Source organism: Nonomuraea maheshkhaliensis, assembly GCF_039529435.1.
Lineage (GTDB): Bacteria > Actinomycetota > Actinomycetes > Streptosporangiales > Streptosporangiaceae > Nonomuraea > Nonomuraea maheshkhaliensis.
This window is the reverse complement of the sequence record NZ_BAAAMU010000009.1, coordinates 87,250-142,098: the sequence shown is the minus strand read 5'-3', so window position 1 is coordinate 142,098 and position 54,849 is coordinate 87,250. Positions and strand designations below refer to the sequence as shown.

42 protein-coding genes and 1 pseudogene are annotated in these 54,849 nt (G+C 69.2%); 22 read left to right on the top strand and 21 right to left on the bottom strand.

The window, feature by feature from the left end; translation table 11 throughout:
* Positions 1 to 61 precede the first annotated feature (61 nt).
* The 9 genes from ABFX54_RS08890 to ABFX54_RS08850 form a co-directional block, all read right to left on the bottom strand.
* Positions 62 to 1,657 (bottom strand): FAD-dependent oxidoreductase, encoded by a 1,596-nt coding sequence (locus ABFX54_RS08890; protein WP_346103061.1) that lies wholly within the window; start codon positions 1,655 to 1,657, stop codon positions 62 to 64.
* Positions 1,654 to 2,748, bottom strand: a complete 1,095-nt coding sequence (locus ABFX54_RS08885; protein ID WP_346103059.1) for a glycoside hydrolase 5 family protein — start codon at positions 2,746 to 2,748, stop codon at positions 1,654 to 1,656. The genes ABFX54_RS08890 and ABFX54_RS08885 overlap by 4 nt, the downstream gene beginning before the upstream one ends.
* The gene (locus ABFX54_RS08880; protein ID WP_346103057.1) at positions 2,745 to 3,713 is read right to left on the bottom strand and encodes an acetylxylan esterase; all 969 of its coding nucleotides are present in this window, start codon (positions 3,711 to 3,713) and stop codon (positions 2,745 to 2,747) included. Before ABFX54_RS08880 ends, ABFX54_RS08885 begins: the two co-directional genes overlap by 4 nt.
* Before the next feature lie 9 nt (positions 3,714 to 3,722).
* Positions 3,723 to 4,604 (bottom strand): carbohydrate ABC transporter permease, encoded by an 882-nt coding sequence (locus ABFX54_RS08875; protein WP_346103055.1) that lies wholly within the window; start codon positions 4,602 to 4,604, stop codon positions 3,723 to 3,725.
* Complete coding sequence (locus ABFX54_RS08870) at positions 4,601 to 5,506, bottom strand: carbohydrate ABC transporter permease (protein WP_346103053.1); 906 nt, start codon at positions 5,504 to 5,506, stop codon at positions 4,601 to 4,603. The genes ABFX54_RS08875 and ABFX54_RS08870 overlap by 4 nt, the downstream gene beginning before the upstream one ends.
* 66 nt (positions 5,507 to 5,572) lie before the next feature.
* Complete coding sequence (locus ABFX54_RS08865; protein ID WP_346103051.1) at positions 5,573 to 6,940, bottom strand: ABC transporter substrate-binding protein; 1,368 nt, start codon at positions 6,938 to 6,940, stop codon at positions 5,573 to 5,575.
* A 43-nt stretch (positions 6,941 to 6,983) separates the two neighbouring features.
* Positions 6,984 to 8,237 (bottom strand): enolase C-terminal domain-like protein, encoded by a 1,254-nt coding sequence (locus ABFX54_RS08860; RefSeq protein WP_346103049.1) that lies wholly within the window; start codon positions 8,235 to 8,237, stop codon positions 6,984 to 6,986.
* On the bottom strand, positions 8,234 to 9,112 hold the full coding sequence (locus ABFX54_RS08855) for an NAD-dependent epimerase/dehydratase family protein (RefSeq protein ID WP_346103047.1): 879 nt from the start codon (positions 9,110 to 9,112) through the stop codon (positions 8,234 to 8,236). Before ABFX54_RS08855 ends, ABFX54_RS08860 begins: the two co-directional genes overlap by 4 nt.
* Positions 9,113 to 9,294: 182 nt before the next feature.
* A complete protein-coding gene (locus ABFX54_RS08850; RefSeq protein ID WP_346103045.1) occupies positions 9,295 to 12,822 on the bottom strand; it encodes a sugar-binding protein in 3,528 nt (1,175 codons plus the stop codon).
* Between the two features lie 137 nt (positions 12,823 to 12,959).
* Between ABFX54_RS08850 and ABFX54_RS08845 the strand changes: the two genes are divergently transcribed.
* Together ABFX54_RS08845 and ABFX54_RS08840 are read left to right on the top strand one after the other, a co-directional pair.
* Positions 12,960 to 13,964 (top strand): LacI family DNA-binding transcriptional regulator, encoded by a 1,005-nt coding sequence (locus ABFX54_RS08845; RefSeq protein ID WP_346103044.1) that lies wholly within the window; start codon positions 12,960 to 12,962, stop codon positions 13,962 to 13,964.
* Positions 13,965 to 14,213: 249 nt separating this feature from the next.
* Entirely contained in the window at positions 14,214 to 14,576 is a 363-nt protein-coding gene (locus tag ABFX54_RS08840; RefSeq protein ID WP_346103042.1) for a hypothetical protein, read from the top strand.
* A gap of 52 nt (positions 14,577 to 14,628) precedes the next feature.
* On the opposite strand, the gene ABFX54_RS08835 is transcribed toward ABFX54_RS08840, so the two are convergent.
* Entirely contained in the window at positions 14,629 to 14,973 is a 345-nt protein-coding gene (locus ABFX54_RS08835) for a transposase (protein WP_346103040.1), read from the bottom strand.
* Between the two features lie 14 nt (positions 14,974 to 14,987).
* On the opposite strand from ABFX54_RS08835, the gene ABFX54_RS08830 reads away from it, so the two are divergent.
* The gene (locus ABFX54_RS08830) at positions 14,988 to 15,458 is read left to right on the top strand and encodes a Tn3 family transposase (protein WP_346103038.1); all 471 of its coding nucleotides are present in this window, start codon (positions 14,988 to 14,990) and stop codon (positions 15,456 to 15,458) included.
* A 142-nt stretch (positions 15,459 to 15,600) separates the two neighbouring features.
* Here the strand turns inward: ABFX54_RS08830 and ABFX54_RS08825 are convergent, their stop codons facing one another.
* Entirely contained in the window at positions 15,601 to 15,963 is a 363-nt protein-coding gene (locus ABFX54_RS08825) for a M55 family metallopeptidase (protein ID WP_346103037.1), read from the bottom strand.
* On the opposite strand from ABFX54_RS08825, the gene ABFX54_RS08820 reads away from it, so the two are divergent.
* From ABFX54_RS08820 to ABFX54_RS08810, 3 genes are all read left to right on the top strand, one after another.
* A complete protein-coding gene (locus ABFX54_RS08820) occupies positions 15,919 to 18,009 on the top strand; it encodes a DUF7507 domain-containing protein (protein WP_346103036.1) in 2,091 nt (696 codons plus the stop codon). The two genes, ABFX54_RS08825 and ABFX54_RS08820, sit on opposite strands and share 45 nt — an antisense overlap.
* Positions 18,010 to 18,588: 579 nt before the next feature.
* A complete protein-coding gene (locus ABFX54_RS08815; RefSeq protein ID WP_346103034.1) occupies positions 18,589 to 18,912 on the top strand; it encodes a hypothetical protein in 324 nt (107 codons plus the stop codon).
* The gene (locus tag ABFX54_RS08810) at positions 18,909 to 19,511 is read left to right on the top strand and encodes a DUF4240 domain-containing protein (protein WP_346103032.1); all 603 of its coding nucleotides are present in this window, start codon (positions 18,909 to 18,911) and stop codon (positions 19,509 to 19,511) included. The genes ABFX54_RS08815 and ABFX54_RS08810 overlap by 4 nt, the downstream gene beginning before the upstream one ends.
* Positions 19,512 to 19,759: 248 nt before the next feature.
* Here the strand turns inward: ABFX54_RS08810 and ABFX54_RS08805 are convergent, their stop codons facing one another.
* Entirely contained in the window at positions 19,760 to 19,921 is a 162-nt protein-coding gene (locus ABFX54_RS08805) for a hypothetical protein (RefSeq protein ID WP_346103091.1), read from the bottom strand.
* Between ABFX54_RS08805 and ABFX54_RS08800 the strand changes: the two genes are divergently transcribed.
* The 3 genes from ABFX54_RS08800 to ABFX54_RS08790 all read left to right on the top strand — a co-directional run bounded on the left by ABFX54_RS08800 (position 19,897) and on the right by ABFX54_RS08790 (position 29,476).
* On the top strand, positions 19,897 to 23,019 hold the full coding sequence (locus tag ABFX54_RS08800; RefSeq protein WP_346103084.1) for an ATP-binding protein: 3,123 nt from the start codon (positions 19,897 to 19,899) through the stop codon (positions 23,017 to 23,019). The genes ABFX54_RS08805 and ABFX54_RS08800 overlap by 25 nt on opposite strands.
* An 80-nt stretch (positions 23,020 to 23,099) precedes the next feature.
* Positions 23,100 to 23,270, top strand: coding sequence for a hypothetical protein (locus tag ABFX54_RS08795; RefSeq protein ID WP_346103031.1), 171 nt, complete (start codon positions 23,100 to 23,102; stop codon positions 23,268 to 23,270).
* A gap of 17 nt (positions 23,271 to 23,287) precedes the next feature.
* Positions 23,288 to 29,476, top strand: coding sequence for a S8 family serine peptidase (locus ABFX54_RS08790; RefSeq protein WP_346103029.1), 6,189 nt, complete (start codon positions 23,288 to 23,290; stop codon positions 29,474 to 29,476).
* A gap of 371 nt (positions 29,477 to 29,847) precedes the next feature.
* Here the strand turns inward: ABFX54_RS08790 and ABFX54_RS08785 are convergent, their stop codons facing one another.
* On the bottom strand, positions 29,848 to 30,312 hold the full coding sequence (locus ABFX54_RS08785; RefSeq protein ID WP_346103028.1) for a MarR family winged helix-turn-helix transcriptional regulator: 465 nt from the start codon (positions 30,310 to 30,312) through the stop codon (positions 29,848 to 29,850).
* Between the two features lie 115 nt (positions 30,313 to 30,427).
* Here ABFX54_RS08785 and ABFX54_RS08780 point away from each other — a divergent pair, with 115 nt between their 5' ends.
* Together ABFX54_RS08780 and ABFX54_RS08775 are read left to right on the top strand one after the other, a co-directional pair.
* A complete protein-coding gene (locus ABFX54_RS08780; protein ID WP_346103026.1) occupies positions 30,428 to 31,615 on the top strand; it encodes an MFS transporter in 1,188 nt (395 codons plus the stop codon).
* A 34-nt stretch (positions 31,616 to 31,649) separates the two neighbouring features.
* Positions 31,650 to 32,738, top strand: coding sequence for an amidohydrolase family protein (locus tag ABFX54_RS08775; RefSeq protein ID WP_346103024.1), 1,089 nt, complete (start codon positions 31,650 to 31,652; stop codon positions 32,736 to 32,738).
* Between the two features lie 62 nt (positions 32,739 to 32,800).
* On the opposite strand, the pseudogene ABFX54_RS08770 reads toward ABFX54_RS08775, so the two are convergent.
* From ABFX54_RS08770 to ABFX54_RS08760, 3 genes and pseudogenes are all read right to left on the bottom strand, one after another.
* A pseudogene (locus ABFX54_RS08770) lies at positions 32,801 to 33,440 on the bottom strand (transposase); the annotation flags it as partial.
* Positions 33,441 to 33,472: 32 nt separating this feature from the next.
* Positions 33,473 to 34,381, bottom strand: coding sequence for an ADP-ribosylglycohydrolase family protein (locus ABFX54_RS08765; RefSeq protein ID WP_346103022.1), 909 nt, complete (start codon positions 34,379 to 34,381; stop codon positions 33,473 to 33,475).
* A 261-nt stretch (positions 34,382 to 34,642) separates the two neighbouring features.
* Positions 34,643 to 35,380 (bottom strand): TetR/AcrR family transcriptional regulator, encoded by a 738-nt coding sequence (locus tag ABFX54_RS08760; protein WP_346103020.1) that lies wholly within the window; start codon positions 35,378 to 35,380, stop codon positions 34,643 to 34,645.
* A gap of 325 nt (positions 35,381 to 35,705) precedes the next feature.
* Between ABFX54_RS08760 and ABFX54_RS08755 the strand changes: the two genes are divergently transcribed.
* Together ABFX54_RS08755 and ABFX54_RS08750 are read left to right on the top strand one after the other, a co-directional pair.
* A complete protein-coding gene (locus tag ABFX54_RS08755; protein WP_346103018.1) occupies positions 35,706 to 36,794 on the top strand; it encodes a serine hydrolase domain-containing protein in 1,089 nt (362 codons plus the stop codon).
* Positions 36,704 to 37,204: a hypothetical protein gene (locus tag ABFX54_RS08750; protein ID WP_346103016.1), complete on the top strand. Its 501-nt coding sequence runs from the start codon at positions 36,704 to 36,706 to the stop codon at positions 37,202 to 37,204. Before ABFX54_RS08755 ends, ABFX54_RS08750 begins: the two co-directional genes overlap by 91 nt.
* Before the next feature lie 403 nt (positions 37,205 to 37,607).
* Here the strand turns inward: ABFX54_RS08750 and ABFX54_RS56870 are convergent, their stop codons facing one another.
* Complete coding sequence (locus ABFX54_RS56870) at positions 37,608 to 38,009, bottom strand: RICIN domain-containing protein (RefSeq protein WP_428834511.1); 402 nt, start codon at positions 38,007 to 38,009, stop codon at positions 37,608 to 37,610.
* Between the two features lie 654 nt (positions 38,010 to 38,663).
* On the opposite strand from ABFX54_RS56870, the gene ABFX54_RS08745 reads away from it, so the two are divergent.
* On the top strand, positions 38,664 to 39,197 hold the full coding sequence (locus tag ABFX54_RS08745) for an RICIN domain-containing protein (protein WP_346103015.1): 534 nt from the start codon (positions 38,664 to 38,666) through the stop codon (positions 39,195 to 39,197).
* A 156-nt stretch (positions 39,198 to 39,353) separates the two neighbouring features.
* Here the strand turns inward: ABFX54_RS08745 and ABFX54_RS08740 are convergent, their stop codons facing one another.
* A complete protein-coding gene (locus ABFX54_RS08740) occupies positions 39,354 to 39,959 on the bottom strand; it encodes a TetR/AcrR family transcriptional regulator (protein WP_346103013.1) in 606 nt (201 codons plus the stop codon).
* Positions 39,960 to 40,107: 148 nt separating this feature from the next.
* Between ABFX54_RS08740 and ABFX54_RS08735 the strand changes: the two genes are divergently transcribed.
* Positions 40,108 to 41,079 (top strand): aldo/keto reductase, encoded by a 972-nt coding sequence (locus ABFX54_RS08735; RefSeq protein WP_346103011.1) that lies wholly within the window; start codon positions 40,108 to 40,110, stop codon positions 41,077 to 41,079.
* A gap of 189 nt (positions 41,080 to 41,268) precedes the next feature.
* On the opposite strand, the gene ABFX54_RS08730 is transcribed toward ABFX54_RS08735, so the two are convergent.
* Positions 41,269 to 42,273, bottom strand: coding sequence for a LacI family DNA-binding transcriptional regulator (locus tag ABFX54_RS08730; protein ID WP_346103009.1), 1,005 nt, complete (start codon positions 42,271 to 42,273; stop codon positions 41,269 to 41,271).
* A 79-nt stretch (positions 42,274 to 42,352) separates the two neighbouring features.
* On the opposite strand from ABFX54_RS08730, the gene ABFX54_RS08725 reads away from it, so the two are divergent.
* Genes ABFX54_RS08725 through ABFX54_RS08705 form a run of 5 tightly spaced genes read left to right on the top strand, consistent with a single transcriptional unit; the run spans position 42,353 to position 50,633 of the window.
* The gene (locus tag ABFX54_RS08725) at positions 42,353 to 43,630 is read left to right on the top strand and encodes a polysaccharide pyruvyl transferase family protein (protein ID WP_346103007.1); all 1,278 of its coding nucleotides are present in this window, start codon (positions 42,353 to 42,355) and stop codon (positions 43,628 to 43,630) included.
* On the top strand, positions 43,623 to 44,534 hold the full coding sequence (locus ABFX54_RS08720; protein ID WP_346103006.1) for an ABC transporter permease: 912 nt from the start codon (positions 43,623 to 43,625) through the stop codon (positions 44,532 to 44,534). The genes ABFX54_RS08725 and ABFX54_RS08720 overlap by 8 nt, the downstream gene beginning before the upstream one ends.
* Positions 44,531 to 45,493, top strand: a complete 963-nt coding sequence (locus ABFX54_RS08715) for a carbohydrate ABC transporter permease (protein ID WP_346103005.1) — start codon at positions 44,531 to 44,533, stop codon at positions 45,491 to 45,493. The genes ABFX54_RS08720 and ABFX54_RS08715 overlap by 4 nt, the downstream gene beginning before the upstream one ends.
* A 33-nt stretch (positions 45,494 to 45,526) precedes the next feature.
* A complete protein-coding gene (locus tag ABFX54_RS08710; RefSeq protein WP_346103003.1) occupies positions 45,527 to 47,146 on the top strand; it encodes an extracellular solute-binding protein in 1,620 nt (539 codons plus the stop codon).
* A 37-nt stretch (positions 47,147 to 47,183) separates the two neighbouring features.
* A complete protein-coding gene (locus ABFX54_RS08705) occupies positions 47,184 to 50,633 on the top strand; it encodes an alginate lyase family protein (protein ID WP_346103001.1) in 3,450 nt (1,149 codons plus the stop codon).
* A gap of 163 nt (positions 50,634 to 50,796) precedes the next feature.
* Here ABFX54_RS08705 and ABFX54_RS08700 read toward each other — a convergent pair whose 3' ends face one another.
* On the bottom strand, positions 50,797 to 50,985 hold the full coding sequence (locus tag ABFX54_RS08700; protein ID WP_346103000.1) for a hypothetical protein: 189 nt from the start codon (positions 50,983 to 50,985) through the stop codon (positions 50,797 to 50,799).
* Between the two features lie 114 nt (positions 50,986 to 51,099).
* On the opposite strand from ABFX54_RS08700, the gene ABFX54_RS08695 reads away from it, so the two are divergent.
* Both ABFX54_RS08695 and ABFX54_RS08690 read left to right on the top strand, forming a co-directional pair.
* Positions 51,100 to 52,326, top strand: coding sequence for a sensor histidine kinase (locus tag ABFX54_RS08695; protein ID WP_346102998.1), 1,227 nt, complete (start codon positions 51,100 to 51,102; stop codon positions 52,324 to 52,326).
* On the top strand, positions 52,323 to 52,949 hold the full coding sequence (locus ABFX54_RS08690; protein WP_346102997.1) for a response regulator: 627 nt from the start codon (positions 52,323 to 52,325) through the stop codon (positions 52,947 to 52,949). Before ABFX54_RS08695 ends, ABFX54_RS08690 begins: the two co-directional genes overlap by 4 nt.
* Positions 52,950 to 53,379: 430 nt before the next feature.
* Here ABFX54_RS08690 and ABFX54_RS08685 read toward each other — a convergent pair whose 3' ends face one another.
* On the bottom strand, positions 53,380 to 54,147 hold the full coding sequence (locus ABFX54_RS08685) for a hypothetical protein (RefSeq protein ID WP_346102995.1): 768 nt from the start codon (positions 54,145 to 54,147) through the stop codon (positions 53,380 to 53,382).
* Between the last annotated feature and the right edge of the window lie 702 nt (positions 54,148 to 54,849).

Here is a 54,849-nt window from a genome sequence, read left to right as displayed (position 1 = left end):
CGTGGTCAGGCACGCGTGGTCAGGCACGCGTGGTCAGGCACGCGTGGTCAGGCACGCGTGGTCAGGCACTGCTCCTCCCGGTGCGGACGTCGTCGGGCCATTCGAGCGTGACACCGAGGTCGTCATGAAGACGTTCCCGCAGGCGGCGCAGACTCGCGGGATCGGCCCGGAGCTCCGCCGGGGTCAGTGACGTCTCGGCGACCTGGGCCGCCAGCGCGCCGACCGCCTCACCGATGGACCATTCGACCGGATGCAACCGGTACGCGCCGTTGGAGATGTGGGTGGTGCCGATGTTCTTGTTCGCGGCGACGAGGTTGTCGACGTCGACCGGGATGAGGGCGCCGAGCGGGATCTGGAAAGGAAAGCAGTCGATGTCGACGTAGCCTCGGCCGGCCGTGCTGGGGTGCAGGTCGATGCGGTAGTGGCCGATGCCGACGCTGTCCTCGAACAAGGCGCTGCCCGCGCCGGTGCCGCGCATCTCGACCCCGATGTGCGCCTCGGTCACCTGGAACAAGGGGCGGATCCGTCGTGATTCGCGAATGTAGGGCTCCTTCGCCAGGCCGTCCGTGGTGCCCATGACATCGCCCCTGGGGCGCAGCTCGGGGTAGCCGGTGCCGCCATCATGACGAGGGGCCTCGGTCTGCATCCAGTGGACGAAGCCGAGCGTGAGGGAGCGTGCCTCCGTCAGCGCCTGTTCGCGCTCCTGAGGGCTCACGCCGAGCAGGGGGCGCTCCCAGTAGTCGATCTGCGGCCAGTTCACCAGCGTGATCTCGCCACCGGGGAAGTCCGGGTCAAGGTTGTGCCGCGACAGGATGCGACGGTAGTGCCACAGGTCGTCGGCCCCCGTACGGACTGCTTGCGCGGGCGAGTGGACGAACAGCGGCCGCCACCGCACCTCTCCCGAGTCGGGCACGATGTCCCTCCAGGACAGCTGCGGGCCGGGCCACCGGGGGTCGACGGTGTCGCGCCAGTGCTGGTAACCGGCGGGCCGATCGATCGTGTGGTCCTCGCCCGGGCGATACTCGAGCGCCACGCACCAGGTGATCGCCTGCTGGTCCCGTGGGTCCGGCTCCAGCGGGGCGTGCAGCTCGCCGGTCTCCTTACGTGACTCCGCCCCGATCGTGTGGAGCATGCCCGCATGTTCAAGGAGATCGCCCTCCTCGGTCGCGTCGGCCACGAGGCGGGCGGTCACGTCCACGGTGCCGCCGTTCCGGCCGCGCAGTCGTACGCCGGTGATCTGCCGATCACGGCGGTCCACGTTCACCACCTCGTGCTCACGCAGTACGGTGATCGCGCCCGAGGCGAGGTGTGCGGACAGCAGCTCCTCGATCGCCAGGGCGGCCACCCTCGGCTCGTGGCACAGTGCCGACACGTTGCCCCGGCCCGGGTTCAGTCGAGGGTCCGCGGCTGCGTCCGACGTAAGCGGATAAAGGCGGCGATAGTGGGCGCGGATGGTCTCGCGCAGCTCGCGGTACGAGGCTGAGCCGAGTTCGCTCTCGATCCACCGATGCTCATCCGGCGGAACTCCCTGCGTGGTCAGCTGGCCGCCGAGCCAGTCCGACCGCTCGGCGAGCACCACCCGCAGGCCGAGGCGGGCCGCGGTCAAGGCGGCGGCGACTCCCCCCAGCCCTCCTCCGACCACCAGGAGATCGATCATGACGCACTCCTCACCGCAGGCCCGACGATCGTCCCCATCCGCGCGAACCACTCCTCGGCGAAGTCGAGGTCGGGCGCCCGCCCGGCAGGCAGGACGATCTCCGCCACCGCCGCGGGTTCAGCCGGCCGCTCACGCAGCTGCGCGACCACCTCGGCCACCCGCGCCCCGATCGGTTTCGTCCGCCCTTCGGCGTCTATGAGGCCCAGGCCGTACTCGAGCTCGTCGAACCCCGTGAAGCGGCGGCTGATGTCGTGGGACGCCCACCAGGTCACGGCGGCGAGCCCGGGGATCGCGGCGGCTCGCCGCACCATCCGCTCGGCGAAGTCCTCCACGGTCACGTCCGTGAGCCAGCGGGGTGACACCCCGACCTCCTGGATCCATACCGGTTTGCCCGCGGAAGCGGCACGGGCGATCTGGGCGAGATAGTCGGGTACGGCCCAGGCGCGCTCCTCTCCGACCCTGGCCAGGGCACCGGTGAAGTACGGCCACGCGTGCACCGGGATGAGGTCGCACGCGTCGGCCAGGAACGCCCGGCCGATCGGGGCCTCGTCGTCCATCCACGGCACATGGTCGACGCCTACGGTTACAGGCACGCGGGCCGCGCGCGCGGCGCGCAGCATTCGCGCGGCCCATGGCTCGCCCCCGCCCGCCTTGAGGTGGCGCATGAGGACGTTGGGCTCGTTCGCGACGTCGACGCACCACAGCGCCGGGTGGCCTTCGACCGCACGCGCGACCTCGCCGACGAGGAGCTCCGCGGCGCTGACGGCCTCGGCGTCGGTGAACGGATCGGCGTCCTTCAGCCAGCAGGGCCGGAAGTCGAAGCCGCTCAGCCAGCCGTCCAGCACGGTCACGCAGACGTCCAGCCCGTTCTCGGCCGCCCGGTCGAGCAGGTGGACGAGGCGGCGCAGCGCGCGCGGCGACACCCACGACGGGCTGGGCTGGAACAGCGGCCACAGGCACTGCACGCGGACATGGTCGAACCCGAGCGCGGCGATCTGGTGGAGATCGTCGGCGAACGTGTCGTCGTCCTCCGCCCAGGCGTACCACCAGTTCTCCCGCGGCAGGTAGTTGACCCCGTAGCGGGCGTTCATGCCCGCGCCGCTTCCGCCAGGAGGGCGGCCTGCCGGGGCCATTGGGCGGCGGCCCCGCCTTCGTGGCCGTTGTAGGCGTGCACGGTGATCTCCTTGGGACCTGCGTAGGCGTTGAACGCGGCGAAGACCGTGGACGGGGGGCAGATCTGGTCCATGAGCGCGACGGAGAACAGCGCCGGAGCGGTGGCCAGACCGGCCAGGTTCACGCCGTCGAAATAGGAGAGCGTGTCGAACACCCGCTCGGTGCTCTCCCGGTGCACGCCGAGATAGCGCGCGATCTCCGCGTAGGGCTCGCGGTCGGTCAGGCCGACGGCCCGCTCGAAATGGCACAGGAAGGGCACGTCGGCGAGGACGGCCATGAGGCCGTCCGACAGGCCCGCGGCGGCCAGTGCGAGGCCCCCTCCTTGGCTGCCGCCGGACACCGCCACCCGGGCGGCGTCCACGGACGGATGCTCGCGCACCGCGTCGACCGCGCGGACGGCGTCGGTGAACAGCCGCCGGTAGTAGTACGTCTCGGGGTCCTCGATGCCGCGGGTCACGGCGCCGTTCGCGGCGGGTCCTGAGCCGTGCGGATCCGGAGTGGTCCCGCCGGCCCCCCAGGTGGAGCCCTGGCCACGCGTGTCCATGACCAGGCACGCGTATCCGGCGGTGACCCACGGAAGGTACTCGTGCGGTAATCCGCGGCCCGCCCCGTACCCGAGGAACTGCACGACGGCCGGGTGAGGCCCGTCTCCGGGCGGCAGAAGCAGCCAGCCGGCGATCGGGTCGCCGGCGAATCCCGGGAAACGCACGTCGAGGACCCGGCAGCCGACGAGCGGAGTCTCGGCCGGGGTGAAGCTGGCCTCTCCGCCCGCCTTCCTGGCGTCGGCGATGGTCCGCCGCCAGAAGCCGGCGAAGTCGGCGGGAACCCTGACCTCCGGCCGGTATGCACGGAGCTGGTCGATGGGAAGGTCGAAATGAGGCATCGATGTCCTTCAGCCTTTGAGCGCGCCCGCGTTGCCTGCGGCCTGCAGGAACTGGCGCTGGAGTACCAGGAAGAGACCCACGGGAATGATGACCGAGATGAAGAGCGCGGCCATGAACTGGGAGAAGTCGATGGTGCTCTGCAGCCTCGGCAGCGCGACCGAGATCGGCTGGTCCTGCGGGTTCGGCAGGACCAGCAGCGGCCAGAGGAATTCCTTGTAGGAGGCGACGAGCGTCAGCAGGCTGACGACGCCGAGAATCGGCCGCGACATCGGCAGGACGATGGAAAGGAACATTCGGAAAGGCCCTGCTCCGTCGATCCGGGCCGCGTTGAACAGCTCGCGCGGGATGTTGGCGAAGAATCGCTGCATGAGCAGCACGTTGACGGCGTTGGCCGAGGACGGGAGCCACACCGCCCACATCGAACCCAGCAGGCTGCCGTGCACGAGCGGGACGTCGATGACGGTCAGATAGAGCGCCACGAGCGAGATCACACCGGGAATGAACAGGGTGGCGAGGATCGCCGCGAACACGGCCTTGGCATACTTCGGCCGGAGAACGGCCAGGCCATAACCGCCGGTCGTCGCGACCAGCAGTCCCAGGAACAGCGACCCGGCCATGAGTTCGAGCGTGTTCCAGAAGTACCGGCCGAAGTCGACGCGCGTCCACACCCGGACGAACGCGTCCCAGTGGATGCCGCTGGGCCAGAGCGAGAACGGCGCCGACAACGTCTCGGCGGTGGTCGACGTAGCGGCTTTGAACAGCCAGAACAGCGGACCGGCGCAGAGGATCACCAGGCCGGCCAGGACGACCGCTCCGATCACCCCGAGGGCGACGCGGACGCCGGGCCTGCGTCGATCGAGAAAAGAGAGAATGCCACGCTCGTCGGTCATGACGTGCTCCAGCCTCTGGTCGCCCTGAGATACACAGCGGAAAGGGCCGCAAGAACGAGTGCCAGCAGGATGCTCAAGGCGGTGGCCCGGCCGTAGTCGCCCGAGATGAACGCGTAACGATAGATGAGCATCAAGACCGTGATGGTCCGGTTCTCCGGGCCGCCGTTCGTCATGATGTACGGCTCGGTGAAGACCTGGAACGTGCCGATGACCTGCAGCAGGAACATCACGAGCAGAACCGTGCGCATCTGGGGGAGCGTGATGTGCCAGAACCGGCGCAGCGCCCCCGCACCGTCGCTCTCGGCCGCGTCGTACAACTCGGTCTGGATGCCCATCAGCGTCGCCAGATAGATGATCGTCGCGGTGCCGAACGACGCCCACGTCGCCTGCAGCACGATCGACGGCATGGCCAGATCGCCATTGTTCAGCCAGGGAACCGGGCCAAGGTGGAACCAGCCGAGAATCGAGTTGAACACTCCCTGCGGACTGGGGTCGAAGAACGCCTTCCACAGCAGCACGGCGACGACCGGAGGGAAGATGACCGGCACGTAGACCAAGACGGATGCGAGCTTCCGAGCGCGCCGCAGTTCGGCGATGAACACCGCCAGCAGCACCGGCACCGGGAACCCGATCACGAAGGCCAGTACCGAGAACCACAGCGTGTTGGACGCCGCGGTCAGCAGCAGAGGGTCCTTCAGGACGCGGGCGAAGTTGTCCAGCCCGACCCACTCGGAGGTGAGAAAGTTCGTCCGCTGCAGGCTGAGCAGCAGCGAGCGAAGGATCGGCCACCACGAGAACAGCCCGAAGGACACGAGCACCGGAATGAAGAAGAGCAACGTCGAGAGCCCGCCGCCGCGCACCCAGCGCGAAAACCCCTGCCTGGGGGAGCTTGCATCCGTCATCGTTCGAAAGCGCCTTTCTGGACTGCCGTCCCCGCCGCTTCGGCAAGAGCGGTGGGGAACGACGGCTCAGCCCGCGTCAATGGCGGACTGGGCCTGCTTCTGAGCGTCATCGAGCAGAGCGGAGATATCGGCGTCCTTTCGCGTCAGCACCGCCTGCACGACGTTGTCGAGGATTCCGTAGGTCTCCTGCGCCTTCGCCGCCGGTTCGGGCACGAGCGGCAGGGTCTTGGCCGAGTCGAAGTAGGCCCTGAAGTGCTCGCGGGGGACGTTGATGTAGTCCTTCACCCAGGTCAGATACCGGTCGGTGGTGGCCTGGTCGAACAGCGGGAGCACCGGCGCGCCCACCGGCAGCCCGTCGGCGGCGCTGGCCTTGGCGAGCGTGACGGCGGCCTGCTGGTCGTTGTACCTGCTGAACTCGGCGTAGTCGATCCACTTGAGCGCGGCTTTGATCTCCTCCGCCGTGGCCCGGGGGTTGATGACGGCCACAGAGCCGCCGCCCAGGGTGCCGAGCGCGCCGGGCGCCTGCGGCAGCGGGGCGAGGCCGAAGTCATCCGGCTTCATACCCAGGGACTGGACCACCCGCGTGTACGTGTCGGCGCCCTGCACGATCATGCCGACCTTGCCGCTGGCCAGCGCGTTCGTGATGTCCTCGTACCCGATGAGGAAGTCGGAGCCGAAGGCGTCGTCCTCCCAGCGCACGGCGCGGTAGAACTCGAGCGCGCGGCGGATGGCGTCGTTGTTGACGGTGGCCTGCTTGCCGTCGTCGGACTGGATCTTGCTCCCGTAGGCGTAACTCATGGCCGTGAGCACCCAGCCGCCGGTGTAGTCCTTGGTCATGGCGCCGAAGCCCGCCACGCCGGTCTTGGCGTGGATGGTCTTCGCGGCGGCCCGCACCTCGTCCCAGGTCTTCGGCGGCGCGTCGGGGTCGAGGCCGGCCTTGGTGAACAGGGCCCGGTTGTACAGCAAGCCCATGCTGTACGCCTGGACGGGAACGCCGAAGATGTGGTTCTCCGGGCCGGTGGCGACCTTCAGGATCGACGGGTTGACGCGCTTGACGTTGGAGCCGGCGCCGACGTGGCCGGTGATGTCGGCGGCCTGCTGCCGGGTGATGATGCCCTGCATCTCGGTGAAAGGCACGTAGAACACCGTGGGGAGTTTCCCGCCGGCGACGAGCGCCTGGAAGGTGTTCACGTCGAACACCGATTCGTCGCCGGTGACCTTGATGCCGGGGTTGGCCTTGGAGAACTCGGAGATCTTCCGCTGGAACGCCTTGAGCAGGTCGGGGTTCTCCTGCGTGGGCTGACCTGCGACGGTGATGGACACGGAACCGGGCTTCGACGTGCTCTCGGTGCCGCCACAGCCCGAGACGAGAGCGAGCGCCGCGGCACTGGCACCGAGGGCGGCAGCGAACTTCCGGACATTGGTGGGGGGCATGGGTCTCCTCAGGATGTGGTACTGGTGTGTCGGAAACCTGCGGTCAGGGGGCGATGAGTCCGCCGTCCAGTCCTCGGACGCGGGCGGCCCAGGCATCGTGGCCCGACAGCCCGGCGGGGAAGCGGGCGGCGGCGGATTCGTCGAGGTCGATCCCCCAGCCGGGGCTTTCGTTCGGGCGCAGCCAGCCGCGCTCGATGCGCAGGGTACCCGGGAACACCTCGTGCACGGCTTCGCTGTACAGGTGTCCTTCCTGGATGCCGAACGCCGGGCTGGTCACGTCCAGCGCGACGTTGGCGGCGGCACCGATGGGCGAGGTGTCGCCTGGACCGTGCCAGGCCGTGCGGACGCCGACGAGCTCGGCCGCCGCCGCGATCTTGCGTGCGGCCGTCAGCCCGCCGATGTCCGACACATGTGAGCGGATGAAGTCCACGCCACCGCCCAGGACCAGGCGCGCGGCATCCGTCACCGACGTCGTCAGCTCACCGACCGCGATCGGCACGGGCGAGGCGGCGCGTACCTCTGGTAACCGGTCCCAGTGCTCGGGGGCGATGACGTCCTCGAGGAAGAAGAGCCGGTAGGGCTCCAGAGCGCGCGCGAGGACGACCGCCTGCTTGGGGCTCAGCCGCGAGTGAACGTCGTGCAGCAACTCGATGTCGTCGCCCAGGCGCTCGCGGGCGGCGGCGAACAGCTCCGTCGTCCGCCGCAGGTACTCCGGCACGCGCCAGCCACCCGGATACGGCGCAAACTTGTCGGAGATGTCGGTCGTCATCGGAGCGCCGTAGGTGCCGGGGCCCGACTGGCCGAGCTGTAGCCTGATGTGCCGCAGGTCGGCCTCGCGCAGGCGTTCGGCCTGGTCAAGAGTCTCGGCGATGGTGGCACCCGCCGCGTGCAGGTACGTGTCGGCGGCGGCGCGCACCTTGCCGCCCAGCAGCTCGTGAACGGGCCTTCCCGCTCGCTTGCCGGCGATGTCCCACAATGCCTGGTCGAGCCCGGAGATCGCGTTGTTGCCCACCGGCCCCTCGCGCCAATAGCCGGAGAAGCGGGCCAGCCGTACCAGGTCCTCGATATCGCCGGGGTAGCGGCCGATGACGAGCCGGGCGAGATGGTCCTCGACGTACGAGGCGACCGCGCGCCACCGCTGGGTGTAGGTGGCGCAGCCCAGCCCGTAGAGGCCGTCGTCGCTGGTGGTCACCTTGACGACGAGCAGCGGGATGCCTTCGGGGGCGGTGACGATGGCCCGGACGCCCGTGATGCGCACGTCGTCGGGCGCGTCCCAGGGCTGGTCGAATGCGGTCATGCCGAGGTCTCCAAGCAGATCGGGTCGCCCAGCCGGTGCTGGGGCGTCCAGCCGAGGACGCGGCGGGCGGCGGAGGTGTCGATCGGGGCGGTGCGGCCGGGGAAGTCCCTGCGACGCTCGCTCGCCGGGGCGAAGCGGTCGAGCAGCAGGTCGGTCGGCTCCTGGACGAGAGTGTCCGCCGCGGCCAGCAACAGGGTGTGCATCCCGGTGATCGGCCGCGTCAGCCCGCGCAGCACCGCGTCCAGCGCGTCCGCCATCGCCAGGTACGCCCAGCCCTCCCGGGCGAGACGTTCCAGCTCGTCCGGGTTGTCACGCAGGCGTGCGGCGAACGCCCGCAGCTCGGGCAGGTTTCGTACGAGGGGGAAGCGCAGAGCGATCACCGTGATGCCCCAGCGGCTGTGCGCCCAGGCTCCGGTCTGCTCGTCGACCCACTTGGACAGGGAGTAGGCATCGTCATGGGCGACCGGTGACAATTCGTCGAGCGGATAGTAGGCGGGAGTGAGATCGTGCCGGTTGAAGGGCACGCCGAAGGCGTTGATCGAGCTGGCGATCACCGCGCGGCGTACGCCGGCCTCGCCCGCGAGGTTGAGCACGGTGAAGGTGGCCGAGGTGTTGCCCACGAACACCTCACGAGCCGTTCCCAGGCCCGGATGCGGTATCGCGGCAAGGTGCACGACAGCGTCCGCGTCCTTGAGCGCCCGTCGGACCAGGCTCTCGTCGGCGGCGTCACCGGTGAACACCCGGTCGGCCCGCGACGGGGCCGACCAGGCGGCCGAAAGCGCCGTCACGGAGATGCCCGCGGTCAGCAGCGCTTCCACGACCGGCCGGCCGATGGTGCCGTCGGCACCGGTGACCAGCACGCGCGTGGGCTTCACAGGCGGGGGCTTCACGGGGGCGATATCAGTCAAGAGTAGTCCTCGGAGAATAAATGCGAAACCGCTTTCGCTAGCAGACCACAAGATCTTAGAGCGTGTCAATCGCCGCGCTACCAGGGGATTCGCGGGTCCTGCGGGGCCGTCCCAAGTCCTGGGACGGCCCCGCTACCGGGCCGGGGCGCTCACCGGCGGCACGTGACGCTCTTGTAGCCGAGCTCACGGTCCTGATGGACGAACTCCTTGCCGGCGTTCAGGTACGACGCGGAGACCACCGCCGTCCCCCCGACCAGTTCCTTTCCCGAGCCGGTGAACGTGTGCAGGACCGCACGGCCGGGAGCGACCCGTAGATACGCCTTCTCGCCCACAGGCGTGCTGACGCGAAGGTCGACCGCCTGCCTTTCCAGGTTCACCGCCGCCACGGTGAGGCGCGGCGGAGAGGACAGGCAGGACGACAGCGCGGTGGCCTTCACCCTGACCGTGCCCGGCGCGGCCGCCATCAGGCGCAACGGCCGGAACTTCGCGGGGTCCTTCGACTCAGCCACGCCCTTGCCCCACGTGCTCCAGCCGCGCCGGCCGGAACCGTCGTTCTCGTTGACGGCGACGGTCGCCGCGAGGACCCTGTCGGCCGCGTTCACCCCGATCGCGCCGAACGGGACGGACAGCTCGTACGTGGTCGTCTTCGCGGCCTCGTCCCGCGTGACCGCCGACGCCATTCCCTCGGTCGTGGCGTTCGCGGGCAGCCAGCGCGCGAGGTCCACCGGGCCGGCGCCGGTCAGGGCCGTGCCGATCTCGTTGACCGGTTCCGCGGCCTCGCCCGGCCAGCCCGGTGTCACCCCGAGCTGGACGCTGTCGCCCTGCCAGATGTTCGTGGAGCGCGCGGGCTGGGCGTGCGCGTTGTCGGTGATCACGGCGCTCACGTACAGGCGTCCGGTGTCGTGGGTGAGCCAGAGCCGGCCGCTGTGATCGTCGTCGCCCGCCCAGCCGGTGATGACCTGCTCGGCCGCACCGAGCGGCTGCGCGGGAAGGACGGACACGGACTCGTCGAGCTTGCCGTCCACGTGCACGGGGCGGAACGGCACCTCGACCGGTTCCACGTCGGCGAGTGCCCCGTGCGCGGTGGCGGTCGCGTCGCCGGTGGCCGTGGCCGACCAGGCGCCCGGCTCGGACACCGGTACGTCCGCGGTGACGGTGTCGTTCCCGGCGACGGTCGTGCCGGGCAGGGATCGGCCGCTCGACGAGCCCACTGTCCAGTCGATGCCGTCGAGTTCGACCGGTTCCGCGCCACGGTTCACGAGCGTGAGCCGGAGCAGGTCGGCGCCGGTGGCGTCGAGCGCGTGCGCCCCGGTGAGCCCGAGCCGGGCCACCACGTCGGCACTCGTGGTGAGCAGCCCGATCGTACGCTCGCCCTCGCGGACCTCGGCGGTCCAGGTACGCGTCCCCACGCCCGCCGCCGGCACCGTGACGGCCACGGACCTGGTCTCACCCGCGGGGACCTGGGCCGGCGTCGTGCCGGTGCCGGTGCGCAGGGACACGTCCAGCGCGCGGTCCCCCGCGGTGACCGTCCACGTCGCCGGAGGCGCCAGGTTCTCGATGGCCTTGCCGACCGTGAGCGAGTACGGCGACCGCGGGGACACCTCCCCCAGTGCTCCGGTGAGGTACACCGGGTCCTTGCCGACCGCCACGTGGACCAGGCCGCCGGCGTCGGGCTGCAGCGTCGTCCGTGCGCCGTAGAGACCGGTCACCGTGACGTCACCCGTCGCCTTGACGCTCCAGGTCTCCGGCTTCAGCGACCACAGGGCCTGCACGCGGGTCGTGGCGGGCTCGCCCGAGCGGGGGCCGAACTCCACCCCGTACCGGCCGGCGCCCGGGTCGAGCACCTGCCGGACGGCGCGGTCGTCGATCTGGCGGGTCAGGATGCCCTGTGCGACGAAGGACGGCTTCGGGGTGTACGCGCCGCGGGGGTCGTTCTCGTTCCTGATCATGCCGAAGCGGTGCTCGGGGTTTTTCGGGTCGGTGCCGTCGTCCTTGAAGTCGTAGACGGTGTAGCGGCCGATCCCCTTGCCGACGGCCAGCAGTTGCGCCCGGGACAGGTTGCGGGCCTGCGACTTCTCGTCGGCGCCGAGCGGCGTGTCGGAGGTGTGCCAGCCGTGCTCGCTGAGCCAGATCGGCATGTCGCGGTGCCCGGCGGCGTCGAGCTTGGCGCGGATCACGCCGACGTGGTTCATGAACGCCTCAGGCTCCGCGCCGAAGTCGTACGGATGCGTGGTGAACGCGTCGATGTCATCCAGGCCGCCCGCGGCGATGAACCTGTCCACCCAGGCCGACCAGTCGTCCATCGGAGCCAGCGCCGGGCCGGCGAGCTTCACGTCAGGGTGAGCCGCGCGGACCCGCTCGGCGGTCGTCTTCAGCAGCGCCGCGTAGTTCTCCGCCGTCGCGCCGGCCGGCCCGGTCCTGTCGCGCAGGTTCCACTCGTTCCACACCTCGTAGAACGTGTCGTCCGTACCGAAGGTGGCGACCGAGACGTCGGCGTAGTTCGCGAACCCGTCACGCCCGGCCTGCGTGGCCGGGGCTTCGCCCTCGTGGTAGAGGCCGTTGCCGTACGCGAGGATGTCGAAGAACTCGAGGTTGTTCCGCGACAGCGCGGCGGTGTACGCGTCCACCCTCGCCGGGAAGTCGATCGTGCCCTTGACCTTCTCCGCCTGGGCCCAATACGCCTCGTCCCTGGCGAAGCCGATCCCCGCCCTGGCGAGCAGCGGGATCGTGTCAGGGGACCACGCCTGCCCGTAGTGCGTCGCGGCTCCGATGCGTTCCTCGCGCGCGTCGGACGCGGGCAGCACCGACACGTCGGTGCCGCCCGCGACGCGGCGGCCGTCGGGCTGCACGGCCACGAGGTCGACCGCGTACCAGCCGGTGGGCAGTTTGCCGAGCGTCAGCCTGCCGCCCAGCTCCGAGGTGTCCCGCCTGCCGGAGGTCACCACGGCGTTGCCGGCGTCGCGTACGGTCCACTCCAGGGACCCGGCCGCGGTCCGGAAGCCGAACGACACCTCGTCCCCGGTGCTGAACGCGTTACCGGTCGCCACCGGGACGACCGCGAGGTCGGGCACCGGGCCCTGCGCGGTCACGTCGTCCACGTCGATCGTCGCGGCCGGGCCGTTGACCAGCCGGAACGCGTCGACCAGGAGCGACATCTGCTTGACCGGGCCGTGCCAGACGCCGTCGTTCGCACCGCCCCAGTGGATGTACTCCCTGCCACCCGCGAAGTCGCTCACGGTGAGGTTCTGCCACTGCGATCCGGGAGTGAGCGGGAGGGTCTGCTGGTGCGCCTGCCCGGTACTGTCGACCATCCGCAGGACGACGCCCTTGAGCTGGGTGCTGCGCAGGGCGAAGCTCAGCGAGCGGGCATCGACCGAGGAGACGCCGCGGGCCAGCTCCGCGGTCCCGCTGGGCGCGTTCACCTGCAGGCGCGCGGCGCCGATGCCGCTCGCCGGCGCGTCCGAGGTCACGCTCAGCGCCGCGGTCGCGCCGCCGCCGGTCGCCGTGAACCATGGGGTGACGCCGTTCTCGAAGTCCCCCAGTACGACGTCGCCCGGTACGGCCTGGGCCGGCGCGGCAGGCGCGACGAGCGCCGTCACGGCCACGGCGATCGCGACGAACGTTCTCCGTAAGGGACTTCCGGTCAATCGGCGGGCGGGGGTGCGGCCCATCGACATGCTCGCTCTCCTCGTCACTGGGATGCGAAACCGATTTCGCATGGGCGAAGTGTGAGCGGCGGCGAGGCCGCTGTCAAGGTCCGGCCCACGGTCCGGCGTGGGCGAGGCCACTGACCCTCCTTAGGTACAATCGCCCAGTGCCGTCCAACCGCAAAGGCAGTGTTCGGCTGAGCGATGTGGCAGCGATTGCCGGAGTGTCGCTCTCGACTGCCTCGAAAGTGCTCAACGGAACGGACCGGATTTCCGAGGCGACGCGTGCGCGGGTGCTCGCCGTCGCCGAGCGTCTTGACTTCAGGCCGAATGCGCTTGCGCGCTCCTTCGCGCTGGGCCGCAGTCGCACCATCGGTGTGCTCACCCATCGCGCGGCGAGCACGTTCTCCGGGCCCGTCGTCATCGGCGCGGTCGTACAACTGGGCAAGCTCCAGCAAGCCGCTCTCGTCTTCGACGAAGACGTTCTCGTCCATCGTGAGATAACCGAAAGCATCCGCCAGTTCCAGGCCCGCCAGATCGACGGGCTTCTCGTCGTCGGCGACGGCCACGAACGCCGGTCACCGTCGATCACCCACCATTTCACCGTGCCGGTGACCTACGCCTTCGCCGCCTCCGACCACCCGGAAGACGTCGTCTATCTGCCCGACAACGAAGGCGCGGGAGCCCTCGCCACCCGACATCTGCTCGAACGTGGCCGCACGCATATCGCCCACCTCACCGGCCACCCGTCGAGTATCGCCGTGGACCTGCGAGAACGCGGCATGCTCACCGCCCTGAAGGAGGCCGGTCTCCGCCCCGCCGCCCCGACCCGTTACGGCTCCTGGATCGAGGACTCGGGGGAGAAGGCCATGCGCGAACTGCTGGACTCCGGCGCGAAAGTCGACGCGGTTTTCTGCGGCAATGACCATATCGCCCGCGGCGTGCTCACCGTCTGCGCGGCCAAAGGCATACGCGTACCTGATGACGTGGCCATCGTGGGCGTGGACAACTGGGAGGGAATAATCGTCGACCAGGGCGTCCGCCGGCTGACGACAATCGACCTCGAACTCAGAACCCTGGGACAACTGGCCGCCGCCGACGTCCTCACCGACGACCGCACCCCGGGGGAACATCACGTCCCCCCCACCCTCGTACTCGGCCCATCTTCCTGACCACGATGAGGTACGGCGGATCTCCCGCCGCTGACGGGATGCCCCACGCCCACACCACGTCGGGGGCATCGGCGAACAACTCGGGGATGGCCTTGTTCGGGTGGTCGGCGTGCCGGCGGCGGTCGCGGCGACGATCGGCTCCAGCGCAGTGACCGCCACAGACTGGGCTTCCTCGATGACGGCGACGACCTGCGCCATGTCTACTTCTCGCCCGTCGGCGCGGACTCTGCGCCTAGGACACTTCCATCCATGCTGGTCAAGCGGGATGTGAGTATTTGTGGCCGCACCCGTCGCTCCATGGCGGAGTTCAACGGAGTTCACCCGCGGCATCCGGATGCCGGTGCGCAGGGTCTCGATGCCGGCTTCGGCGAGGACCTCGTCCAGGTACAGGTCTTCTTGTTTGGTGCCACCCTGCCCATGATCCGTTGGGGTGTCGGCCGTGCTCGGTGCGTGCTCGTACGCCCCGTTACATGCCGTCAGAACCCGGCAGTGTCGGACACGCAGAGCGCGTTGAGGTGGCACGAACCATCACTCAACGGCACAGGGCGGCGCTTGAAGATCTTGCTTCCGATCCGACGGTCGCAGGTTCTAATCCTGCAGGGCGCGCTTTGATCATGGTCTGACCTGCGGTTACGCGGGAGCGGACGCGTTCTAGAATTTTCGTCTAGCGGTTGCGTGCTCCGTACGTGCTCGCCCGCACCAACCCCGCACGCACCATGATCCATTCGCCGTCCTCCCGCTCGGCCCAAGAGCGGCGGCCCCGCCTCGCCGCGAGCAGGCGGCGAACGCGGGGCCGGATGCTTGATCCGACTGTCAGCTCCTCGGCGAGATGAGCTTCCCAGAAGTAGTAGTACGCCGCGCTCTTGGGCGGCAGGTGGTCCCATTGCACGCCGGTCCACCCCTGGTGGCGGATGGCGTTGACGATCTCGCGCAACTCGTAGCCGCCCTCGTGACCGCTGACGGACGGATGCGCGGCCTTCCATGCGGTGAGCACCGGCTCGATCAACACCCACTGCGCGTCGGTTGAGTCGCTCGGGTGCGGCTTACGATCAGTCACTCAACCATCACAGCACGCCCCGGCCCGCCAGCACGGCGGTAACGCTACAAATCCCAACGATCACACTGCGACATCACGGGCATAGGCTCACAAGCTGCACTCTCAGGAAAAAGATCTCGCGGCAACTGAATAAGGGGGAGAGCCCGCACGCGCTGCGCCGCGACCTGCACTACGCGCAGCAGGGCACGATCACCCGCCCGCACCTGGAGCAGCAGACCGAGCGGGCGTGGTGCCTGACCCTGCCGACGAACTCGGTGGTCGCACGGACGGCCGAATATTATTCCAGAGCGGTGCTGGAGCTGCGTTCGCAGGGCCGGGAGGTGAGCGACGAGATCCTGTCGCACATCTCGCCCGGGCACGGCGACAACATCAACTTCTTCGGGGTGATTGATGTCGACGTGGAGGCGGAGCCGGCCAAGCTCGACCCCAGCGGATGACGGCCGCTGCGGCTCGCGCAGTTGCGCGAGCTAGGGCTGACGCCCTGACAGGCCCTGCGTCGCGCTCGGAAGGAGCGGTGCAGTAGACGGGTGGAGGAGGCCGCCGGGGTGGCCCACGCCGTGCGCGGGCCATCCTCCATGTTTACGGCCCGGTCTGGGTGAGCGCGACAATGAGCTGGAGCACGCCGTAGGCGGCCGTCATGGTGTCGGCATCGAACACGACGGTGCGCCCGTGCACGAAAGCGGCCAGATCCGCCGAACGCGGCTGATGCAGGTCGATCTCGAGGCGGAGCGGCGGGGAGAGCGAGGCCAAGCACCTGCTGTCGGACAGCCGCACCGCCTGGTTGGCGCCATGCCGCAGGCGATCTGCTGCTGCTTCGGGGTGCAGCGTCTCGGTTGCGTGCTGGCCGAGCCCTCGCTTGACCGGCACGGTAGAAATGAGCTGGAGAGCCGTGGAGCAGTGCGTCCTCAATGGACTGCCGGCATATGGTGGATCGTTTGCCATGTCGGTCGATCGATACCCGAGGACCCACCCCTACGTTGGGTTTCTGTGACAACACGGTCTGCTACCACTCGATCGAGAACTATCGCATCCGGCCTGAAACGGTGGGCCATATCCGGCGTGGCGCTTCTGGGCACGTTGTCGGCCGCGCTCCTACCGGCTCAGCCAGCGGCGGCGCAACCGGTGCCGCTGGTCGAGGAGGACTTCACGGGGGCCACCGCGATCCCGGAGTTCCGGGCCGTGGGATCGGCCTGTCTGACCGGTGCGCCGGCCGCGGGGCCGCCGGGGCCGGGGAACCGTCCTCTCACGGGATGCCCGGAGAACGCTGCGGGTCCCGTGCCGCCGACCGGAGCCGCCCCATTCGGCTACCTCCAGCTGACCAGCGCCGACAACGACCAGACCTCAGCCGTCCTGTACGACGAGCCGATCCCGGCCGAACAGGGCCTGCAGGTGACCTTCGAGCAGTGGCAATACGGCACCACCACGCCGGAGTTCTCGCCCGCTGACGGCATCTCCTTCTTCCTCATCGACGGCGCCGCCACGCTCGACCGGCCTGGCGCCTTCGGCGGCAGCCTCGGATACGCCCAGAAGCTGCCCGACGACAACCCCGCCAACGCGTTCGAGCCCGGGGTCAACCAGGGCTACGTCGGTGTCGGCCTGGACGTCCTGGGCAACTACTTCGGCGATTGGGAGCAGCGCGGCCGCGGTTGTGCCGAGCGTTCACCGGCCGGCACGGAATTCCGGATCCCGGCTCCGGGGGCCAACATGGTGACGGTGCGAGGGCCCGGTAACGGAACGGAGGGCTACTGCTTTCTGACCGCCACCACCAACAACTTCACCACCACCGGGCCATGGCCCTCCACCTTGCCGGGCCGGCTGCACGGGGAAACGACGACGGTCCCCGATGACCCTCAGGCGGCGCAGGCCGCGCTCGAACCGTCGCGCCGCAGGGTGAACGTCCGGATCACCCCGGCGCCCGACCCCGTGCTGACCGTGTCGATCGACTTCAACGACGGCAACGGCATGCAGCAGGTGCTGTCCACGCCCGCGCCCACACCGGTGCCCTCGACGTACAAGTTCGGGTTCGCGGCCTCCACCGGTCTGTTCACCGACGTCCACCTGATCCGCAACGTCGTCGTCCGCCCGGTGGCAGAGCGGCCGGAATTGACACTCGACAAGCGGATCGTGAACGACGCGCAGTTGCCCGACCCCGTGCCGGTGGGCACCGAGGTGCCCTACGAGTACGAAGTGACCAACAGCGGGAACATGAACATCACCGACCTGGCTGTGAACGACGACGTGGTCGAGGAGGTCACCTGCCCGCAGGCCACCTTGGACGTCGGCGAGACGATCATCTGCCGGGGCATCCACACCGTCACACGGCAGGACGCCGAACGCGGCTCGATCACCAACACCGCCACCGCGACCGGCATGGCCGACTCGACAGAGGTCACCTCGCCCGAGGCACAGGTCACGATCCAGGTCGCGGATGAAGGCGAGGGAATGCTCGAGCTGGACAAGAGCGTCGACAACTCCCGCCCATACCGGCCGGGAGACACGGTCGTCTATCGCTACACCGTTACCAACAACTCCGGCAGCACGGTGGATGACCTGCGGATCGAGGACAGCCACGTCCAGGACATCACCTGCGAGGACACAACCCTTGCCCCGGGCGCCGTCACGACCTGCACGGGCAGCTTCACCGTGCCGAGCAGCACGGGCGGCAAGTCGACGTGCAAGGGGCAGGACTGCCGCCGATCCATCACCAACACCGCCGTGGCCAGAGCCGGAGACCTGACCTCCACCCCGGCCACGGCCACCATCCAGGTGGTGCAGGGGCCACACCACTGCCCGCCGGAGAAGCCGGGGAAGAAGCCGCACCATTCTTGGACACCTCACCGCGGCACGAAATCAGAGTGTGGCTCGGTAACTCCCAACGAGAGCTCGGTAAACCTTGACGAGACCTGGATGTGGGTCACCGACTCTCCTGACAGTCCCGGCGACGAGGAGATATCGATGGGTACGAGAACCGCCTCGGCACGCGGGTAACCAAGCCCCCGCGGTGAGCATCCGCGCCGACTGCTGCGGTCCGGCCGGTCCGCGACCACGATCGGCCCGGGTGCTCACCGATGTCGACCGGCGCGGCTTGACGCCGCTCTAGCACACCAACATGACGCCGTACGGGTTGGTGCAACTGCGCCGTGACTGCCGCCTGAACCTGACCGGGCCGGCGTCCCGGCCGGAGGGTTGAGGCTCGTAAGGTGATCTGGCCGCCCTTGTGTCAAGGGCGGCCAGATCGCGGAGAGAGCAGGTCCGGGGGCGCGACCGTCTCACCAACCAAGTGCACTTGAGCTCTGCCCACGACGCGGCTTAGCCGAATACGGGGCGAATGCCGGCATCATGAGGTACCGCATTGTGCTCATGCGCGGTCCTGAAACAACCCGGTCGGCGTGACACAGCAGTGTGGCCCAGACCAATCGCTGCTTGGGTTGGCCGAGATCCGCACCGTCCACCTCGACGGAGCCCAGGACCCTGTACCGCACCCGAGAATCCTCCGACATCGCTGGCATCCTAAACGGGACATCAGTTGCGAAGAAGGTCGGCGTCGGCTCGTCCGTACATGATCCGTTGATCATCTGGAGTCCGCCCGACCAGCCGCTGTTCGTCGACCGCCACACTGCCGAGCAGGTCCTACCCCCGAAGGACTCCTCCAAGGCGCTGCTGCTACGGGAGGCCGAGGACAACCTGCGGCGCATGCTCGCCACCATCCCCCTCACCGACGACGAACGAGCCGCCGTCGACGGCGGCCAGCTTGCCCTGGACAGGCTCCTCGAGCAGCTCGCCGACGTTCCCACCCCCGCCGGACCTACTCCGCGCGAGCTTCAACGCCCAGCCGGCGCGGTGCTCCTGCCGATCGTGGAAGTCAGGCAAAGCGGTACCTTGCCGCCGTGACCCTCGAAGACTTCTGGACGCTGATTCACCAGTCCGCCGCCGAGAGCAGCGGCCAGGACCAACGCACCGAATGGCTCACCGCGCACCTCGCACGCCTCCCGGTCACCGAGATCATCGAGTTCGAGCTGCACCTCACCGCCCAGCGAAAACGGGTCGACACCCGACACATGTGGGGCGCCGCCTGGAACATCTTTCAGGGGTGGTGCTCCGACGACAGCTTCTGGTACTTCCAACCCTGGCTCGTCGGCCTCGGTCACGACACCTTCGAACGCGTAGCCGCGCACCCCGACGCCCTCGCCGAAACCCGCGAGGTCCGCCGCCTTGCCGGACGCCCAAGATCACAGTGGGCCGACGACGAGTGGCCGGAATGGGAAAGCATGAACTACATCGCACTCGACGCCTACGATCGCGCCACCGGAGAAGAAGAGGGGCTGGAAGACGCCCTCGAAGCACGAGGCCTCTACCGCATCTGCGACGCCCCGAGGACGAACGCTGGGACTACGACGACATCGAACAACGCCGCACAAGGCTCCCTCGACTCACAGAACTGCTGGGCGAGCACCACCCCACCACTTGACAGATCTGATTCCACATCATGATGCGGTTCACGTTGCCTTCCACCGCGCCGGAGCGTCCCGGGCGCTGCCGAGGGAAACCTCGTTCGCGCAGCTCGGCCAAGAGCCGGTCGGTGCTGCGGCAGCCTTGTTCCCAGCGTTCGTGCAGGTAGGGAGGATGAGCATCGAGGATCGTCTGGCGTGGTACGCGCTCGTCGCTGATCAGTTCGCCGGCGCCGGCGGCGGTGGCGTAGCGGCGCACCGTCCTGCGAGAGAGCCGCTACTCGCGGCCTTCACGCACCCGCCACCTCCCTGATGTCCTCCGGGCTGATGCGGAAGCCGCGCACGACCTCCTCATTGAGCACGATCACGCCGCCGGCGATCGCCCCCCATCGCGAGCCCCTCGTGCTGAGGCGGCCCCAGCTTGCGCATGCGCCCCGCGTCCAGGCGATCACGGAAGATCCGCTCCGCCAGGACTGGCACCCCCCTACGACGAAGTCCGGTCATCGGCACGTCGCGGCGCCGGACCCGAGCGCCTCCGTTCGTCCCCGGCGAGCGGGCAGTTGCGCCTGAGCAGCGAAAAGCGAGATCATCACGCATGCTCGACCCCTTGCCCGAGGACGATGGGACTTCACCGACGGTCTCCACGCCGCATTTCGTGGGTCGTGATCGGGAGATGGCGGCGCTTCGAGTCGCCTTGGCCCGGCCGCCGGCGATCGTGCTGGTGGAGGGTGAGGCGGGGATCGGGAAGAGCCGGCTGCTGCGAGAGTGGCTGGCCGCGCCGGACCGGCGCACCGCCCTGGTCTCGGTGTGCCCACCGCTTCGCGAGTCGCTGACGTTGGGGCCGATCGTCGACGCGTTCCGTGGGATCGACCGCCCGGTGTCGCGATTGGGGCTCACCGAGCTCGCGGGTGCGTTACGGCCCTTGTTCCCTGAATGGTCCTCGGACCTGCCGCCCGCACTGCCGTCGTTGAACGATGCGAAGGCGGCACGGCATCGCCTGTTCCGCGCCCTGGAGGAGCTGCTGCGGGCTCTGCGTGTCGATGTTCTCGTGCTCGAGGACGCTCACTGGGCCGACGAGGTGACCTTGGAGTTCCTGCTGTTCGTCGCCTCTCGGCAGCAATCGGACGGGCCGAGCCTCGTGATCTCCTATCGCCCGGAGGAGGTGGACGCCCGATCGCTGCTGCTGCGGCTGACGTCCCGGTTTCCGGCCGGCGTGACCCAGCTGAGGATCGCCCTGGCGCCGCTGCGACCCGGCGACACGGCGGCGCTGGTGTCCTCGATGCTGGACGGCAACCCGATATCGCAGGAGTTCACGACGTTCATGCACGAGCGGACCGGTGGGGTGCCTCTGGTGCTGGAGGAGTCGGTTCGCCTCATGTGCGACCGTGCCGACCTCGTCTTCCGCGACGGACAGTGGGTCCGGCTGAAGCTGCGCAAGTTGCAGGTGCCGCCGACGGTGCGCGACTCCACCCGGGAGCGGGTGGGCCGTCTGTCGCCGACGGCGCAGCAGGTGTTGCGAGCCGCGGCCACGTTGGCCGAGCGGTCATCGGTGGCCACGATCGCGATGACCGCAAGTCTGTCACCGGCCGCGTGCCGGGGCGCCATCGCGGAGGCGGCCGACGTCGGCGTCCTGGACGGAGACGACCGCGGCCAGTGGCGATTCCGGCACGTGCTGGCCGCCACGGCTGTCTACGAAGCGATCCCGTTGACCGACCGCAGGCACTTCCACCTGCTGGCCGGCCGGGCCTTGGAGGACATCGATCCGCCGCCGGTCGCGCGCCTCGCCCACCACTTCCGTGAGGCGGGCGAGACACGGTCCTGGGCGCGGTACGCCGAGCAGGGCGCCGAGCTGGCCATGGCCTCGGGTGACCACACCAAGGCGGTCGACCTGCTGGTCGATCTGGTTTCGTGGTCCGAGCTGCCGCCGGCGGATCGGGCACGGGTCGCGCGCATCGCCGGAGTGGCCGCACTGGGCCGTCGTGAACCGGTCGACGAGGTCTACCACCGCGTGATCCGTACGTTGCGCTCGGTGCTGGAGACCCCCGGTCTCTCCGCCCGCCAGCAGGCCGAGATCCGTAACCCCTTGGGCCGGCTCCTGATCATCGGGGGTGAGGCGCAGGCCGCGCTCAGCGAGCTCGAGCAGGCGGTGACCAACCTCGACCATGACCCGGTCGAGGCGGCCCGGGCCATGACCTATTTGGGATGGGCCTACGCGGGACCGTGGCCGGCGTCGACCCATCGGCGTTGGCTGGATCGCGCCGCTGAGCTCACCGCCGAAGTCGACTCTCCCGCGGAGCGGCTCAACCTGGCCGGCAACCGAGCCGCCGCGTTGCTCATGCTCGGCGAGGAGGAGGCCTGGGACGTCGTCGCCGACCTGCCCATCGACGGCGCGACCTCGGTGGAGCGTCTCGACGTGGCCCGCATCCACACCAATGTCGGGACCGGCGCACTGATCTGGGGCCGGTACGCCGACGCGGAGAAACACCTCGCCGTGGCCATGCGCCTTGCCGAGGCCGAGCATGCGTCTCGGCTGCGGCACAACGTGCGGCTCGAACAGACCAACCTGGCGTGGTTCACCGGCCGGTGGGAGGGTCTCGCGGAGACAAGCGCGGCGCTCGCCGACGCCGACCGGGACCGGCCGGCGCACTACCTCGGCAGCATTCGCCTCGCGGCCCGGCTGGCGGCCGCAACCGGACGGCGGCGCGCCGCGGGGGAGCAGTTCCGGCTGGTCCTTGAGGAGTCCGCCCGTCTCGGCGCGGCCGACGACACGATGGAGGCCGCCGCCGCGCTGGCCAGACTGTGGCTGACGGACGGAAACAGCGGCCGGGCGCTGCAGATCACGAACGAGCCGATGGACACGGTCCGGAGAAAGGGCATCTGGGTCTGGGCGACGGACCTCGTCCCCGCCCGGATCGAGGCGCTCCTCGACGCGGGCGACCTGCGGGCCGCGAAACGCCTGGGCGACCAGTTCGCCAGAGGTCTGCGTGGCCGTACGGCGCCTGCGTCTCGCGCCGCCCTCGCCGTATGCCGTGCTCTGCTGGCCGCCGCGGCCGGCGACCACGCCCGCACGGCGCGGGCGTACGACCGGGCGGCGCGCGCCTGGGACGCGTTGCCGCGCCCCTACGACGCCATGCTCGCCCGCGAGCGTCAAGCCGAGGCGCTCATGGCGCAAGGCCAGATCGAACAGGGCCTGGAGCTGCTGGCCGCACAGTACGAGCACCTGTTCAGGCTCGGAGCCCGCGGCGATGCGGACCGTGTCGCGCAGCGGCTTCGCGAACACGGCGCCGAGGTTCCGCGATTGTGGCGCGGCGGCCGGCGAGGGTACGGCGACCGGCTCTCACCTCGTGAGCTCGACGTGGTCCGACTGGTCGTCGCCGGCAAGACGAACCGGGAGATCAGCCGGATCCTGGCCAAGTCACCGGCCACGGTGGATCAACAGCTGCGTGCGGCGATGCGCAAGTTGAAGGTGAGTTCCCGGACCGCGCTCGCGGTCAAGGCGGTAGAGGCCGGAGTGTTCGCGGAAGAGGATTCCCTCGGCGACCTGTCATGAAAATTGACGTATCCGGCGGATAGCGAAGTTCGCTCGTCACCCCGAGCATGACTCCATGATCCATGGCCCTAGGGCAGTGCATGCCTGAGCGACCTGTCGCGCGCGACGACTCCCTCATCGAGCACCAGCGACCACTTGAGCTGTCGCGCGTCAGCACCCCTGACGCCCCCGGCGCCCCTGACGCCCCCGACACCCGGGATGACGTCGATGACGGCGATGACGAGAGCCACGACCCCTACCAACCCCTGTAGGCCGGAGGACCCCCCACGTGAGACTGCAAGCCCTCGTCACTTCGCTGGCCTTAGCGGTCGGCTTGAGCATGATCTCGCCACCACCGGCGTCGGCCGCTGAGCCGGATCCCGGTGCACCCGCCGACAAGATCGCGTCGGATCTGAAGGGCCGCTTCCGCACGGAGCCGGTCGCCGACTTCTGGATCACGTTCGACACCAAGGCCGACCTCGCGCCGGCGAAGAAGATCGCCGATTGGACCGCTCGCGGTCAGTTCGTCTACGACGCGCTGAAGGGCGCGGCCAAGACCTCCGCGGAGTCCGTCTCCGCCGAACTCGACGCGGCGGGCGTGAAGTACACGTCCTACCCGCTCGTCAACGCCGTGCTCGTCAAGGGCGGCACGCAGCAGCTCGCACTCGACGTCGCCTCGGTCGGGCAGGTCGCCGAGATCCACGCGTCGCCACAGGTCGCGCTGGTCGAGCCCGTGGACGAGAAGACGCCGGACGACCAGGCCGCCCGCCCCGCCACCCCCAAGGCCACCGCCGAGGACGGCAGCGTCCCGTGGGGTCTGGACGCCATTCACGCCCCCGAGGCCTGGGCCAAGGGGGCCACCGGTGCGGGCATCACCGTGTCCAACCTCGACTCGGGCGTTCAATTCGACCACCCCGCCCTGACGCGGCAGTACCGCGGCAGGAAGCCCGACGGCACCGTCGACCACAACTACAACTGGATGGCCACCCGGGGCACGTGCACCGGAGCGCCGTGCGACGACAACGGACACGGCACGCACACCATGGGCACCATGGTCGGCGACGACGGCACCAACCACGTCGGCGTCGCCCCGGACGCGCAGTGGATCGCGACGAACGGCTGCTGCGACAGCACCGGCGTCGAGTCGTTGCTCAAGTCCGGCTGGTGGCTGCTCGCCCCGACCGACGTCAACGGGAACAACGCCGACCCGTCCAAGCGCCCCCACGTCATCAACAACTCGTGGGGCCAGAACGCCGAGCACAACTTCGACGACTTCTTCCGGGCCATCGACGAGGCCTGGAGCGCCGCGGGCATCTTCAGCGTCTGGTCGTCGGGCAACACCACGCCGTACGCGGCGTGCGACACCGTCTCCTCGCCCGGCTCCGCCGAGAGTGCCTACTCGGTCGGCGCCTACGCGTCTGACGGCACGCTCGCGTTGTTCTCCCGTAAGGGCGAGGGTGAAGAGGGCCGGATCAAGCCCGAGATCTCCGCTCCGGGCGTCGCCGTCACTTCGTCCTACCCGAATAACAGTTACACCGAGATGTCCGGCACGTCGATGGCGGCTCCCCACGTCGCCGGCGCCGTCGCCGGCCTGTGGAGCTACGACCCGACCCTCATCGGGCAGGTCGAGGAGACCCGCCGCCTGCTGGCCGAGTCGGCCGCCGACGTCGACGACACCGAGTGCGGCGGCACCGCCGGCTTCAACAACAAGTACGGCGAAGGCCGGCTCGACCTCGTCCGCCTGCTCGAGCTCGCACCCCGGCAGGGCGGCACCCTCACCGGTGTCGTCGCCGCCGACGGCGCCCCGGTCTCCGGCGCCGACGTGATGATCAGCGGACCGTTCAGCCGGTCCGTCGGGACCGACAAGGACGGCCGGTTCACGGTAAGCCTCCCGGTCGGCGACTACCAGATCAGCACCAAGGTCTTCGGGTACCTGCCCGCGACCGCGAGCGCCACGATCACCCTCGGCCAGAACACCTCGGTCGAGGTCGCCCTCACCGCCGCCGCGCGCCACGACATCAGCGGCAGGGTCATCGACGACAAGAAGCAGCCCGTCCCGAACGCCGACGTCTCCGTCAAGGACACGCCGCTGGACGCCGTGCGTACGGACGCCAACGGCGCGTTCACGATCGCCGGTGTGCCGGAGGGCCAGTACGGGCTCGCCGTCACGCCCAACGCCTGCTTCTCGCCGGCGTCCGTCCCGCTGACCGTCGGTGCCGAGAACAAGCCGCTGGAGATCCCGGTCGGGCTCGTCGTCGACAAGGGCGGCTACAGCTGCTCCCTCTCTGAGGGGGAGTACCTGCGCGGCACCGACCCGGTCACCTTCACGAGCGGCGTGTGGGCGACGGTGAAGCTGCCGTTCCCGATCGCGCTCTACAACGGCAGCCACGACACCCTCGGAATCGGCCTGCGCGGCGTGATCTCCCCGGACACCTCCACCGGACCCGGTAGCGGCGGTGCGGGCATCTTCCCGTTCTACGTCCAGTCCCCCGTCCAGTTCGCCCCCGGCGGGGGAGTGTTCACGGCGGCCACCAAGGTCGACGGTGAGGACGCGTTCGTCATCGAGTACCGCGACGCCAAGATCTGGGCCTACCCGATCCGGTCCGAGTACACGGAGCCGGTCAGCTTCTCGGCCACGCTCACCCGCTCGGGCAAGGTGATCTTCGGGTACGGCGACGGCATCGGGACCGACGACCCGGTGACCGGCGGCGCCCGCACCATCACCGGCATCCAGGGCTGGGCCGGTGTGGACGGCATCCGGTTCTCCGAGAACGTCCCGGTGCTCCACGACGGGATGATCGTCACCTACGATCTTCCCGACTGGGGCTACCTCGACGCGACCGTCGTCGACAAGAACGACGGCCTGCCGGTGTCCGGGGCCAAGGTCTTGTTCACCGGCAAGAACGGCCTCGTCGAGAGCGTCACGACCAACGGGACGGGCGTCGTGCGTCGCCAGCTGCCGGTCGGCGGCTACACGATGACCGTCGAGGCGCCGAACTACGTGACGGGGTCGTACGACTTCACCCTCGACAAGCTCTACGCGAAGGCGACGATCGACGCGCGCCTCAGCACGGGCGTCGCCGGTCTGAAGGCCAGCGGCCTCGACGCCGTGATGGGAACCGGCCAGAACGGTGTGGGCTCGCTGACGCTGACCAACACCGGTTCCGCCCCGCTCACGTACGACCTGGGCGAGGCCGCGCGCCACCCCGAGCTCGACGCTCCCGGCGCCACCACGCGCACCGGGAAGGGTGCGGACAGCACGATCGACCTCACCGCGTGGAAGGCCGGTGCGAGCGGCATGAAGCCGTCGAACGTCGACGGCAAGGCCGCGACGGCGAGCGCCGCGGAGGCGAAGGCGGCCGGCAAGGTCGGCACGACCTCCGGCGGCGACGTCATCACCCGCATCGAGATCCCGGGCACGATCGCGGAGAAGGAACCCTCCGGCATCGGGTACGACGGGGACGTCTGGGTCCACGACTACAACGCGCGGACCAACACCGCCTACACCGTGACGGGCAAGCGGACCGGCAAGGTCTTCGACGCCTCGTGGAACCCCAAGTACCGGGCATTCGACATGGCGCTCGACACCAAGACCGGTGACATGTGCCAGATGGAAGACAGCCCGGCCAGCTACATCCACTGCTTCGACCGGGAGACAGGAAAGGAGACCCGGCAGATCAAGGGCGACTGGTCCACGCTGCAGCTGACCGGACTCGCCTACAACCCCACCGAGGACGTGTTCTACGTCGGCGGCCGGGCGAACGGCATGATCGGAACCGTCGCCGGGACCTCGCACGACAACGCGGGTGCGCTGCTGTCCTTCTGCGCCCCGCCGCTGCCCGAGGTGATGGGCCTGGCCTACAACCAGGCCTCCGACACCATCTGGTACACCGACCTCACCTCGAACAGGCCCACCCGCCTGCTGCAGGTCGACCCCGACGACTGCTCGCTCGTCAACGCGTGGTGGTTCCCAGGCCAGAAGGCGGGCCAGGGCGGCGGCCTCGAGACCGACGCGACCGGGGCGCTGTGGGCAGCGGACCAGATCGCCGATGACGTCGTGCTGGTCGACGTCGAGGACGACCTGGTCACCGACCTGCCCTGGCTGTCGCTCTCCTCGACCGGCGGCACCCTTGCCCCGGGCGAGTCGACGACGGTCAAGGTCTCGATCTCCTCGAAGGACGCCGACCCGGGCACTCTCGGCGCGAACATCATCGTGCGGTCCGACTCCGGGCGGCAGCCCAAGACCTACGTCCCGGTGACGCTCACGACCACGAAGTACCAGGTCGGCGTCAACGCCGGCGGCCCCTCGTTCACCGACGCCTCCGGCTACACCTGGTCCGGTGACCAGGCGGCCCGTGGCAAGGCGTGGGGCTACACCGGGAAGGGCAGGACGATCTCCACGAGGGCCCCGATCGCGGGCACCGAGGACGACGCCCTGTTCCAGGCCCAGCGCACCACGCCGGGCAAGGACCTGGTCTACACGTTCCCCGACGCGCCGAAGGGCACCTACGCCGTCGACCTCGGGTTCGCCGAGATCGAGCAGGTCAAGCCGGGCAAGCGGGTGTTCGACGTCCTCATCGACGACGAGCTGACGCAGTACGCCTACGACCCCGTGCGAGCCGTCCGCTCCAACACCGCCGACTGGCACACCGCCGTCGTGCAGCACGACGGCGGTCCGCTGACCGTGGAGCTGCGGGGCAGCAAGGGTCTGCGGGCTCCGAGCATCGCGGCGCTGCGCGTGACGCTCGATCCGCGCGGAGACAAGGCGGAGCCGGAGCCCCAGCCCGAGGAGCCGGAGCCGGGCCCCGTGCCCGTGGCCCCCGCCGGTCGCTCGTACGCGATGAAGGTGACCGACGGGCTCTACCGCCAGGGTACGGAGGATTCCGGGTGGCACGGCGATGACGTCTGCGGCGTGCTGTGGTTCGACTCCAGCTTCCTGTTCCCGTTCTACGACACGGCCTGGGACGGCGTGTGTGTGACGACGAACGGCTCGCTGATCTTCGACCGGGCCGGCGCCCTGGGGAGCAACACGGCGCTGCCGTCGCCATACGCGTTCGACGCGATCTTCCCGTTCTGGGACGACCTGATCGTCGACGACGAGGCGGGCATCTACTTCGGCACCACCGAGGTGGACGGCCTGGCCGCTGAGGTCGTCGAGTGGCGCAACGCCACCTTCGACAGTGACAGGACGGCCCGGGTGAGCTTCTCGGTCACCCTGATCGCGGACGGCCGCATCCAGATCGGGTACGGCGACGGCATCGGCGGCGACAACCCCGTCACCCGCGGGTCGTCGGCGACGGTCGGCCTGGAGAGCCTGACGCGCAACCCCGCGAGCCAGTACTCCTTCAACCAGCCCATCCTGACGGCCGGTCTGGGGCTGGAGTACACCCTCCCGGCAGCCGGCACGATCGAGGGCACGGTCACCGACAAGAACGACGGTAAGCCGATCGCGGGCGCGATCGTCACGCTCACCGGGCCGAACGGTGAGCGGGTCATCACCGCCGATGCGAAGGGCCGGTGGAAGGCCCAGGCGCTGGTCGGTGCGAACACCGTGCAGGTCTGGGCGCCGAACTACGTCACGGCCGCCCACCCCGTGACCATCGCCAAGAAGGACCAGGCCGAGGTGGTCGACACGGCGTTGACCACGGGCGTCGCGACCGTCACGGGAGGTGACCTCGACTGGCTCCTCGGCCCGGACCAGAAGGCGACCGCCGGCGTGACCGTGACCAACACCGGCTCCGCCCCGCTCGAGGTGCGGCTCAGCGAGCAGAAGCGCACCAGCGACGGCGGGCACGAGGCCGCCGACCTTCCGTGGCTGACCCTCACGGGCGCGGCCGCGGCCGGCACGGTCAAGCTCGCGGCCGGCGAGTCCACCACGGTCACGGCAACGGCCGACAACGCCGCCGTCGAGCCCGGCGTGCTCGTCGGGGACGTGCTCGTGGCGTCGAACGCCGGCAAGGGCGAAGCCCAGCTCAGGCCGGTTCGTTTGGCGACCTCGTCCTACTGGAAGGGCGTCGACGCGGGCGGCCCCGGGCACGTCGGCGCCGACGGCTTCGTCTGGTCGCCCGACCAGCAACTCGGCTCGCGGCCGTGGGGCTACGTCGGCGGCAAGGCGCGTACCACCAAGGCCGGCATCGGCGGCACGGAGGACGACGACCTGTTCCGCACCCAGCGGACCGGTGAGACGTTCGCCTACGTCTTCAAGAACGCGCCCGCCGGGATGTACCGGATCGGCCTCGACTTCGCGGAGATCGAGAAGGTCAAGGTCGGCAAGCGTGCCTTCGACGTCCTGGTCGACGGCGAAGCCGTGCTCCACGACCACGACGTGCAGAAGAAGGTGGGTGCGCTGACCGCGGACGTGAACACGGTCACCGTCGAGCACGGCGGTGGCGATCTGAAGGTCGAGTTTCTCCGCGAGATCGGCGAGCACGACCCGATCATCAACGCCCTGAAGGTCCAGCAGGACCCGCGCCTATGAGATAGCCAAGTGGTCAGAGCCTCCTCGGAGAGGATCGCCGTGGAGGCTCTGACCACGCCTACCGAGTTCGCGGCTTTCGACCTGCGCTCGCCGCAAACTCCATCCATGCGGTTCAAGCCGCATGTCAGTGCTCGTGGCACTCTGCCAACCCGCTGTGCCGAGGCATGTGACCGACGGTGGCATGAAATCCAGGAACGCGACTCCACCGAAGTCGGGGCACACCAGATCTCTCAACCCTCGCCCAGACCACAACCGAACCAGATCAAAGCGCCCAGTGATTTTTCTGCGGCTCCTTAGGTAGCCGACTGTCCGGAATCTGCTGGGCACCCCAGCTTCACACTGTGGCGGGGCCATCGCATGGTTACTGCCTGTTACTCGGCTGACTGGCGGACCTTGGCCGCCACCGTCCGGAAGGCCCGGCCGATCGCCTCCAGTTCGGACGGGCTGAGCAGGTCGATGAAGTGCTCGCGCACGGTTCGCACGTTGTCCATGGCGGCCTTGACGAGCACCGCCCGTCCCGTCTCCGTCAGCGACGCGACCACACCCCGCTTGTCCTCGTCGTCGTTGCCTCGCTGGACGAGCCGGCGGGCCTCCAGCCGGGCGACGGTGTGCGACAACCGGCTGCGGGAGTAGTACGACAGCTCGGCGAGTTCGGCCATGCGCAGGCGGCCCTCGGGCGCCTCGGACAGCCGCACCAGGATCTCGAAGTCCGCCAGCGAGAGGTTGTGGTGGCGGCGAAGCCGACGGTCGCGCAGTTCCAGCAGCAGCGCCGACCCTTCGACGAAGGAGCGCCAGTCCCGCTGCTCGGCGTCGTCCAGCCATTCGGAATCATCCATGCGCCAAGGATAGTGGTTGATGATTTCAACTAGCGTGGGTTAGCATGTCCCCTCGTGGTTGAGATCTTCAACTACATCGTGGCGGGGACCCGCCCGCGTTGCCGAGAGGAGCCCCATGAACGCGAAGCTGTTCACGCTCGCTTCCGGTAACTTCGTGGTCGGGGTCTCAACGTTCGTCATCGCGCCCATGCTCGGCCGCATGAGCGCGGACCTGCACGCCGGCCGAGCCGTGGTCGGGCAGCTCATCGTGGTGTACGCGCTCGCCTACGCACTTGGCGGCCCCTTGCTCACCACTCTGGTCGGGCACCGGCCGCCACGGCAGGTGCTGCTCGTCGCGCTGGCCGTGTTCGGCGTCGGCAACGCCCTGACCGCGGTCGCGATGGACTTTCCCGGTGCGGCCGCCGCGCGCGTGATCGCCGGCGTAGGCGCCGGCGTCTACACCGCCAACGCACTCGCAGTCACACGTCGCCTGGTCACAGGAGATCGGCAAGGACGCGCCGTGGCAGTTGTGGTGGGTGGTCTGACGACGGCCATCGTCCTCGGCCTTCCGATCGGTGCGTGGCTGGGTAGCGCGACGAACTGGCGCGTGGTGCTCGGCCTGCTCGCACTCCTCGCCACACTGCCGATGGCCGGAACCCTGTCGCTACCGGCGCTCGACGGATCGCCCGCGGTCGCAATCAGGCAACGGGTGGCGCCGCTGCGAGATCGGCGGGTTCTCGCCACCCTGCTGGCGACATGGCTGTGCCTGACAGGAAGCTGGACGGTGTACAACTTCATCGACGAGGTGCTGCTGCCGGCCACCGGGGGCGACCCGGGCCGCCAGTTCCTGACGTTACTCGTCTTCGGAGCAGGGGCGATGGCCGGCAACCTCCTCGCCGGACGGCTGGCGGATCGGTACGGTCCGGGTCGCACAATCGCGGCGGCCGCACCCGCACTCACTGTCGCGGTCCTGGCAGTCCCGTTGGTGGCGGTCACCATGCCGCTCGTGCTGCTGAGTGTCGGTGCTTGGGCGATGCTGCATTGGATGGTCAACGTCCCGCAGCAGTTGCGCGTCGCCGCGGCGGCGCCTGATGTGGCGCCCATCGTGCTCGGCCTCCACCAGAGCGCCATCTATCTCGGCATCAGCGCAGGCGGACTCGTCGGAGCCATCGGCTACAGCCTGGCCGGCCGTCCCGGCATCGGCTACGCCGCGTTCATCACCGGGCTCCTGGCGCTGACCGCACTGTGGTGGTCGATGCGCACCCGGCCGGACAGCGGCGGGGCCGGCACGGACGATACCCAGGGCAGCCACACCCGGAGCTGACCAGCTCAGGCCCATGAAGAAAGCAGGAAAGGTTATGACTGATCGAATTGCCATCACGGGCGTGCGGGTCTTTGACGGATATCGGCTGTCCGAGCCACGTACGGTCGTCATCGCCGGCGGCGTGATCGGCGTCGACGCTGACGGTGCCGAGGTCATCGACGCTGACGGTGGTGTGCTGCTGCCCGGCCTGATCGATGCGCACATTCACCTCAGCGGCGAGGACACGCGGGAGAAACTCTGCTCGTACGGGGTCACCACAGGGCTGGACATGGCGACCTGGCCGGCGCGGCGATTGACCAGGCTGCGCGGCGTGCCGGGCGGGAGCGACGTGCGAAGCGCGGGCACCCCCGCCATCGGCCCAGGCGGCCTGCACTCGCGCATCCCGACGATGCCGGCCGACGCCATCGTCACCGGCCCGGACCAGGCAGAGCCGTTCGTCGCCGCGCGGCTGGCCGAAGGCAGCGACTACATCAAGATCGTGGCCGATCCGGGCGAAGGCGGCCCGGACCAGGAAACCGTGACGGCCCTGGCTCGCGCGGCGCACGCCCACGGCAAGCCGGTCGTGGTGCACGCCGTGTCCCAGGCCGCGGTCATCATGGCCCTCGATGCCGGTGCGGACATCATCACCCACGTCCCGCTCGGCCCACCACTGGACCTGCCGGTCGTGGCCCGGATCGCGGACGCCGGCTGCACCGTGGTTCCGACAATGACCATGATGGAAGGCATCGCGGCAACGATCGGACGGCCGGAGGGACTCGCAGGGGCCCGCCGCAGCGTGGGCCTGCTTCACCAGGCCGGAGTGCGGATCGTGGCAGGCACCGACACGAATGACACGGCCGGCGTGCCGTTCCAGCCCGAAGCCGGCACCAGCTTGCACCACGAACTCGAACTGCTGGTCGACGCCGGTGTGAGCCCCGCCGAGGCGCTACGCGCGGCCACCCGGCTCGCGGCCGAGGCGTTCGGCCTCACCGATCGCGGTGCTGTCGAGCCAGGGCTGCGCGCCGACCTGATCCTGATCGACGGTGACCCGCTTGGCGACATTCGCGCTACCCGGAACATCCATCGCATCTGGTGCGGCGGCGTCGAGCACACCCCGGTCGGGCAGAACCGCGCTCTCCGGTGACCGTGAACCGGCTCCATCCGCCGGCTCCGGAGCAATAGTCAAGACCTGTGGATCATGAATTCCTAGGCGGCTGTGGGGACGGGTGATCCTGAGGGTCGTTCGACGAGCTGGCCGTCGACGAAGGTGGCGCCGGCACGGACGAGGGCGACCGGGTGGGCGCCGTTGGCGGCGCGCCAGCGGGTCTAAGCGGATTCGATCAGCTTGAACGCCATGGCCAGGTCGGCGGCACGGGAGCCGGGTCCCTTGGTGACCTTGGTGCGGTGCCGGACTGTGGCGAAGGTGGACTCGATCGGGTTGGTGGTGCGCAGATGCCGCCAGTCCCGGCCGGATAGTCGTAGCAGGCCAGCAGCTCTTCCACGTCGCTGGTGACCCGCGCCGGGCGCAATCAAGCAGCAGGTCGGCCCGCGACTCGGCCGACTCGCGGTAGCCGTCTGCGAGGGCGACGAGTTCCTTGCGGCCGTCGGCGCGCACCCCGATCAGCACCAGCAGGCACGACTTGTGCCCCCGGAGTCGAATGTCGACGTGGATGCCATCAGCTCACAGGTAGGCGTAGTCGACGTTCGACAGGTCACGGGCGGCGAACACGCGCTGCTCGCCCTTCCACTGCTCGGTGAGCTTGGTGATGACCGGCGCCGACAGCCCGGCGCCGGTGCCGAGGAACTGGCCCAGGGCGGGCACGAAGTCACCGGTGGACAGGCCATATGGATCAGAGGCGTGAGGCTATGTCCGACTGTCTATGGGGCGGGCTCGGGGTCGAGTGACGGGGCGCCGGCCCAGTCCGGCAGGGGTTCGCAGCGTCTCCTCCACTGTGGTGGCAGGCGAATGCCCTCGGCAACGGCGACGATGCCCCCGACGATGGCGCAGGTGGTGTCGACGTCCCCTCCGGCCACCGCCGTGGTCCATATGGCCGCCTCGTAGTCGTGGCGTTCCCGGGCTGCCACCCAGAGGGTGAACGGCACCGTGTCGTGCGCGGTGACCTGTCGTCCGTTCCCGAGCACCTGGGCGGCTAGCGAGGGGTCGCTGATGGTGAGGAGTTGCCGGGCCTCGGTGATGCCGTCGTGGACCATGCTCGCGGGTACGTGTTCGCTGATTCGATCGAGGAAGTGTCCGGCGGGCAGGTCGGGTTCCGCCACGGTTACGGCTGTCGCCACCGCTACGGCTATGGCGCCGGCCACTGCCTCGGGATGGGTGTGGGTGACCTGTGCCGACAGGGCGGCCTGTCGGACGGCCTGTTGCAGGTCGTCGGCGAACCAGGCGCCAAGTGGTGCCACGCGCATCGCGGCGCCGTTGCCCCAGGAGCCCTTGCCGTCGAAAAGCTCGGCGGAGAGCGTCCGCCAGTCGCCTCCTTCGCGTACCAGCCGGAGCATCCGGTTCGTCGCCGGACCGTATCCGCGGTCGAAGTCATGACGGCTGGCGAAGTTGGTGGCGAGCTCGTCCTGGTCGATGGTGCGGTGATCCGCCAGGACGCGATAGATGGAGCACGCCATCTCGGTGTCGTCCGTCCACTGCCACGGGCCTGGCGGAAGAGAGCGAGAGGAGAAGGCGTGACGATTGGCCGGAACAAAGAGTTGGGAACCGAAGGCGTCGCCGAGAGCCAGGCCATGGAGTGAGGCTGTGGCTCGTGCAAGGAGGTGAGCTGACATCGCTCTCATTGTGAAGTACGTCGGCTGTTCGCGGACACCGTGCCCACAACGCCCACAACGCCCACAACGCCCACAACGCGACCCCGCCCACAACGCCCACCACGCACGACGCCGCCGAGCGCCGGGTGACCGAGCTCTACACCAAGCCCGCCGAGCTACTCGGCAACGACCGGCCGAGACGCCCCCCACAGGCTCCCGTCCGGTGGAGTCCGGACTCCGGCCCTGCGCGTACGGCTGCCGTCCGCCGCCCTCCCCCCGTTCTCACCGGGCAGAGGTGCGGCCGAGCCTGCTCTCCAGGCCGTCCAGGATGCGCTCGACGCCGTAGACGAAGGAATCCGCGCGAAGCTGCTCCGGGTCCTTGGTCTGCACCGTGGCACGCCCGTCGCGCAGGAGCGGATACTCCTGCAGAGCCTCTTCGGTGGCCGGTCGCAGGCTCTCCAGCCAGTCCTGCTCGTTCTGGCCGCTGCGGGCGAGCACCGACAGGTAGGCGGCCTCGCTGGTGGTCATCCCGATGACGTAGGCGATGAGCAGTTTCATGGCCTGATCGGCCTCGTCAGCGGCGAAGCCCGCCGCTCTGAACAGGGCGAGCATACGCTCCGACTGCCGCATCAGGTTGGGCCCGAGATAGGCGAGCCCGACCTGGCCGAGCACGGAGACGACCCAGGGATGACGCAGCACCATCGAGCGCAGGCTGTGGGCGGAGTCGGTGACGGCAGCCCGCCAGTGTGCGAGGTCGGCGGCGGGCACCCGAACCTCGCCGTAGATCTCGTCCACAACCAGCTCGATCAGCTCGTCCTTGTTGGCCACGTGCCGATAGAGGGATGTGGCTCCCGCGCCGAGCCGGGCGCCGAGGCTGCGCATGCTCAGGGCGTCGATGCCCTCGGCGTCCAGGAGCTGGATGGCCTCGGAGACGATCCGGTCGCGACTCAGCGACGGCTGCTCCCGTTGGGGACGCGGGCGGGCCCACACCGAGGGGATGGGCTGCTTCTCGGCCGGCATTCAGTCCTCCTCCTTGCTGAACGCCCATCGTAGCGTACGGCGTTCGCAAGATGCGTACAGCGATCTCACCTGTCAGGTGCCCATGGACCCGCGGTGATGGGGTGGCGCGAGCTGTGCTGGTGCGCGGCCGTACGGCCGCCCCGCCCCACTGCGTCCTTGGGTCGCCAAGTCGCACGACAGCCCGGTCATGTGTGGCGGAACCTAACGAACGGCTGGACCGCCGGGTCTGCTCGCCGCTTCCGCCCAGGAGGCCGTGCGCGGTTGCGAACGTCGTTCCAATGTGCGTACAGTGTGCGCATCAAGAGAACGGTGTACAGGAGTGAGTATGGCTACGAACGTGCAGTGGACCGAGCAGGGCGATTGGATCGCCGGCGGTGACTGGGGGAGTGCTGGCTCGCAGGGACAGACCTTCGATCTGGACCGCTGGCAGGCGCGCTTCGACGAGCTGCGCCGGCGGCACCACGTGCCGGGCGCGTCCCTGGCGGTGCTGGTCAACGGGCAGGTGCACGAGCTGGCGAGCGGCGTCCTGCACCGCGGCACCGGTGTGCCGGTGACGACCGACGCGGTGTTCCTGTCCGGCTCGATCGCCAAGGTCTACACGGCCACCCTGGTGATGCGGCTGATCGACGAAGGTCGGCTGACGCTGGACACCCGGGTGGCCGACGTCCTGCCCGAGTTCGCCACCCCAGACCCCGAGGCCACCCGGACGATCACCGTACGCCGGCTCCTGTCCCACACCGGCGGCGTCACCAACGACTTCAACTACGACGGCGGGCGCGGCGACGACTGCCTGGCCCGCTACGTCGAGGCCGCCCGGGACGTGCCGCTGGACTGCTCGCCCGGCACCGCGATCTCCTACGGGGGGCTCGGCTACATCGTGCTGGGCCGCCTCATCGAGGTCCTCACCGGCCGCACCTGGGACCAGGCCCTCAAGGACCTGCTGTTCACCCCGCTCGGCATGGAGCGATCGATGACGCTGCCGGAGGAGGCGCTGCGCTTCCCGGCCGCGATGAGCCACCTGGGCGACCCAGGCGCCGACCCGGAACCGGCCCCCGCCTGGGACCTCATGCCGCGCTCTGCCGGCCCCGCGGCCCGCATCATCACCTCCGCCGGCGACATGGCCCGCCTGGCCGCCATGCACCTGGCCGGCGGCGGCCCGGTGCTGTCGGCCGGGGCCGGCGCCCCCCTGCCGCGCCCCCCGGCCCGGTGCTGTCGGCCGCGGCGGTCGCCGCCATGCAGCGCCGCGAGACCGACGTGCCCGACAAGTGGACGGTCTCCGCCGACGGCTGGGGCCTCGGCTGGACCCTGTACGACTGGAACGGCGTGTCCGGCTTCGGCCATGACGGCGCCGCCATCGGCCAGTACGCCTACCTGCGCGTCGTCCCGCACGCCGGCCTCGCCCTGGTCCTGCTGACCAACGGCGGCAGCGCCCGGCTCCTGTACGCCGACCTGTTCCGCGACCTGCTCGCCGAGCTCGCCGGCGTCAGCATGCCCGCCCCCTTCGGCCCGCCCGCCGAACCGCCGGCCGTGGACGTCACCCCGCTGATCGGCGTCTACCGGCGTGCCGGCGTCGTCATCACCGTCAGCCAGGACAGCCCAGACGGCGGTGGCGGCCTGCGCATGCGTTACGAGTTCGTGGACGGCATGAAGGACATGTCCCCGCCCCTGGACATGGAGCTGCTCCCGGTGACCGACACCGTCTTCGCGGCCACGGGGGCGGGCCCGTCCTTCAGCGAGGACTACATGCCCGTCGTCTTCTCCACCCTGGCCGACGGCACGGCCTGCGCGTACGTCGGCATGCGCGCCACCCCCAAGATCGCCTGAGCTGATGACCCGCTCGCGGATCGCGTTCATCCTCGGCGTCCGCGGCAGCCTGTTGATGTAGTTTCCTGGGATCACTTCGCTGGTGTGCCGCTCGAATATTGAGTGACGTGGGTGGTCGGCGCACTTCTCGCGGGCGTCGATGCGGTCCAGCAGCCACGTGCCGGGGGCCCTGTCATGACGGTGCTGGACGCACCGCCGCGGTCGCGTCGGCCGGGCGCGGCAGTGCGATGTCGCATCGGGCTACCGCGAACACGATCATGAGACGGTCGGGGAGGGTCTGGCGTGGCTGCCTGGGCCTCGAATCCGGTGACCTCCCGCCGTTGGAAGCCGACACGCTCATACAGCCGGTTGGCAGCCTGGCGCGGCGCCTAAACCCCCGGATCAGAAGGACTGAAACGCCCCCTTATGCCTCTTCGAAGCGCCAGACTTGGTTGTTGCCCTTGCGTTTCCACAACAGGAATGCTGTGTCGTCGTCGCGAGAAGCGTCTTCTGCGTCGACATGCAGATCGACGTCGTGTTCGACCTGCAAACGGGCCCCTTGTCCGTCGGACGAGATATGCCACCGGAAGGGCTCCTCCTCAGTGCGAAGTGCGCCTCCTCGATCGGTGAGTTCGGGGTAAAGGTAGCGGCCAGACTCGATGTTCCGAAGCCACCACTTCTGGCCGGGGCCATCCCGATTCACCTCCCACTTCTGATTATCGCCACCATTGGGTCCCCGCGCTCTGACCCAATGGTTTCCTTGGTTCTCATCCAGGCATGTGCCGGTGTTCGCGTTCCAGCACGTAGATCGACCCTTCTCGCACATGGATGCCCTTTCCGTCGAGGCGAGACAGCCAAGCGGAATCGGCCGCGAACCCACCGTGTCGCAGGCATGTTGATCAAGCTAGGGTCTGGCCGCCATCACTGATGCCGCAGGGGTTCGCCGCCGGCCTGGGTGCGCTGCCAGGCTCGTGGCCATGACGTACAAGGATCATGGCGATGCGGGCGGTTGGGTTTCTCGGAGCGTGCGCGGCGGCATGCGCCACACGGGCGGTATGTGGCACCTGGGTGATTGGTAGCGCGTCTTTCAGCATGCGGAAGGGTCCGAACGCGCCGGCGTTCGATGAAGGAAGTCAAAACCGGGACCAAGGCGCCGACCTGCCTCTTTCATGACGGCGGCCCGTTTGTCAGCTGACTCGCTGATATTCGTTGATCAGCCCGCCGAGGACGTGGCGGCGCTTGATCCGGCCCGTCGGGCGCGGCGGGATCGTCAGCACGTGAATGCATGTCGCGGCGCCGGACCAAGCCGAGCACGTTTCAGGACTTGGCGGATCGTCGCACCCCCGACTCGGTGGGCCTGGCCCTGGCGTTGCTCGCCAAGAACCCGGGATCCCGGAATGGGCCCGGAAATGAGTAGGCCCGACTCATGCGGAATCCGCTCGTCACACCGACTCTTGATCACAGGAAAGGAAGTGTCACCATGTTCTCTGCAACGTCCTTCGCAACAGTCCGCCGCGCCTTCGTCGTCGCCTTGATCGCGGCGGCCGGCCTCGCCCTCACCGGAACCGGGGTCGCCCACGCCGGACCCGCCTACTACAAGTTCGTCGTCGAGCACAGCGGCAAGTGCCTCGACGTCTTGCACGGGAGCAAGCTGCACGCCACCCCGACGCACCAGTGGCAGTGCCTGGATCGAGTGCTCAGCCAGCGGTGGGAAGCCCGTAAGTTCGACGACGGAGCGTACGTGTTCGTCGCCAGGCACAGCGGCAAGTGCCTGGATGTCGCCTTCGCGAGCACCGCGGGCGCGGCGGCCGTGGTCCAGGCGACCTGCAGCTTCAAAGCCAACCAGCGGTGGCGGCTCAAGAAGAACGCCGACGGCACCTACCGGGTCATCGCCAAGCACAGCGGTTTGTGCCTGGACGTGACCAATGTGGACCAGGCCAACGGTGCCAGGGTGGTCCAGGCCCGTTGCTGGGGCGGCGAGAACCAGAGCTGGCACATCAACAGGGTCGCCTAGACGGCTTCGAAACCGGGGTCCCCGCGTCGCTTCGGCGCGGGGACCGTCCGCCTGCGTTCATCGCCTGGGTGGCCCGGCTCGTGCTCGAGTGCGCGGTGGTGCCGAGCACATGGACGCGCCTGGTGGCGTGCTCGATGGCGGCCAGGGTGGCGGCCGCTACGCGGGCCAGCCGAGCAACGCCGTGTCGACGATCTCATCGAGCTCGGCAGGAGTGAGGCCGTTGGCGGCCTGCACGGCGATGCCGAAACCCATCGTCATGATGAACCGGGCAAGACGCCGGGGGTCGGTGTCGCGCGGAAGATCACCCTCGTCGACGGCGCGCCGGAAGCGCTCCTCGAGACGGCCCCCCGCGTCGTTGCGCCAGTCGACAAGCAGGTCGTGGATGGCCCGGCTCTCGTCGCTCGACGCCAGCGCACCCTGCACGGTCAGGCATCCGGAGGGGCCGTCGGGAGGGGTCGTGGTGCAGACCGCTCCGCGGAGGAACGCCAAGGCCACAGCCCGTGCGGTGGGCTCCTCCAGGGCGCGCGTGGCGTAGGCGGCCGGCCCCGCGCCATAGCGCTGGAGGGCCTTGCGGAACAACTGCTCCTTGTTGCCGAAGGCCGCATACATGCTCGTCTTGGTGATCCCCATGGCGCCGGTCAGTTCAGCGAGGCTTGCACCTTCGTAGCCTCGCGCCCAGAACACCCGCATCGCGCGTTCCAGCGCCTGGTCGATGTCGAATCCTCGAGGCCGGCCCATGACGGCCTTACGGGAGTCACTCATGCCACAAGTGTACCCGTCGGTACAGATCTACGCTGACCAGCGGTTTCGTCCTTCACGTGGCTGAAGCGCAGTTCGGTACCGATCGGTCTTGATATGCTAGATTTCTGCACCGAACGGTACTTAACTACTGGGAAGGGAAGTCCGCGCCATGAAAACCATTTCGCTCGGCAGCCTCGAGGTCTCGCGCATCGGTCTCGGAGCCATGGGAATGTCGGCGTTCTACGCCGGCGCCGGCCAGTTCGACGACGAGTCGATCCGCACGATCCACCGCGCTCTGGACCTCGGGGTCACCCATATCGACACCGCTGAGATGTACGGCCCCTTCATCAACGAGGAGCTGGTCGGCCGGGCCGTGCGGGGGCACCGGGACGAGGTCGTGCTGGCGACCAAGTTCGGACTGATCTCCCACACCGGTGGCTCGGCACCGGACAGCACCCCGGCCAACATCCGCCTGGCCGTGGAGGGATCACTGAAGCGCCTGGGTACCGACTACATCGACCTCTACTACCAGCACCGGGTGGACCCCGGCACACCCATCGAAGAGACCGTCGGCGCGCTGGCCGAACTGGTGGCCGAAGGCAAGATCCGCCACATCGGCCTGTCGGAGGCCGGCCCCGCCACGATCCGCCGAGCTCACGCCGTGCATCCGGTCACCGCGGTCCAGTCCGAATACTCGCTGTGGACCCGCGACCCGGAGGCCGAGATCCTGCCCGTCCTGCGCGAACTGGGTATCGGCTTCGTGCCCTACTCCCCGCTCGGTCGCGGCTTCCTGACCGGCGACATCCGCTCCCTGGACGATCTCGGCGCCGACGACTGGCGCCGCACCAACCACCGCTTCACCGGCGGCAACCTGGAACGCAACCTGCGAATCGTCGACGAGGTCCGGGCCGTAGCCGCCGAGATCGACACCACGCCCGCACAGGTCGCCTTGGCCTGGCTGCTCGCCCAGGGGGACGACATCGCGCCCATCCCCGGCACCAAGCGAGTCGCCCGGCTGGAGGAGAACGCCGCCGCGGACCACATCGAGCTCACTGCCGGCCACGTCGCCCGCCTGAACGACCTGCCCCAGGCCTCCGGCGAGCGCTACGACGCGGACAACATGGCCGCTATCGACCGCTGATCGAAGACGTACCATCACGCACACCGGGGCGCGCTTGGTTCAGGCTCCTGAGCTGGTCGTTCTGTCCGCGTTCGGAACTCGTCGAGGCAAGGGAACGGGCTGGGGGACCGAGGGGAATCGAGGGGGAGACCGTCGGTCCGTGAGGGGTCTCGCCAAGACAGGGCGGCCGCGCATGCGATCACGCGACCGCTAGTCGTGGATCCGGGTCAGAGCGGTCGCTGAGTCACGGATCACCAGCTCCGGTTCGGGGTCGGTGATGACGCCGCCCGCGCTCGGCCGCCCCGCGATCAGGTCGTAAAGCGCCTCGACGCCGGCCCGGCCGAGTTCGTACATGGGCATCCGGACCGCGGTGACGGCCGGGCGCAGGTGTCGCATCAGGTCGACGTCGTGGATCCCGACCACCGACAGCTGGTCGGGGATGGTGATGCCGAGGTCGTGCGCGGCGGCCAGGACCCCGACCGCGCTCATGATGTTGTTGACGACGATGGCGGTCGGCGCGGTCGCCGCCTGCATGGCCTGGCGGAGCCCGTCGGCGCCGGCCTGCTCGCCGAACCCGGTGGCCAGGTGCGGGGCCGGTGTCAGGCCGGCGGCGTCCATCGCCTGCTGGTAGCCCAGATAGCGCTGCTGGGAAAGGTATCCCGAGCCCCCGACGAAGACGATGCGGCGATGGCTGAGGTTGAGCAGGAACCGTGTCGCGATCTCGCCCGCGCGGCGATCGTCCACGTCGATCCATGGATGCTCCAGTGCGTGTTCCAGGATGAGGATCGGCTTGGGGTGGTCGCGGAGCTCGGCCATCACGTCGTCGTCCAGCAGCCCTTCGCCGCGGATCAGGATGCCGTCGACCGTGCCCTGGCTGAGCAGCCGGGTCAGGAACTGGCTGCCGGAGCGCATCGTCTCGGCATCGCCCAGCAGGACGGTCGCGCCGTGCCCCGCCGCCGCCTCGTAGACCCCATGCCGCAGCGGTGCGTAGACCGGGTTGTCGAGCTTGTTGAGGATCATCGCGATCATGTCGGTCTGGTTGAGCCGCAGCGAGCGCGCCGTCTGGTTCGGCTGGTAGTTCAATTGCTGCATCGCCTGGAGCACCCGGGTGCGGGTGGATTCCTTCATCCGGGTGTGGCTCGTGCCGTTGACCACCGCCGACACCACAGCGAGTGACACCCCGGCCGCCCGTGCGACGTCACGTTGCGTTGCCATGGTGCAAGCCTACTCGGTTCTTGACGTAACGTCTCACCATCCCTATTTTGAATTAACGTTACGTCAACAAGGAGTACATATGACATCGGTACGTCGCACCGTCCTCCTGCGGTCCTCCTGGGCGACGGTGAACATCGGCGACGTGGCCCACTCCCCTGGCGTGGTGCGGGCGTTTCAGCGGTTCGCCCCCGAGGTCGAGGTCGTCCTCTGGCCGGTGCGGCTGGAGGAGCGCGAACGATCCATGCTGCGGCACGCGTTTCCCGGCCTGCGCGTCGTCGACGGCACTCTCGGCGGGGACGGGCCGAGCACCCCGGAACTGGCCGCCGCCATCGACGGCGCGGACGTCCTGATGCACGGATCGGGCGCCGACGCCTTCCAGCGCACCGAGATCGACTGGTGGCGCGAGCACGTGGGCCGCCCGTACGGGTACTTCGGGATCACCGTGGATCCGCTGTGCCCGCCGACCATGGCGACGCTGCCGGAGCTGGCACAGATGGTCGATCTGCTCCCGCCGTCCTATCTGGAGGACGACGTCAAGGACCGTTTCGACGGCGCCGACTTCGTGTACTGCCGCGAAACGCTGACCCTGGCCACCCTGCGCGGCCAGAAGATCACCGGGCCCGACCTCGACTTCGGGCCGGACGGCACGTTCGCGTTCGACCACACCGACGACGTCGCCGCCGCTCGCCTGCTGGAGGAGTTCGGCCTGCGGCCCGGCCGGTTCGCCTGCTTCGTTCCGCGGCTGCGCTTCGCCCCGTACGCGAAGATCTACGGCACGGAACCGACCCGCGAGCAGATGCGCCGCGACGCGGTCAACCGGGCCACCGTGACGCACGACCTGGCGGTGCTGGCGGCGGCGATCGAGACCTGGGTACGAGTCAGCGGCCGGCCGGCCGTCGTGGTGCCCGAGATGAGCTATGCCGTCGAGCTCGCTCACGAGCACCTGCCCAGCCTGCTCAGCCCGCAGACGCTCGGTCAGGTCCGGATCCTGGACCGGTACTGGCCGCTGGAGGAGGCGACCGGGGTCTACGCCCTCTCGTCGCTGGTGGTCAGCATGGAGTGTCATTCGCCGATCATGGCCGCACGACATGCGATCCCGACCATCTACCTCCGGCAGCCGACCGAGACCACGAAGTCTCAGATGTTCGCCGACCTCGGCGGCCCGGACCTGGTGATCGAGCTCGACCATCGTGCCGCGGCGACGGTCGTCGCGGCGGTCACCGACATCGCCACCGACCCGGCGCCCGCGGTCGCCCGGAGCAGGAGGGTCGCGGCCAACGCCGACGACCGGCTGCGGGCGGCAGTGGAAGCCTGTGTCGCAGGCCGGCCCATATCGGCAGGGACCGGCGATGCGTAGCCTGCGCGACCGCTGGCGGCGTGACCGGGTCCTGCTGCTGCTGGCGCTTCCCGGGGTCACGGTGCTGCTGCTGTTCCACTATCTGCCGCTCGGCGGGAACGTCATCGCGTTCCAGGACTTCCAGCCGTTCCTCGGCATCTGGCACAGCCCGTACGTCGGGCTGGACAACTTCGAGCCGGTGCTCACCGGCGACCCGGTGTTCCTCAACGCACTCGTCAACACGCTGATCATCACGCTGATCCAGGTGGTCTTCGTGTTCCCGCTGCCGATCTGCCTGGCGTTGATCCTGAACGCGACCATCAGCGAACGGCTCAAACGCCTCACCCAGTCGATCCTCTACATGCCGCACTTCCTGTCCTGGGTCATCGTGGTCGCCCTGTTCCAGCAGATGTTCGGCAACGGCGGGATGCTCAACGCGTGGCTGCGCTCGGCCGACCTGTCCACGTTCACCATCGTCGGCGTGCCCGAGTTGTTCAAGCTCATGATCACATCACAGGTGATCTGGAAGGACACCGGCTGGTCGACGATCATCTTCCTCGCCGCACTCTCCAGAGTGGATCCGGCGCAGATGGAGGCCGCGGTGGTGGACGGCGCCTCGGCGGCTCGCCGCCTGTGGCACGTGACCCTGCCCGCCATCCGCCCGGTGATCGTCCTGCTGCTGATTCTGCGGCTCGGTGACACGCTGTCCGTCGGGTTCGAGCAGATCATCCTGCAGCAGGCACAGGTCGGTGCCGGTGCCAGCGAAGTGCTCGACACCTACGTCTACAACCACGGGATCGTCGGCGGCGACTGGGGCACCGCGGCCGCGGTGGGGCTGATCAAAGGCATGGTCGGTGTCGCGCTCGTCCTCGGCGCCAACCGGTTGGCCCACGCCCTGGGCGAGCAGGGGGTGTACGCCAAATGACGAGCCGACCTGCGCCGACCGCGGTGTCGGTGGCGCGCCGCGCCGCGCGCACAAGGCCACGCTCGGGCCGCGGCCCGCGTCCGGTCTGGATGGGCGAGCCCAGCAAACTGGGGGTCGGCGTGCGGGGACTCGTGCTCGGCCTGGGCTGCCTGGCGGTTCTGGTGCCGTTCTGGGCGGTGCTCATGACCAGCATCGCCTCCCCGGAGGAGGTCAACAGGGCGGGCGGCTTCGTGCTGTGGACGAACGCACCGACGCTCGACTCCTACCGGGCCGTCCTGTCCGGCGGAATCGTCACCCGTGCGCTGCTGGTGAGCGCCGGCGTCACCGCGGTCGGCACGGCACTCAGCCTCGTCGCCACGATCGCTCTGGCGTACGCGCTGTCGCGGCCGGGCTCGTTGCTGCAGAAGCCGATCCTGCTGATGACGGTGTTCACCCTGCTGTTCAACCCGGGCATCATCCCGATGTACCTGACGGTCAAACAGCTCGGCCTGCTGGACAGCTACTGGGCACTGATCCTGCCGGTGCTGGTGAACGCGTTCAACGTCATCGTCATGCGCGCGTTCTTCCAGGAGATCCCCCGTGAGCTGCGGGAGAGCGCCCACATGGACGGCGCCGGGGAGCTGCGCATCCTGCTGCGGATCGTCCTGCCGCTGTCGAAGGCGGTCGTCTCCGTGATCGGGCTGTTCTACGCGGTGGCGTACTGGAACGCCTTCTTCTCCGCGATGTTGTACCTCCAGTCGTCGGAGAAGTGGCCGCTGCAACTGGTGTTGCGCACCTACGTCGTCAACAACACCCCGATCGGGTCCGACCAGCTCAGCTCGAACCTGGAGAACCTGCCACCGCAGATCTCCGTCCAGATGGCGATTCTCGTCATCTCCGTCCTGCCCATCCTGTTCGTCTACCCCTTCATTCAGAAGCACTTCGCCAAAGGACTCATGGTCGGCGCCGTCAAGGGCTGACCGGTCGTCCACGCCATGTGGAAAGGGAACGTCATGGCACCCACCTTCAGCCGCCGCCGCCTGCTGGCACTCGGCGCGGCAACGGGGCTGGCCCCGCTGCTCGGGGCCTGCGGCGACGGCGGCCCGAGTGCGCCGAACAGCTCGACCGGGTCGGTCAAGCTGCCCACCTACAAGCCCGTCACCGCGGCCACGCCCGACCTGGCCGCCGAGCCGCCCGGGGTGTCGCCGGGATACTTCACCTACCCGACCGCCTCCAGCGCCGCGGCACAACCGGTGAAGGGCGAAGCCGTCACGGCACTGACGTACACCTACGACCCGATCGCCCCCGCGCTCGGCTCGAACCCCTACTGGCAGAACCTCAACAGCCAGATCGGCACCGAGCTGAAGATCACCTATGTCCCCTCGACCGACTACAAGAGCAAGGTCGCCACGACCATCGCCGGTGGCGATCTGCCCGACATCGTGGCCATCCAGGGCGTCGTCCAGCAGATGCCGGCCATGCTGAAGGCGACGTTCACCGACCTCACCGAGTACCTGTCCGGGGACGCGGTCCTCGCCTACCCGAACCTCGCCGCCCTGCCTGCCGACGCCTGGCGCGGCACCGTCTACGACCAGCGGATCTGGGGCGTCCCCGTGCCGCGGGCCCGGATCGGCACCGTGCTGTACACCCGGGCCGACCTGCTGGCCAAGGCGGGACTCGGCCTCCAGCCCGAATCGTGGGCCGAGTTCAAGGAGCTGGCGGCCGCGCTGAGCGACGAGCGGGCCGGTCGGTGGGCGTTCGGGCAGATCCCGTTCAACACGATCCTCGAGATGAACGGGATCACCGGCAACTGGCCCGGCGGCGCCGGCGTCTGGCAGGCGGCGGGTGGCGTCTTCACCCACTCCGGGACGACACCGCAGTTCACGCAGGCCCTTGAGGACACCGTCGAGCTGGTGAAGTCGGGGGTGGTGCATCCCGACCACGCGGGCGCGCCCAACACGAAGCGGAACGCGTGGATGCTGGCCGGCACGACCGCGTTCACCATCGGCGGGTACGCCGGGTGGGGCAAGTTCTACGGTCAGGCGAAGGACGTGCCCGGCTTCCGCCTGACCGGCATGCTCTCGCCCACCCGCGACGGCAAGGGGACGCGGGTACGCACGCCCGGCCCGACCCTGTCCAGCTTCACCGCCATCGCCAAGACCGACAATGCCGACCGGATCAAGCAGATCCTCAAGGTCCTCGACTGGTTGTGCTCACCCTTCGGCAGCAGCGAGTACCTGGCCCTCCGGTACGGCGTCGAGGGCCAGACGTTCACCCGCGACGGCTCCGACCCTGCCCTCACCGAGGGCGGGCGCAGCCAGGTGTTCCTACCGGTGCGGTACCTCGCCGAGGCATCGCCCGTCATCTACGAGCCGGGCAACCGCCAGGCCGTACAGGACCAGCACGACCACCAGGTCGCCGGCGTCCCGCTCGCCGTCGCCGACCCGACCCTCGGGCGCTACTCGGAGACCGCCGCCAGCAAGGCCGCCAGCGAGCAGCAGGAACTGGACGCGGTGCTGCTGGAGATCCAGCTGGGCAACAAGCCCGTCTCGGCGTGGCAGCCGGCCATCAAGAAGTTCATGGACCGGGTGGGCGACAAGATCAAGGCCGAGTACGAGGAGCAGGCGAGTTGACAGCCAACACTCTCACGGGTTCAGGGAGAAGGCAGTGGTGAGACGAAGCAAGTTACGTGCGGCGGTCGTGCTGGCTCTGGTGGCGGCGTTCGTGTCGCCTCTGTCGCCGGCCCGGGCCGCGGTCGCCGACATGTCGGATCTCGGCGAGTTGCTCGACCTGACGCGCCCGGGGCTCGGCGCGGTGGCGGCCGAGCTGGCCGCCGGTGACGAAGCGGGCGCCGCGAGCGCGCTCAAGGTCTATTACGCGGGCCGCACCGACGTCCATTACCCGGCCCCGGCCGAGGGCCTGGGTGGCGGCGACTCGGGCCCCGACGAGCTCGCGGCGGGGATCTTCCGGTTCGGCGCCGAGACCCGCAACTTCTACGACAGCGCCGAGCAGCGGATCGACGTCGACTGGCAGGACCTCTGGGGTGGGACGCAGACCACCCCGGGCGGCGCGCAGACGTTGATGAGCGACTTCACGTTCATGCCCAAACTGACCTTCGCCTACGTGTCCGAGAGCGACCCGGCGAAGCGGGCGGCGTACGCGAAGGCGTGGATGGACATCTCGCTGGACTTCTTCGCCGACAACCAGAGCTGGCCGAAGGGCCGCAACCTGTCGGCGGCCAAGCGGCTCTCCCAGCTGGTCAGCGGGTTCTCCGTGTTCAGGACCGATCCCGGCATCGACCCGGGCGATCTTGTGACGTACCTGTCCGGCGTGCACTTCACGACGGGCTTCCTCGTCGGCGTCATGCAGGGTCACGTCGGCAACAACTGGTACATGTCGATGGCCCGCTCCGTCCACGCGGCGGCCGTGTTCCTGCCCGAGTTCTCGTCAGCGTCCGGCTGGGAGTGGTTCGCGATGCGCTCGGCCGAGCGGTTCCTGCGCGCGTACCTGAAGGGCGACGGCGTGTACCGCGAGCCGGCGTTCAACTATCAGGCATACGTGGCGGACCTCCTCAACTCCGTCATCGCGGTCGCGGACGCCAACGGGCGGACCGTTCCCGACCACCTCGTCCAGGCGGCGGACTGGATCGCGGATTCGCTGTTCGCGACCCGTCAGCCGAATCTCGAACCCGCGGCGATCGGCGACACGCCGAACAACACGGCGGGTACGTCGGCCATTCGCCGGAGCGGCGTACGCAACTCCTGGCCCGATTTCACCTGGGTCGCCTCCGGCCGGACGCAGGGGACCGCCCCGACGCTGTCGTCCACGGTGTTCCCGATCAGCTTCGCGGTGCAGCGTTCCGGGTGGGACGCCGATGCCCGGTACATGCTGATCAACAACCAGAATTCCAGTTACACCGCCTCGCATCGGCATCCGGACGACCTCAGCCTGGTGATGGCGGCGTACGGGCGTCCGCTGATCGTCGACTCCGGGGTGGGGGACTACAGCGCGACTCCGACGAACGACTGGATGCGCCGTCAAACCGCGGCGCACAACACCGTCGAGGTCGACGGAGACCCGCAGACCGCCGGCGTCCCCCGTACGACGTCGTTGTGGCGCTCGAACGCGGGCCTCGACATCTACCGCGGTGCCACGATGGGCTACCGGCCGATCGAGCACGATCGCGCGGTCTACTTCGTCAAGCCCGGCTTCTGGGTGGTCTCCGACGACCTCACCGGTGCCACCGCCGCGCACGACTACCGGCAGCTCTGGCACTTCCCCGGCGATCCGGTGACCGTCAATCCGACGACGAAGGTCGCCACGGTCGGGTTCGACACCGTGCCAGGAGCCGCACCCGGCGCCGGCGTGCGGCTCATCCCGGTGGCGACGGCCGGCGCCGCGGTGACCCCCACGGTCCACGACGATGGCGCCGTACGCGTCGGCGAGCGGGTGCTCACCAACGTCGACTACCTGTCGTACGACTGGTCCGCCACCGGCCCGACGGGAGTGGACACGGTCGTCTTCCCCGGCCCGGCCGGCGCGGCGCCCTCGGTGACGGCGAAGCGCATCGCCATGTCCGGGGTGAGTCACTCCGTGGCGTCGGCGCTGGAGATCGGCCTGCCGGGCGCGACCGGACGCTTCTACCTTTCGCGCGAGGCGAATCCCTCGTCGAGGGCGTTCGGGGCCGCCACGACCAACGGCGAGACCGCCTACCTGGAGCGTGCTTCGGGCGGCGGGCTCACCAGGTACGCGCTGACCAGAGGGTCGTCGCTGATCGACTCGGGCAACACCGTCATCAGCGCGTCCGCACCGGTGTCCGATGTCAGTGTGGAACTGCGCGGCGCGACCGCCCGGATCTCGCTCGGGGACCCGTTCACCGGCACGCTCTCCCTCCACGCGCCGAACGTGAACGCGGTGACGGTGAACGGCACCCCGACCGCGTTCACCCGCACGGGCGACCTCATCACCGTGTCACTCGAGGAACGCTTCGCCCCGGCACCCGTGCTCGACGAGGAGTTCGACGATGCCGGCCTGGACCGCACCGTCCATGACTTCAACGCATCCTTCGGCGGCTGGACGCCGGTCCAGGGGACCTGGACGGTGACCGGCGGGCAGCTCGCACAGACCTCGACCGCCGACATGGTGTCGTTCGCGGCGCTGCAGGACGTACCCGATGACGTGGTCATGGCCGCGGACATCGTTCCCGGGCCACGCGGCCAGACGACGTCCCGTACCGGTCTCGCGTTCCGCTACCACAATTCCCGCAACTACTACCGGGCCGAAGTGCTCAACTCCGCGTCGGGAGCGACGCTGAAGCTCGTGAAGATCTACGACTCGGACACCGAGATTCTCGCGGAGACCGAACTGCCGAGCGGCGCCAACGTCCCGCACAAACTGGTCGTATCCGCGATCGGGAGGCATCTGAGCGCCAAGATCGGCGATACGTCGATCTCCGCGGACGACACACAGTTGCCGACGGGTGGCGCCGCCGCCTTCACGCATCGGCGGGCCGCGACCTTCGACGACATCGTGATCAGGGAAGGGCTCGATCAGGCCAATTGGCGAGGGATAACCGGGTCCGTGTCCGTCGCCTCGGGCAAGTTGCGCCTGACGCCGCCGGCCGGTGGCCGGGCGCACGTACTGGCCGACTCGACGCTGCCGGCGCGCTTCTCCGAGGCGTGCGACTATGTCGCGGAGACCACGCTCACGATCGAGGGATCCGTCGGTAACGCGGGAATCTCGCTGCGAGACACCACGGACGCGTACGGGTATCGGATCCACGTCGGCAAGACGAGCGACGGAACCCAGTACGCGAGCATCATCCGCGAGGCGCACGCGTCGGGTCCCGTCACCGTGGCCAAGACGAACATCAGCAATCCGCTGACAGGTCCTGTGCGACTGGGCGCGGCGATTCACGGCGACCGCATCACCGTGACGTTGAACGGCGTCGAGATCCTGAAGGGTCGCGACACCGTTGTGCGTAGTGGGGGCGTCGGGCTTTACGCGTCCACGGAGAGCTCGTTCGAGAACGTCACTGTCGCTCGGTCGTGCGGGGGGAGGGAGCGCCTGCGGCCGATCGCTCCTGGCGCGGGCCACAACCGCACGAACCGCAACGACTGAACCGGTGGGGGTCGGTGGGCCGCCGTCCGTATGGGCGGCCCACCAGCCCATCGCCTCGCACGGCAAGGTGTCATGGGCGCCCGCCGGCCCCGATGGCCCGGCACCGCGGGACATGGGAGCGATGTCGGCGGTGTGCGGGATCTCCGCTTCAGGATGATCCGCTTCAGGATGATCGGCCGCGTCCGGTGAGCAGGCCGCGCACCGTCCACAGGGCGCCGATGACGATGGCGCCGACGATCATGAAGGTCGTCATCGTGGTTTCGGCGACGTGGAACATGGCCAGGACGCCGATCGTCAAGCCGTAGACGATGGACAGGGCGACGAGGGCTCGTGCGGAGAGTTTCGCGTTCATGGCTGCTGAGCGTGCCCGAACCCGACGATGTGGGGACAGCCACCGGGGGAGGGGATGCTGATTCCGACGAAAGGTGGATACCGGGCGGCGACGCCGGTCGTCGATACTGGTCCGATGGCTGGTGGATCCCTCACAGACCCGGTCGATGCCGGGCAGGACGATTGGCATCGGACGGTGCCCGGCTGGCATCTCGCCTTCGCCACGCTGGCCGTACTGACCGCCTGTCTCGTCGTCACCGGCGATGCCGGCCCCGCCGCCGCCGCCACCGCTGCCGCTGAGCGAGGTGCCGCGCTGCTCGTGCTCGTGTTGCTGTGCGGCTGGTACGGCGCCACCGGCGCCCGGGCCCTGCACCGCGACCGCGACCACAGCCGGCTGGGAGTCGTCTATCTGGCCGGCGCAGTCTCGCTGTCGGCGGCGTTGTTCGCGGCGGTGCCTGAGGGCGCGCTGATGTGGGTCATGCTGTATCCGCATATCTGGGCGCTGCTCCCGCTGCGCAAAGCGATGGCCGCGACAGTCGCGAGCGTGATGTCGATGGCCGCGGTGATGATCTTCCGTGGCGATGCGTACGGGCAGGAGCTGTCCTCGGCGATCCTCCTGTCGGTGGTGACGCTGGTGGTCGCCCTCGTACTCGGGGTCTGGATCACCCGGATCATCGAGCAGAGCCGGCAGCGGGCCAGGCTGGTGGAGGAGCTGGCGGCGACGCGGGCCGAGCTCGCCGCGGTCAGCCGGGAGGCCGGGGTGCTGGCTGAGCGCGAACGGCTCGCCAAGGAGATCCACGACACGCTCGCGCAGGGCTTCACCAGCGTGCTGCTCCTGCTGGAGGCGGCCAAGGCCGGCACGTGCGAGCGCGACCAGGCCGCCCGCGGCCACCTCGACCAGGCCCGCCGCACCGCCATGGACAACCTGGCCGAGGCCCGCGCCCTGGTCGCGGCGCTGCCGCCGCCCCAGCTCCGTGACGCCTCGCTGCCGGACGCCCTCGGCGGGCTCATCGAGCGGTTCGAGGCGGAGACGGGGCTGGAGGCTCGCTTCACGGTGACCGGCACGCCCTGCCGGCTCACCCCGAACGAGGAGGTGGTGCTGCTGCGGGTCACCCAGGAAGCCCTGGCCAACGTCCGCAAGCACGCCCCTGGGGCGGGTCGGTTGGGGGGCGTGCTGGCGTACGGGACCGAGGGCGTGACCCTGCGGATCACCGATGACGGCCAGGGCTTCGACCCCGGGGAGGCCGGCACCGGATTCGGGATCGGCGGCATGCGCGACCGGGTCGCCGAGGTCGGCGGGGTGCTGAGCATCGGACCGGGCCGGCTGTCGGGAACCCTGGTCCAGGTGGAGCTGCCGTCGTGACCGTACGCGTGCTCATCGTCGATGACCACCCCATCGTGCGGCAGGGGCTGTGCGCGGTGCTGGCCGCGCAGCCGGGCTTCGCGGTCGTGGCCGAATGCGGCACCGGCGAGGAGGCGGTCGCCCTGGCGGCGGACGCCGGGCCCGATGTGGTGCTGATGGATCTGCGGCTGCCCGGCCTGGGCGGCGTCGAGGCGACCGAGCGCATCATCGCCGCCGGGAGCGCCACGGCGGTCGTCGTGCTGACCACCTACGACTCCGACGGGGACATCCTGCGCGCCGTCGCCGCGGGAGCGACCGGCTACCTGCTGAAGGACGCCTCGGCTGAAGAACTGGTCGCCGGGGTCCGCACGGCCGCCGCGGGCGGCACCGTGCTCGCCGCTCCGGTCGCGGCCAAGCTGGCCACCCGCATGCGGGGCGAGGCCCCCTCGCTCACCACGCGGGAGATCCAGGTGCTGGAGTGCGCGGCCCGCGGCCTGTCGAACCCGGAGACGGGGCGGGAGCTGTTCATCAGCGAGGCGACCGTGAAGAGCCACATGATGCGCATCTTCGGCAAGCTCGGGGTCGCCGACCGCACCGCCGCCGTGACCACCGCCATCGCCCGCGGCATCCTCAGCCCACCTTGACCTCGGGATTCGATACCGCTGCGCTCCCGGCAGAATCGTCTCGTGCTGCCGACCGGCAGGTACGGCCCAGCGCCTGGATGGCCGAGCTGACCGGCCGGCCCAAGGGCATGCGCCTCATCGCCCGAAGGAAAGCCCGCATCCCGGCGCCCAGCTGCGCTTCACCGACGTCGACGGCTGCGCCTGCGCTCAGCCGACCGATCCTTGGTCATTGAAGATCGAGGTTGGCGATTGGGGCTTTGACATCGTTCTCACGATGGCGGACCACACTACAGAGGATCAAAGGCCGAGGTTACCAAGTTGGCGAGTGTTCCAGCAGGTGGGCGGAAGGACCACGCTGTCACCCTGGCACTTCGTTTTCTGTACCGAGACCGCCGCCCTTGATCGCGGGGAACGCGTCAAGGGCGGCGGTCTCGAGTCATCTCACGTGCTGTCAGCGGCCCGTCTTCGTGGACCACACGGGACGGGTGCCGTCGTAGATCACCACGTTGCCGTCGTTCTGGACCTCCAGCCTGGCGCCCGGGTTCTTGCCGGTCTCGGAGCTCCACAGCGGCGTGGTGCCCTGGTAGACGACCAGGTTGCCGTCCTTCTGCATCTGCGCGGACGCGCCGGGGTTGCCGCCCGTCTTCGTGTTCCACAGGGGCTTGCTCGCCTTGTACAGCACCAGGTTGCCGTCCTCCTGCATGACGAACTGGTAGTCGCCGTTCTGGGAGCGTACGTACTGGTTGGCCTTGAGTCCGTAACCGGGCTTGAGCACACTGATCGTGGAGTGGCGGCTCCACAGGGGTGTCTTGCCGTCGTAGATGACCAGGTTGCCGTCATCCTGTACGGCGACGCGCGCGCCGGGCGCGTCGCCGGTGTTGGAGGCCCACAGCGCGGTCTTGCCCCGGTAGACGACCAGGTTGCCGTCCTCCTGCATGGCGGCGAACGCGCCGGGGCTGTCGCCGGTCTGGCTGCTCCACAGCGGCTTGGTGCCGCGGTAGAGGACGAGGTTGCCGTCCTTCTGCTGCTGCAGGACGTACTCGCCGTTCGACGAGCGTACGGAGTCACCCGCCTGCAGTCGCTGGCCCGGGTTCAGCCATGTGGTACGGGGCCGCTCCTGGACCGTGGCCGCCTGGGCGGGGGCCGTGACAGCGGCCGTGACCACCGGGCCTGCGAGCGCCAGCACCAACGCGCCGGCGTAAACCGGGAACCTCTTCATGTCGTCGCTCCCACGATTGCCGCTGATCAGGACCTGTTCTTGATCAGGAACCGTGACGCTATCCAGTGCTCGCGGGGAGAACGGCTCACTTCAAAGAGTCTGAAAGTGCGTTATCGGTGGACTCGTCGCCTATGTCGGGCACAGAGGTCGCGGGCCTCCGGATAGCTCGGGTTAGCCACGAACATCTCGGTCCTTCATCAGGTTCCTGGGTCAGTGCCCTTGGACGTGGGGGAAGATCTGGCCGAAGTCGTGGGCGGCGAGCCGGTCCCGGCGGATGCCGAAGATCAGGATGGGGGGTCCACGGAGTCGCGCAATACCACCAGGAGAACGACAGAGGTCGACAGGCCGTTGACGAGGTTGAAGGCGGAGAAGGTCAGTTGCGGTGCCCGCGCGCCTGGATGTAACGCAGCGATGGTGCAGTTACGGCCGCAGCTCTGCGAGTTGCTCAGCGCCGTGCCGTCCGGCTTCAGCAGGCCGGCACCCGGACGTCGGCGGCGGCGGAGAAGCTGGTGCCGGTGAAGGTCCTCCCACGACTGAGCCTGATCGACGTGCGGACGGGCGGCGAGCGCCCCTTCCCGACCGTCAATCCGGCCGTCTCGATCGACACCCTCGGCGTCGTCGCCTGACGCTTCAGCCTTACTGCACCGCCGCCGCGACGGCGGCGGGCAGCTCCGGGCTGGGGGGGGGGGTGCCCGGGGCCGG

Coding starts and splice junctions, on each gene's coding strand:
- ABFX54_RS08890 (WP_346103061.1), bottom strand. CDS start 1,657: ATGATCGATCTCCTGGTGGTCGGAGGAGGGCTGGGGGGAGTCGCCGCC.
- ABFX54_RS08885 (WP_346103059.1), bottom strand. CDS start 2,748: ATGAACGCCCGCTACGGGGTCAACTACCTGCCGCGGGAGAACTGGTGG.
- ABFX54_RS08880 (WP_346103057.1), bottom strand. CDS start 3,713: ATGCCTCATTTCGACCTTCCCATCGACCAGCTCCGTGCATACCGGCCG.
- ABFX54_RS08875 (WP_346103055.1), bottom strand. CDS start 4,604: ATGACCGACGAGCGTGGCATTCTCTCTTTTCTCGATCGACGCAGGCCC.
- ABFX54_RS08870 (WP_346103053.1), bottom strand. CDS start 5,506: ATGACGGATGCAAGCTCCCCCAGGCAGGGGTTTTCGCGCTGGGTGCGC.
- ABFX54_RS08865 (WP_346103051.1), bottom strand. CDS start 6,940: ATGCCCCCCACCAATGTCCGGAAGTTCGCTGCCGCCCTCGGTGCCAGT.
- ABFX54_RS08860 (WP_346103049.1), bottom strand. CDS start 8,237: ATGACCGCATTCGACCAGCCCTGGGACGCGCCCGACGACGTGCGCATC.
- ABFX54_RS08850 (WP_346103045.1), bottom strand. CDS start 12,822: ATGTCGATGGGCCGCACCCCCGCCCGCCGATTGACCGGAAGTCCCTTA.
- ABFX54_RS08840 (WP_346103042.1), top strand. CDS start 14,214: ATGCTGGTCAAGCGGGATGTGAGTATTTGTGGCCGCACCCGTCGCTCC.
- ABFX54_RS08825 (WP_346103037.1), bottom strand. CDS start 15,963: ATGGCAAACGATCCACCATATGCCGGCAGTCCATTGAGGACGCACTGC.
- ABFX54_RS08800 (WP_346103084.1), top strand. CDS start 19,897: ATGCGCCCCGCGTCCAGGCGATCACGGAAGATCCGCTCCGCCAGGACT.
- ABFX54_RS08795 (WP_346103031.1), top strand. CDS start 23,100: ATGCCTGAGCGACCTGTCGCGCGCGACGACTCCCTCATCGAGCACCAG.
- ABFX54_RS08785 (WP_346103028.1), bottom strand. CDS start 30,312: ATGGATGATTCCGAATGGCTGGACGACGCCGAGCAGCGGGACTGGCGC.
- ABFX54_RS08780 (WP_346103026.1), top strand. CDS start 30,428: ATGAACGCGAAGCTGTTCACGCTCGCTTCCGGTAACTTCGTGGTCGGG.
- ABFX54_RS08775 (WP_346103024.1), top strand. CDS start 31,650: ATGACTGATCGAATTGCCATCACGGGCGTGCGGGTCTTTGACGGATAT.
- ABFX54_RS08765 (WP_346103022.1), bottom strand. CDS start 34,381: ATGTCAGCTCACCTCCTTGCACGAGCCACAGCCTCACTCCATGGCCTG.
- ABFX54_RS08760 (WP_346103020.1), bottom strand. CDS start 35,380: ATGCCGGCCGAGAAGCAGCCCATCCCCTCGGTGTGGGCCCGCCCGCGT.
- ABFX54_RS08755 (WP_346103018.1), top strand. CDS start 35,706: ATGGCTACGAACGTGCAGTGGACCGAGCAGGGCGATTGGATCGCCGGC.
- ABFX54_RS56870 (WP_428834511.1), bottom strand. CDS start 38,009: ATGTGCGAGAAGGGTCGATCTACGTGCTGGAACGCGAACACCGGCACA.
- ABFX54_RS08745 (WP_346103015.1), top strand. CDS start 38,664: ATGTTCTCTGCAACGTCCTTCGCAACAGTCCGCCGCGCCTTCGTCGTC.
- ABFX54_RS08740 (WP_346103013.1), bottom strand. CDS start 39,959: ATGAGTGACTCCCGTAAGGCCGTCATGGGCCGGCCTCGAGGATTCGAC.
- ABFX54_RS08735 (WP_346103011.1), top strand. CDS start 40,108: ATGAAAACCATTTCGCTCGGCAGCCTCGAGGTCTCGCGCATCGGTCTC.
- ABFX54_RS08730 (WP_346103009.1), bottom strand. CDS start 42,273: ATGGCAACGCAACGTGACGTCGCACGGGCGGCCGGGGTGTCACTCGCT.
- ABFX54_RS08725 (WP_346103007.1), top strand. CDS start 42,353: ATGACATCGGTACGTCGCACCGTCCTCCTGCGGTCCTCCTGGGCGACG.
- ABFX54_RS08720 (WP_346103006.1), top strand. CDS start 43,623: ATGCGTAGCCTGCGCGACCGCTGGCGGCGTGACCGGGTCCTGCTGCTG.
- ABFX54_RS08715 (WP_346103005.1), top strand. CDS start 44,531: ATGACGAGCCGACCTGCGCCGACCGCGGTGTCGGTGGCGCGCCGCGCC.
- ABFX54_RS08710 (WP_346103003.1), top strand. CDS start 45,527: ATGGCACCCACCTTCAGCCGCCGCCGCCTGCTGGCACTCGGCGCGGCA.
- ABFX54_RS08700 (WP_346103000.1), bottom strand. CDS start 50,985: ATGAACGCGAAACTCTCCGCACGAGCCCTCGTCGCCCTGTCCATCGTC.
- ABFX54_RS08695 (WP_346102998.1), top strand. CDS start 51,100: ATGGCTGGTGGATCCCTCACAGACCCGGTCGATGCCGGGCAGGACGAT.
- ABFX54_RS08685 (WP_346102995.1), bottom strand. CDS start 54,147: ATGAAGAGGTTCCCGGTTTACGCCGGCGCGTTGGTGCTGGCGCTCGCA.